Annotated in this window: 56 protein-coding genes (1 of these 56 cut by a window edge); 21 read left to right on the top strand and 35 right to left on the bottom strand. The window is 55.6% G+C overall.

Features of this window, described 5'->3' with window-relative positions; genetic code table 11:
* Window positions 1-6: 6 nt before the first annotated feature.
* A complete protein-coding gene (locus AC2FAK_RS03830; RefSeq protein WP_023620462.1) occupies window positions 7-297 on the bottom strand; it encodes a YebO family protein in 291 nt (96 codons plus the stop codon).
* Window positions 298-371: 74 nt separating this feature from the next.
* Window positions 372-515 carry a PhoP/PhoQ regulatory lipoprotein MgrB gene (mgrB, locus tag AC2FAK_RS03835; RefSeq protein WP_013096124.1) on the bottom strand — a complete coding sequence of 48 codons (144 nt, stop codon included), beginning with the start codon at window positions 513-515 and terminating at the stop codon, window positions 372-374.
* Between the two features lie 159 nt (window positions 516-674).
* Here mgrB and AC2FAK_RS03840 point away from each other — a divergent pair, with 159 nt between their 5' ends.
* Window positions 675-914: a YobH family protein gene (locus AC2FAK_RS03840; RefSeq protein WP_013096123.1), complete on the top strand. Its 240-nt coding sequence runs from the start codon at window positions 675-677 to the stop codon at window positions 912-914.
* 67 nt (window positions 915-981) lie between these two features.
* On the opposite strand, the gene kdgR is transcribed toward AC2FAK_RS03840, so the two are convergent.
* Window positions 982-1,773 (bottom strand): DNA-binding transcriptional regulator KdgR, encoded by a 792-nt coding sequence (gene kdgR / locus AC2FAK_RS03845; RefSeq protein ID WP_013096122.1) that lies wholly within the window; start codon window positions 1,771-1,773, stop codon window positions 982-984.
* Between the two features lie 178 nt (window positions 1,774-1,951).
* On the opposite strand from kdgR, the gene AC2FAK_RS03850 reads away from it, so the two are divergent.
* Window positions 1,952-3,325, top strand: a complete 1,374-nt coding sequence (locus tag AC2FAK_RS03850; RefSeq protein ID WP_047023054.1) for an MFS transporter — start codon at window positions 1,952-1,954, stop codon at window positions 3,323-3,325.
* A 49-nt stretch (window positions 3,326-3,374) separates the two neighbouring features.
* On the opposite strand, the gene htpX is transcribed toward AC2FAK_RS03850, so the two are convergent.
* From htpX to AC2FAK_RS03870, 4 genes are all read right to left on the bottom strand, one after another.
* On the bottom strand, window positions 3,375-4,256 hold the full coding sequence (gene htpX, locus AC2FAK_RS03855; RefSeq protein WP_013096120.1) for a protease HtpX: 882 nt from the start codon (window positions 4,254-4,256) through the stop codon (window positions 3,375-3,377).
* 192 nt (window positions 4,257-4,448) lie between these two features.
* A complete protein-coding gene (gene prc / locus AC2FAK_RS03860) occupies window positions 4,449-6,497 on the bottom strand; it encodes a carboxy terminal-processing peptidase (protein WP_013096119.1) in 2,049 nt (682 codons plus the stop codon).
* A gap of 19 nt (window positions 6,498-6,516) precedes the next feature.
* Complete coding sequence (gene proQ / locus AC2FAK_RS03865; RefSeq protein WP_023620460.1) at window positions 6,517-7,203, bottom strand: RNA chaperone ProQ; 687 nt, start codon at window positions 7,201-7,203, stop codon at window positions 6,517-6,519.
* 96 nt (window positions 7,204-7,299) lie between these two features.
* Window positions 7,300-7,797, bottom strand: a complete 498-nt coding sequence (locus AC2FAK_RS03870; protein WP_013096117.1) for a GAF domain-containing protein — start codon at window positions 7,795-7,797, stop codon at window positions 7,300-7,302.
* Window positions 7,798-7,929: 132 nt separating this feature from the next.
* On the opposite strand from AC2FAK_RS03870, the gene yebS reads away from it, so the two are divergent.
* From yebS to AC2FAK_RS03890, 4 genes are all read left to right on the top strand, one after another.
* Window positions 7,930-9,213, top strand: a complete 1,284-nt coding sequence (yebS, locus tag AC2FAK_RS03875) for a membrane integrity lipid transport subunit YebS (protein ID WP_038984489.1) — start codon at window positions 7,930-7,932, stop codon at window positions 9,211-9,213.
* Window positions 9,182-11,815 carry a PqiB family protein gene (locus tag AC2FAK_RS03880; RefSeq protein ID WP_170942730.1) on the top strand — a complete coding sequence of 878 codons (2,634 nt, stop codon included), beginning with the start codon at window positions 9,182-9,184 and terminating at the stop codon, window positions 11,813-11,815. The genes yebS and AC2FAK_RS03880 overlap by 32 nt, the downstream gene beginning before the upstream one ends.
* Before the next feature lie 76 nt (window positions 11,816-11,891).
* Window positions 11,892-13,334 (top strand): 16S rRNA (cytosine(1407)-C(5))-methyltransferase RsmF, encoded by a 1,443-nt coding sequence (gene rsmF, locus AC2FAK_RS03885; protein ID WP_038984486.1) that lies wholly within the window; start codon window positions 11,892-11,894, stop codon window positions 13,332-13,334.
* Between the two features lie 105 nt (window positions 13,335-13,439).
* Window positions 13,440-13,679 carry a YebV family protein gene (locus tag AC2FAK_RS03890; RefSeq protein WP_013096113.1) on the top strand — a complete coding sequence of 80 codons (240 nt, stop codon included), beginning with the start codon at window positions 13,440-13,442 and terminating at the stop codon, window positions 13,677-13,679.
* 33 nt (window positions 13,680-13,712) lie between these two features.
* On the opposite strand, the gene pphA is transcribed toward AC2FAK_RS03890, so the two are convergent.
* Window positions 13,713-14,357 carry a protein-serine/threonine phosphatase gene (gene pphA / locus AC2FAK_RS03895; RefSeq protein WP_095454548.1) on the bottom strand — a complete coding sequence of 215 codons (645 nt, stop codon included), beginning with the start codon at window positions 14,355-14,357 and terminating at the stop codon, window positions 13,713-13,715.
* Window positions 14,358-14,523: 166 nt separating this feature from the next.
* Between pphA and AC2FAK_RS03900 the strand changes: the two genes are divergently transcribed.
* Window positions 14,524-15,465, top strand: a complete 942-nt coding sequence (locus tag AC2FAK_RS03900; protein WP_095454549.1) for a VirK/YbjX family protein — start codon at window positions 14,524-14,526, stop codon at window positions 15,463-15,465.
* A 406-nt stretch (window positions 15,466-15,871) separates the two neighbouring features.
* On the opposite strand, the gene AC2FAK_RS03905 is transcribed toward AC2FAK_RS03900, so the two are convergent.
* The 3 genes from AC2FAK_RS03905 to yobA are packed head-to-tail and all read right to left on the bottom strand — an operon-like array spanning window position 15,872 to window position 17,469.
* Complete coding sequence (locus tag AC2FAK_RS03905; protein ID WP_013096105.1) at window positions 15,872-16,210, bottom strand: YebY family protein; 339 nt, start codon at window positions 16,208-16,210, stop codon at window positions 15,872-15,874.
* A gap of 16 nt (window positions 16,211-16,226) precedes the next feature.
* Window positions 16,227-17,096, bottom strand: coding sequence for a copper homeostasis membrane protein CopD (gene copD, locus AC2FAK_RS03910; protein ID WP_095454550.1), 870 nt, complete (start codon window positions 17,094-17,096; stop codon window positions 16,227-16,229).
* Between the two features lies 1 nt (window position 17,097).
* Window positions 17,098-17,469 (bottom strand): CopC domain-containing protein YobA, encoded by a 372-nt coding sequence (gene yobA, locus AC2FAK_RS03915; RefSeq protein ID WP_095454551.1) that lies wholly within the window; start codon window positions 17,467-17,469, stop codon window positions 17,098-17,100.
* 137 nt (window positions 17,470-17,606) lie between these two features.
* Here yobA and AC2FAK_RS03920 point away from each other — a divergent pair, with 137 nt between their 5' ends.
* The 3 genes from AC2FAK_RS03920 (at window position 17,607) to exoX (ending at window position 19,283) form a co-directional block, all read left to right on the top strand.
* Window positions 17,607-17,837, top strand: a complete 231-nt coding sequence (locus AC2FAK_RS03920; RefSeq protein WP_013096102.1) for a DNA polymerase III subunit theta — start codon at window positions 17,607-17,609, stop codon at window positions 17,835-17,837.
* Window positions 17,838-17,946: 109 nt separating this feature from the next.
* Window positions 17,947-18,597 (top strand): carbon-nitrogen hydrolase family protein, encoded by a 651-nt coding sequence (locus tag AC2FAK_RS03925; RefSeq protein ID WP_095454552.1) that lies wholly within the window; start codon window positions 17,947-17,949, stop codon window positions 18,595-18,597.
* Window positions 18,598-18,620: 23 nt separating this feature from the next.
* The gene (gene exoX, locus AC2FAK_RS03930) at window positions 18,621-19,283 is read left to right on the top strand and encodes an exodeoxyribonuclease X (RefSeq protein WP_013096100.1); all 663 of its coding nucleotides are present in this window, start codon (window positions 18,621-18,623) and stop codon (window positions 19,281-19,283) included.
* Here the strand turns inward: exoX and ptrB are convergent.
* Together ptrB and AC2FAK_RS03940 are read right to left on the bottom strand one after the other, a co-directional pair.
* Entirely contained in the window at window positions 19,280-21,340 is a 2,061-nt protein-coding gene (gene ptrB / locus AC2FAK_RS03935; protein WP_020690816.1) for an oligopeptidase B, read from the bottom strand. The two genes, exoX and ptrB, sit on opposite strands and share 4 nt — an antisense overlap.
* A gap of 85 nt (window positions 21,341-21,425) precedes the next feature.
* Entirely contained in the window at window positions 21,426-22,073 is a 648-nt protein-coding gene (locus AC2FAK_RS03940; RefSeq protein ID WP_020690815.1) for a tellurite resistance TerB family protein, read from the bottom strand.
* A 170-nt stretch (window positions 22,074-22,243) separates the two neighbouring features.
* Between AC2FAK_RS03940 and purT the strand changes: the two genes are divergently transcribed.
* Window positions 22,244-23,422, top strand: coding sequence for a formate-dependent phosphoribosylglycinamide formyltransferase (gene purT / locus AC2FAK_RS03945; RefSeq protein ID WP_095454553.1), 1,179 nt, complete (start codon window positions 22,244-22,246; stop codon window positions 23,420-23,422).
* A gap of 41 nt (window positions 23,423-23,463) precedes the next feature.
* Here purT and kdgA read toward each other — a convergent pair whose 3' ends face one another.
* The 3 genes from kdgA to zwf all read right to left on the bottom strand — a co-directional run bounded on the left by kdgA (window position 23,464) and on the right by zwf (window position 27,666).
* On the bottom strand, window positions 23,464-24,105 hold the full coding sequence (kdgA, locus tag AC2FAK_RS03950) for a bifunctional 4-hydroxy-2-oxoglutarate aldolase/2-dehydro-3-deoxy-phosphogluconate aldolase (protein WP_029882310.1): 642 nt from the start codon (window positions 24,103-24,105) through the stop codon (window positions 23,464-23,466).
* Window positions 24,106-24,144: 39 nt separating this feature from the next.
* Complete coding sequence (gene edd / locus AC2FAK_RS03955) at window positions 24,145-25,956, bottom strand: phosphogluconate dehydratase (protein WP_029882311.1); 1,812 nt, start codon at window positions 25,954-25,956, stop codon at window positions 24,145-24,147.
* 234 nt (window positions 25,957-26,190) lie between these two features.
* Window positions 26,191-27,666 carry a glucose-6-phosphate dehydrogenase gene (zwf, locus tag AC2FAK_RS03960; protein ID WP_014832396.1) on the bottom strand — a complete coding sequence of 492 codons (1,476 nt, stop codon included), beginning with the start codon at window positions 27,664-27,666 and terminating at the stop codon, window positions 26,191-26,193.
* A 357-nt stretch (window positions 27,667-28,023) separates the two neighbouring features.
* On the opposite strand from zwf, the gene AC2FAK_RS03965 reads away from it, so the two are divergent.
* Together AC2FAK_RS03965 and pyk are read left to right on the top strand one after the other, a co-directional pair.
* Window positions 28,024-28,893: a MurR/RpiR family transcriptional regulator gene (locus AC2FAK_RS03965; protein ID WP_029882312.1), complete on the top strand. Its 870-nt coding sequence runs from the start codon at window positions 28,024-28,026 to the stop codon at window positions 28,891-28,893.
* A 140-nt stretch (window positions 28,894-29,033) separates the two neighbouring features.
* Window positions 29,034-30,476 (top strand): pyruvate kinase, encoded by a 1,443-nt coding sequence (pyk, locus tag AC2FAK_RS03970; protein ID WP_013096092.1) that lies wholly within the window; start codon window positions 29,034-29,036, stop codon window positions 30,474-30,476.
* Between the two features lie 48 nt (window positions 30,477-30,524).
* Here the strand turns inward: pyk and lpxM are convergent, their stop codons facing one another.
* From lpxM to znuA, 3 genes are all read right to left on the bottom strand, one after another.
* A complete protein-coding gene (gene lpxM, locus AC2FAK_RS03975) occupies window positions 30,525-31,496 on the bottom strand; it encodes a lauroyl-Kdo(2)-lipid IV(A) myristoyltransferase (protein WP_040019981.1) in 972 nt (323 codons plus the stop codon).
* A 119-nt stretch (window positions 31,497-31,615) separates the two neighbouring features.
* On the bottom strand, window positions 31,616-32,935 hold the full coding sequence (gene mepM, locus AC2FAK_RS03980) for a murein DD-endopeptidase MepM (RefSeq protein ID WP_014832399.1): 1,320 nt from the start codon (window positions 32,933-32,935) through the stop codon (window positions 31,616-31,618).
* Between the two features lie 15 nt (window positions 32,936-32,950).
* Window positions 32,951-33,895: a zinc ABC transporter substrate-binding protein ZnuA gene (gene znuA, locus AC2FAK_RS03985; protein WP_063412413.1), complete on the bottom strand. Its 945-nt coding sequence runs from the start codon at window positions 33,893-33,895 to the stop codon at window positions 32,951-32,953.
* Between the two features lie 77 nt (window positions 33,896-33,972).
* On the opposite strand from znuA, the gene znuC reads away from it, so the two are divergent.
* Together znuC and znuB are read left to right on the top strand one after the other, a co-directional pair.
* Window positions 33,973-34,728, top strand: a complete 756-nt coding sequence (znuC, locus tag AC2FAK_RS03990) for a zinc ABC transporter ATP-binding protein ZnuC (RefSeq protein ID WP_014832401.1) — start codon at window positions 33,973-33,975, stop codon at window positions 34,726-34,728.
* Window positions 34,725-35,510 carry a zinc ABC transporter permease subunit ZnuB gene (znuB, locus tag AC2FAK_RS03995; protein WP_013096087.1) on the top strand — a complete coding sequence of 262 codons (786 nt, stop codon included), beginning with the start codon at window positions 34,725-34,727 and terminating at the stop codon, window positions 35,508-35,510. Before znuC ends, znuB begins: the two co-directional genes overlap by 4 nt.
* A gap of 273 nt (window positions 35,511-35,783) precedes the next feature.
* Here znuB and ruvB read toward each other — a convergent pair whose 3' ends face one another.
* The 6 genes from ruvB to aspS all read right to left on the bottom strand — a co-directional run bounded on the left by ruvB (window position 35,784) and on the right by aspS (window position 41,041).
* Window positions 35,784-36,794 (bottom strand): Holliday junction branch migration DNA helicase RuvB, encoded by a 1,011-nt coding sequence (gene ruvB / locus AC2FAK_RS04000; protein WP_020687650.1) that lies wholly within the window; start codon window positions 36,792-36,794, stop codon window positions 35,784-35,786.
* An 8-nt stretch (window positions 36,795-36,802) separates the two neighbouring features.
* On the bottom strand, window positions 36,803-37,417 hold the full coding sequence (gene ruvA, locus AC2FAK_RS04005; protein WP_013096085.1) for a Holliday junction branch migration protein RuvA: 615 nt from the start codon (window positions 37,415-37,417) through the stop codon (window positions 36,803-36,805).
* Between the two features lie 82 nt (window positions 37,418-37,499).
* A complete protein-coding gene (gene ruvC / locus AC2FAK_RS04010; protein ID WP_013096083.1) occupies window positions 37,500-38,021 on the bottom strand; it encodes a crossover junction endodeoxyribonuclease RuvC in 522 nt (173 codons plus the stop codon).
* A gap of 34 nt (window positions 38,022-38,055) precedes the next feature.
* On the bottom strand, window positions 38,056-38,796 hold the full coding sequence (locus tag AC2FAK_RS04015; RefSeq protein ID WP_013096082.1) for a YebC/PmpR family DNA-binding transcriptional regulator: 741 nt from the start codon (window positions 38,794-38,796) through the stop codon (window positions 38,056-38,058).
* A 27-nt stretch (window positions 38,797-38,823) separates the two neighbouring features.
* On the bottom strand, window positions 38,824-39,267 hold the full coding sequence (nudB, locus tag AC2FAK_RS04020; protein WP_023620451.1) for a dihydroneopterin triphosphate diphosphatase: 444 nt from the start codon (window positions 39,265-39,267) through the stop codon (window positions 38,824-38,826).
* Between the two features lies 1 nt (window position 39,268).
* A complete protein-coding gene (aspS, locus tag AC2FAK_RS04025; protein ID WP_013096080.1) occupies window positions 39,269-41,041 on the bottom strand; it encodes an aspartate--tRNA ligase in 1,773 nt (590 codons plus the stop codon).
* A gap of 264 nt (window positions 41,042-41,305) precedes the next feature.
* Between aspS and AC2FAK_RS04030 the strand changes: the two genes are divergently transcribed.
* The 5 genes from AC2FAK_RS04030 to cmoB are packed head-to-tail and all read left to right on the top strand — an operon-like array spanning window position 41,306 to window position 44,885.
* The gene (locus AC2FAK_RS04030) at window positions 41,306-41,872 is read left to right on the top strand and encodes a hydrolase (RefSeq protein ID WP_013096079.1); all 567 of its coding nucleotides are present in this window, start codon (window positions 41,306-41,308) and stop codon (window positions 41,870-41,872) included.
* Window positions 41,869-42,687 carry a DUF72 domain-containing protein gene (locus AC2FAK_RS04035; RefSeq protein ID WP_095454554.1) on the top strand — a complete coding sequence of 273 codons (819 nt, stop codon included), beginning with the start codon at window positions 41,869-41,871 and terminating at the stop codon, window positions 42,685-42,687. The genes AC2FAK_RS04030 and AC2FAK_RS04035 overlap by 4 nt, the downstream gene beginning before the upstream one ends.
* Before the next feature lie 50 nt (window positions 42,688-42,737).
* On the top strand, window positions 42,738-43,133 hold the full coding sequence (locus tag AC2FAK_RS04040) for an MAPEG family protein (RefSeq protein ID WP_013096077.1): 396 nt from the start codon (window positions 42,738-42,740) through the stop codon (window positions 43,131-43,133).
* A 40-nt stretch (window positions 43,134-43,173) separates the two neighbouring features.
* Window positions 43,174-43,917: a carboxy-S-adenosyl-L-methionine synthase CmoA gene (gene cmoA / locus AC2FAK_RS04045; protein ID WP_095454555.1), complete on the top strand. Its 744-nt coding sequence runs from the start codon at window positions 43,174-43,176 to the stop codon at window positions 43,915-43,917.
* Window positions 43,914-44,885, top strand: coding sequence for a tRNA 5-methoxyuridine(34)/uridine 5-oxyacetic acid(34) synthase CmoB (gene cmoB, locus AC2FAK_RS04050; protein ID WP_095454556.1), 972 nt, complete (start codon window positions 43,914-43,916; stop codon window positions 44,883-44,885). Before cmoA ends, cmoB begins: the two co-directional genes overlap by 4 nt.
* A gap of 174 nt (window positions 44,886-45,059) precedes the next feature.
* Here cmoB and cutC read toward each other — a convergent pair whose 3' ends face one another.
* On the bottom strand, window positions 45,060-45,803 hold the full coding sequence (gene cutC, locus AC2FAK_RS04055) for a copper homeostasis protein CutC (protein WP_095454557.1): 744 nt from the start codon (window positions 45,801-45,803) through the stop codon (window positions 45,060-45,062).
* A 78-nt stretch (window positions 45,804-45,881) separates the two neighbouring features.
* A complete protein-coding gene (locus AC2FAK_RS04060) occupies window positions 45,882-46,442 on the bottom strand; it encodes a VOC family protein (protein WP_095454558.1) in 561 nt (186 codons plus the stop codon).
* Between the two features lie 238 nt (window positions 46,443-46,680).
* On the opposite strand from AC2FAK_RS04060, the gene argS reads away from it, so the two are divergent.
* Window positions 46,681-48,414, top strand: a complete 1,734-nt coding sequence (gene argS / locus AC2FAK_RS04065; protein WP_095454559.1) for an arginine--tRNA ligase — start codon at window positions 46,681-46,683, stop codon at window positions 48,412-48,414.
* Between the two features lie 39 nt (window positions 48,415-48,453).
* Here argS and bglB read toward each other — a convergent pair whose 3' ends face one another.
* The 8 genes from bglB to AC2FAK_RS04105 all read right to left on the bottom strand — a co-directional run.
* Window positions 48,454-49,593, bottom strand: a complete 1,140-nt coding sequence (gene bglB / locus AC2FAK_RS04070; protein WP_095454603.1) for a beta-galactosidase BglB — start codon at window positions 49,591-49,593, stop codon at window positions 48,454-48,456.
* A gap of 4 nt (window positions 49,594-49,597) precedes the next feature.
* Window positions 49,598-51,181: an MFS transporter gene (locus tag AC2FAK_RS04075; RefSeq protein ID WP_029882320.1), complete on the bottom strand. Its 1,584-nt coding sequence runs from the start codon at window positions 51,179-51,181 to the stop codon at window positions 49,598-49,600.
* Window positions 51,182-51,441: 260 nt separating this feature from the next.
* Window positions 51,442-51,834 carry a flagellar protein FlhE gene (gene flhE / locus AC2FAK_RS04080; protein WP_095454560.1) on the bottom strand — a complete coding sequence of 131 codons (393 nt, stop codon included), beginning with the start codon at window positions 51,832-51,834 and terminating at the stop codon, window positions 51,442-51,444.
* Window positions 51,834-53,912 carry a flagellar biosynthesis protein FlhA gene (gene flhA, locus AC2FAK_RS04085; protein ID WP_020687642.1) on the bottom strand — a complete coding sequence of 693 codons (2,079 nt, stop codon included), beginning with the start codon at window positions 53,910-53,912 and terminating at the stop codon, window positions 51,834-51,836. Before flhA ends, flhE begins: the two co-directional genes overlap by 1 nt.
* Window positions 53,905-55,053 (bottom strand): flagellar biosynthesis protein FlhB, encoded by a 1,149-nt coding sequence (flhB, locus tag AC2FAK_RS04090; protein ID WP_013096066.1) that lies wholly within the window; start codon window positions 55,051-55,053, stop codon window positions 53,905-53,907. The genes flhA and flhB overlap by 8 nt, the downstream gene beginning before the upstream one ends.
* A 145-nt stretch (window positions 55,054-55,198) precedes the next feature.
* On the bottom strand, window positions 55,199-55,843 hold the full coding sequence (cheZ, locus tag AC2FAK_RS04095) for a protein phosphatase CheZ (protein ID WP_013096065.1): 645 nt from the start codon (window positions 55,841-55,843) through the stop codon (window positions 55,199-55,201).
* A gap of 10 nt (window positions 55,844-55,853) precedes the next feature.
* A complete protein-coding gene (gene cheY, locus AC2FAK_RS04100) occupies window positions 55,854-56,243 on the bottom strand; it encodes a chemotaxis response regulator CheY (RefSeq protein ID WP_008500431.1) in 390 nt (129 codons plus the stop codon).
* Between the two features lie 17 nt (window positions 56,244-56,260).
* A protein-coding gene (locus AC2FAK_RS04105) for a protein-glutamate methylesterase/protein-glutamine glutaminase (RefSeq protein WP_003859716.1) crosses the window boundary here: on the bottom strand, window positions 56,261-56,277 show its 3' portion. It continues 1,033 nt past the right edge of the window; only the last 17 of its 1,050 coding nucleotides appear in the window; its start codon lies beyond the right edge, outside the window; the stop codon is at window positions 56,261-56,263.

Consider the following 56,277-nt stretch of genomic DNA (forward strand, 5'->3'; position numbering starts at 1 on the left):
GAAAGATTAACGCTCTGCCACCAGACGGATAAAATCGTCTTTGTCGTCGCTCTCTTCCGCAGCAGCCTCTTTCGCCGTTTCTTTCTCTTCCGGTTCGTTAGCCTCACACAGACGGCGTAACAGCGCATTCTGACGCTTTTGCTGATCGAGCAGCGCTTCCAGCAGTTCGATCTGCTCGTTCGTCCGGGAGCTCGCACGGTTCACGAAAAACCAGATGACAAGTCCCACCAGCAAAACAACGACAGAAACCATCAGGGATGCCATATTCAGCAGCCCTGAATTCAGTAACTCACCCATTTCACCACCTCAATAAAAACACGCATTTTACCACTGGCGCGAAGGAAGGAAATCACCTTAAGAAAAAATGCCTGTTACCACGGAATAAACTTATTGATTGCGCAAACGCCGCTAAAAAACTGTACATCCTGATCGCACATCACATTGATCGTCTGCGTCCACAACACCACGCATGCAATCAGCACGATAACCAGAATTACCCAGCGTATTTTTTTCACTCCACACTCCGTCTTAACACCTGTTGCATACAGGTTATCACGGTTATCTTAAACAAGGACTAACTGTAACGCCTGTAAGCCCTTTTCAGAATCATGCACTTGTTTCATAGAGTAAACCGTTTAGTCTTGAGGCATGACAACAAAGATAAAGAGGCAATGATGCATTTAATCATTCGAACAATTATTGCACTGGCCGTAGTATGGATTGGCCTTTTATTAACCGGATATGGCGTGCTTGTGGGGAGCACCGAAAACGCTGCTGGATTAGGTATCCAGTGTAAATACCTGACTGCCCAGGGAATGAGCACCGCCCAGTACCTGCATTCTGATAGCGGGATCATCGGGTTAACCAACTGCCCGGTCCTGCGTAAAACTTCCGTCGTCATTGATAACGGTTAATTACCCTTTTTTACGACCGATAAAAAACGCCGCAATGTCTGCGGCGTTTTTTCATGCTGAGAGGGGGTTAAAACGGATACGCGTTATAGCCCATCTGCTCAGAAATCTTACGCGCGGCGGTATGAAGAATAGCAACATACTCATGCAGACGCTCTTCTGAGAAGCGCAGCGTCGGGAAGGAGATACTCAAGCCCGCAATCACCACACCAAAGCGGTCAAATACCGGCACACCAATGCAGCGCAGCCCTTCTTCCTGCTCTTCGTTATCTTCGCCGTAGCCCTGCTCACGTACCTTATCAAGCACCGTCAGCAGTTCGTCCGTGCTGGTGATGGTACGCTGGGTACTGCGTTTGTACTCCACCCCATCCAGAATCTGCTTCACTTCTTCACGGTCACGCCAGGCCAGCAGAACTTTGCCGATAGCCGTGCTGTATAACGGATTGCGACGCCCAATGCGAGAGTACATGCGCAGGTTATACATTGAGTCAATTTTATGGATGTAAACAATGCTGTCTTCATCCAGAGCACCCAGGTGAATGGTTTCTTTGGTCAGACGAGAGAGCTCACGCATCTGGATATCTGCACTACGCACCAGGTCAACGTTTTGCAGCGCACGGGCACCTAATTCGAACAGTTTCAGCGTCAGAGAATATTTTTCAGACTCGCCTTCCTGCGCGACATACCCCAGTGACTTCATGGTTTGCAAAAAGCGATAAACGGTGCTTTTCGACATCATCACACGCTGCGACAATTCTGTAATACCAATTTCACGCTCTTCTCCGAGCGCCTGCAGGATGCCAAACACCTTCAGCACGGAAGAAACAGAATCGGGTTGTTTATCCAAATCTGCAATTGCCATTCATCACCTCATAGAGAGTGTTTTATAAAAATCAGAACCGGTTTTTATTATAAATTCCCGTCATGCCTGCTGCAATCAATCCGCGTTTACTTCGTTACAAATCTGCGACATAAAGCGGTTGTAACAGTGCTAAAATAGTTACCCTGAGAATAATTTCACACTGAGCTATTCATCCCACATGGAAAAAAAACTGTCCGATGGCCTGCCTTTACCCCAGCGGTATGGCGCTATCGCTACGATTATCATCGGTATTTCAATGGCCGTGCTCGACGGCGCGATTGCCAATGTTGCCCTGCCCACCATTGCCAGCGATCTGCATGCCTCACCCGCCAGCTCAATCTGGATTGTTAACGCTTATCAGATAGCGATCGTGATTTCACTGCTCTCGTTTTCGTTTCTGGGCGATATGTTTGGCTACCGGCGGGTGTATCAGTGCGGTCTGGCTGTGTTTACCTTAACCTCCCTGTTCTGCGCCCTCTCTGATTCACTGCATATGCTGACGCTGGCCCGCATTGCGCAGGGTTTTGGCGGCGCGGCGTTGATGAGCGTTAATACCGCGTTGATTCGCTTAATTTATCCTCAGCGCCATTTGGGGCGCGGAATGGGAATAAACTCCTTTATTGTGGCGGTATCCTCGGCCGCCGGGCCCACCATTGCGGCGGCTATACTGTCTGTCGCCTCATGGCAATGGCTGTTCGCCATCAATGTGCCGCTGGGTATGGTGGCCATTTTCTTTGCCTTGCGCTATCTGCCGGGGAACGGCCCCAAAAGCACCATGCCTCGTTTTGATATCGCCAGTGCGGTGATGAATGCGCTGACCTTTGGCCTGCTGATTACGGCTCTGAGCGGCTTTGCGCAGGGTCAATCACTCCTGCTGACCGTCGCAGAGGTTGCTGCTCTGCTGATCATTGGCTACTTCTTTGTTCGCCGCCAGCTCGCTTTGCCTGTGCCGTTACTGCCGGTGGATCTGCTGCGTATTCCACTTTTTTCGCTCTCAATATGCACCTCCATCTGTTCGTTCTGCGCCCAGATGCTCGCCCTCGTCTCTCTGCCCTTTTTCCTGCAGAGCGTAATAGGACGTTCGGAAGTAGAGACTGGACTGCTGCTGACCCCATGGCCGCTGGCAACGATGGTGATGGCACCGCTGGCAGGTTATCTCATAGAGCGCGTGCATGCCGGATTACTGGGCGCGCTGGGGCTGGCGGTCATGGCGGCGGGTCTGTTTGCGCTGGCGCTGCTTCCCTCGCAACCTACGGATCTGGATATTATCTGGCGTATGATCCTCTGCGGTGCCGGTTTTGGCCTGTTCCAGTCGCCGAACAACCACACCATTATCACCTCCGCACCGCGCCACCGCAGTGGAGGAGCCAGTGGCATGTTGGGTACCGCGCGCCTGCTGGGGCAAAGCACCGGTGCGGCGCTGGTCGCCCTGATGTTCAACCTCGCCGGGCAGTATGGTAATCACCTTGCACTCCTCACCGCAGGCGCACTTGCCACCCTTGCCGCGATCGTCAGCGGCCTGCGCGTCACACAGCCAAGCGTACAGGCATAAAAAAGCCGGGCGGAGTTACCTCCGCCCGGCTCAGACTGCATCTTCAGCGTTACTTCAGGTATTCCCCGCTACGCAGCGCTTCAATACGTTTATCCAGCGGCGGGTGAGACATAAACAGCTCGCTCAACGATTTTGATTTACCGTTGATGCAGAATGCCATCATGCTGTTCGCTTCCTGCGGCTCGTAGCTGGTTTTCAGACGCTGCAGGGCAGCAATCATCTTCTCACGACCTACCAGTTTCGCAGAGCCGGCATCCGCGTGGAATTCACGGTGACGGGAGAACCACATGGTGATGATGCTGGCCAGAATGCCGAACACCAGCTCCAGAACCATCGATACCGCGAAGTAGATCAGCGGGTTACCGTTGCTCTCTTCACCTTCATCGCGGTTTCCACCCATAAAGCCAGCGGCAATCTGCGCCAGAATACGGGAAATAAAGATCACAAAGGTGTTCACCACGCCCTGAATCAGCGTCATGGTTACCATGTCACCGTTCGCAATATGGCTGATTTCGTGCGCGATAACCGCTTCGGCTTCGTCACGGCTCATGTTCTGCAGCAGCCCGGTACTTACGGCAACCAGCGACGCATCGCGACGGGCACCCGTAGCAAAGGCATTGATGTCCGGCGCATGGTAAATGGCAACCTGCGGCATGGCGATCCCCGCCTGCTTAGCTTGCTGCGCCACCGTATTCATCAGCCACTGCTCCATATCGTTGCGCGGCTGTTCAATGACCTCACCACCTACCGATTTCAGCGCCATCCACTTCGACATCAGAAGTGAAATAAAAGAGCCACCAAAACCAAACAGCAGCGCCATAATCAACAGACCCTGAACGCTACTCGACTGAATTCCTGTCAGGCTTAGCACCAGCCCGAATACCACCATTACCGCCAGGTTGGTGAGCAGGAAGAGCGCGATTCGCATCATAATTTTCTTTTAACCTCAGTTTAACAAAACGCACTATGCGATTACCCACATCGTATGGGTATTGTGGCTATTTTCAAGCATACGAAGGGCGTAAGTCACCAGAAAGACACAACTTTACACAATTGGAAATCTGCCTGACGGAAGGATGCAGAACAAAAAGAAACAGGCACAATTTCTTGTGCCTGTTGGGGATTATTTTGCCGGAGCGGGTTGCTCGGCGGGCCTGGCTTTTTCGAGTTTCGCCAGGTCAAGAGCGATATGTACCGTCTCGTCCAGGTACGGATCCGGCTCCTGGTAATCTTTTGGCAGATCGTCCAGTTTCTTGAGCAACGGTTTACCTTCACGTTTGAAGCGATCGTTGATACGCGCCAGACGCGTTGCGTCATCCTCATTGTTCTCTTTCTCACGCTGAGCGTAGTTCAGAGAAACAATATTCCGTTTTTCTTTCAGGGCATTAAAGCGGGCAATGTCCTTCATGATGTACTGGAATTCAGGATCTTTCGCGATGCGTTCGTTGTGGTCTTTCAGTAGCTCCGGACCAAACTGGGTCATATCACCGGCTTTCACGTAAGTCGCGGCATTGATGCTATCCCACGGCAACGCGTTATCTTCAAACTTCTCACCGGTTTCCGTCTCTTCCGTGCCTGTCGGCATCATGATGTCTGGCGTCACGCCCTTACGCTGCGTACTGCCGCCGTTCACACGATAGAATTTCTGAATGGTGTACTGAACAGACCCCAGCGCAGGCCATTCCGGACGCAGCATCTGATCGTAAATACGATTCAGAGAACGATACTGCTGGACGGTACCTTTACCGAACGTCGGCTCACCCACGATCAGCGCGCGACCATAGTCCTGCATTGCAGCGGCAAAGATTTCTGACGCTGACGCACTGAAGCGATCGACCAGCACCACCAGCGGGCCTTTGTAGTAAACCACGCCATCATTGTCGGCATCTTCACGCACTTTACCGTTGTTATCGCGCACCTGCACGACCGGGCCAGACGGGATAAACAGGCCAGACAGAGAGACAGCTTCTGTCAGCGCCCCACCGCCGTTGCTGCGCAGATCGATGATCACGCTGCTGACGTTCTGCTTCTCAAGCTTCTGCAGCTGCACTTTCACGTCATCGGTCAGCCCTACGTAGAAGCCAGGGATATCAAGTACACCCACCTTCTCTTTACCAACGGTTTTCACCGACATTTTCACCGCGCGGTCTTCAAGACGAATACGCTCGCGGGTCAGGGTTACGATACGGGTTTTGGTGCCTTTCCCGGCAGGCAGAATTTCAAGACGAACTTTGCTGCCTTTCGGACCTTTGATCAGCGCAACCACATCGTCCAGACGCCAGCCGATGACATCAACCATGTTCTGCCCGGTTTGGCCTACACCGACAATGCGATCGCCTACGCTTATCGCTTTGCTTTTTGATGCCGGGCCACCCGCAACCATGGAGTTGATCACCGTGTAATCGTCGTCCATCTGCAGCACCGCGCCGATACCTTCCAGAGACAGGCTCATTTCGGTATTGAACTGTTCGGTGTTACGCGGGGAGAGATAGTTCGTATGCGGGTCGATTTCGTGGGCAAAGGCAGTCATTGCCAGCGAGAAAACATCTTCGCTGTTGGTTTGTGCCAGACGACGAATGGCAAACTTGTAACGGCGCGTCAGCGTGTCACGGATCTCTTTCTCATCTTTGCCAGTGAGCTTGAGGCTCAGTTCGTCGTACTTCACTTTGCTGTCCCACAGGGCGTTCAGCTCGGCTTCGTCTTTCGGCCAGGGCGCTTTGCTGCGGTCCAGATTAAAGGTGTCGTTGCCGGTGAAGTCCATCGGACGTTCCAGCACTTTCAGCGCATATTGATAACGTTCAAAGCGGCGCTTTTGTGCCAGGTTATACAGATCGTAGAACAGATCCAGCTTGCCGGAACGCAGCTCATCACCGACGTCGGATTTACGTTTGGCGAACTGCTCGACATCGCTGGCGAGCAGTACGTTATGGCTGTAATCCAGCAAGTTCAGATAGCGGTCGAAGATTTTGGCCGAAAAGGCCTGATCGAGATCGAACTGACGATAGTGCGAACGGGTGAAGCGTGACGTCACACGCTCGCTCACCGTCGCGTGCTGCGTCTCTTCCTTGAGAACCGGAATTTGATCAACACGCGTAATATCGTCCACTGCGAAAGCATGACCTGTTATGGCAAACAGGCCCGCCAGCGCGGTGAGCTTAAAAAAAGTGTTCATGCCAGGCTTGGCCTCCGTTTCAGAACAACAAGTGTTCTGCGCGTACAATCATTGACATACCAGAAGTCAGCTGTACACGAACGCCATCTTTGGTGATTTCCATAACGGTGGCGTCCATTGCATTGTTACCCGCTTTTACCTTCAGTGCCTGACCGACGCTCAGGGCGTTGATGTCTGAAACCGGAGTGTGGCGCTGCTCTTCACGAGGCGCGCGCGGGGCTTTAGCTGCTGGTTTGTCAGCACGCGGTTTGCGATCGTTATTTTCGTTGCGACGCGGTGCAGGACGCGGTTTACGCTCACGACGAGGCGCTTCTTCCTGGCCGTTTGCCGCAGCGGCTTCACGTTTTTTCGCCTGCTGTTCTGCACGTTGTGCCTGAACGCGTGCTTTGGCTTCTTCAAGCTGCTTACGTGCATGCTCGACGTGCTGCTCGTCCAGCTCACCACATGGGTTGCCGTCAAGATCCACGCGAGTCGCGCCCGGTTTGATACCGTACAGGTAACGCCAGCTCGAAGTATAAAGACGTAAGGCGGAACGCAGCTGAGTTTTGCTGAGGTTCATTTCCCCCTCAACGCGTGCTACCAGATCCTGAAAAATACCGACTTTCAGGGGACGAGCTTCGCCTTCAGCGCTGAAGCACTGTGGGAAACGCTCGGCCAGAAATGCGATAACTTCTTTACTGCTATTCAACTTAGGTTGATTTTCCATGAAATTTCCTGATTACAACGGACGTTGCCAACAAGCGCAGGCATGAACAGGCGTCATTATAATGACGCTATCAGTAAATGCTACGTTATCCGTTGATTATCCTGCGACGCTCGCAAAGAATTTTTGATAATCGGTTGCTGCAAGAACGTTTTCCAGATTCGCCACCAGCTCGCGCAGCCCCTGTTCGTCCTCGATTGTAAAGCGACTGAAGACCGTACTGTCGATGTCCAGAACGCCAATAATCTGATTTTTTACCACCAGCGGCAGCACGATTTCAGAATTACTGGCGGCATCACAGGCAATGTGCCCGTCAAACGCATGCACATCTTCCACACGCTGTACCTGATTCTCGGCGACTGCCGTGCCGCAGACGCCCCGGCCGACCGGAATGCGCACGCAGGCCAGTTTGCCCTGAAACGGCCCCAGCACCAGCGTTTCACCTTCCAGAAGATAAAAACCGGCCCAGTTCACGTCAGAGAGACGTTCAAACAGCAATGCGCTAGTATTTGCCAGAGTGGCTAAGAAGCTGGTCTCACCCGCCATCAATGCCTTAAAATCGCGGTTCAGATCCGCGTAGAATTCTGTTTTGTTCATTCTTCAATCACTTAGTTGTCTTACAAAATTACCGCATAGCCTATTAAAATAAGCATTAAATGCGCTCATGCTCAAGATGAATCCATTCATGAGTTATTATAACTTTCAACAATACCTATTTGTGCGCAACTGATGGCCTTAAAAACAACCAAAATCACGCCGACAAAAAAGATAACTGTCCATACGGTAAGCGCAGCTTTGCCTCGTGCACATTATCAGCGTTGCCCCCAGTGCGATACGCTTTTTATGTTGCCGAAAATGAAATCGCATCAAAGCGCCTTTTGTCCCCGCTGCGACGCCAAAATTCGTGACGGCCGCGACTGGTCATTAACCCGTCTCGCCGCCATGGCGGTCACCATGCTGCTGTTGATGCCCTTTGCCTGGAGCGAGCCGCTGCTGAAGCTCTACCTGCTCGGCGTGCGCATTGATGCCAACGTGCTGCAGGGGATCTGGCAGATGACGCGCCAGGGCGATCCGGTGACTGCAGCCATGGTGCTTTTCTGCACCGTTGGTGCACCGCTGGTGCTGGTCGCCGCCATTGCGTATCTCTGGTTCGGTAATATACTCGGCATGAACCTGCGCCCGGTGTTGCTGATGCTCGATAAACTCAAAGAGTGGGTGATGCTGGATATCTATCTGGTGGGCGTTGGCGTGGCCTCCATAAAAGTGCAGGACTACGCGTTTCTGCAACCGGGTGTCGGTCTCTTTGCGTTTATCTGTCTGGTATTGCTCAGTATCCTGACGCTGATCCATCTCAACGTTGAGCAGCTCTGGGAGCGATTTTACCCGCAGCGCCCCGCCACGCGCCCGGACGAAAATCTCCGGGTCTGTCTGGGCTGCCACTACACCGGGCTGCCCGATGCGCGCGGCCGCTGCCCACGCTGCCATATTCCCTTGCGACTGCGGCGCAACAATAGCCTGCAAAAATGCTGGGCCGCCCTCATCGCCTCGTTGATATTCCTGCTTCCTGCCAACATGTTGCCGATATCGATTATTTACGTGAATGGCGGGCGGCAGGAGGATACCATCCTCTCGGGCATTATCTCCCTTGCGCACAGTAATATTGGCGTGGCGGCAATTGTGTTTATCGCCAGTATTCTGGTGCCGTTTACCAAAGTGGTGGTGATGTTTACCCTGCTCATCAGTATTCACTTTAAATGTGAGCAAGGCTTACGTACCCGTATCCTGCTCCTGCGCTTCGTTACCTGGATTGGCCGCTGGTCGATGTTGGATCTGTTCGTGATTTCGTTGATGATGTCGCTGATTAACCGCGACCAGCTACTTGCTTTTACAATGGGACCCGCAGCTTTTTATTTCGGCTCTGCGGTGATATTGACTATTCTTGCTGTGGAATGGCTGGATAGCCGCTTACTTTGGGATGCACATGAGTCAGGAAACCCCCGCTTCGCCGACTGAAGCGAGAATTAAAACAAAACGCCGCATTTCGCCATTCTGGTTGCTGCCTGTCATCGCCCTGATGATTGCAGGCTGGCTTATCTGGACGAGCTATGAAGATCGCGGAAGTACCATCACCATTGATTTCCAGTCTGCCGACGGCATTGTGGCCGGACGTACCCCGGTGCGTTTCCAGGGGGTGGAAGTCGGTACCGTCCAGGATATCTCCCTTGGAAAAGGGCTGAATAAGATTCAGGTGCGGGCCAGCATCAAATCCGATATGCAGGACGCGCTGCGCAGCGAAACACAGTTCTGGCTGGTCACGCCAAAGGCCTCTCTGGCCGGGGTGTCCGGTCTGGATGCGCTGGTTGGCGGGAACTATATCGGTATGATGCCGGGTAAAGGTGAGCCACAGGATCACTTTGTGGCGCTTGATACGCAGCCCAAATATCGTCTCAATAACGGGGATCTGATGATCCACCTGCAGGCGCCGGACTTAGGGTCACTCAACAGCGGCTCGCTGGTGTACTTCCGTAAAATCCCGGTGGGCCGGGTGTACGATTACGCCATCAACCCCAACAAGCAGGGGGTGACTATCGATGTGTTAATCGAGCGTCGCTTTACCAATCTGGTGAAAAAAGGCAGCCGTTTCTGGAACGTTTCCGGCGTGGACGCTGACCTAAGCCTCAGCGGTGCGAAAGTGAAGCTTGAAAGTCTGGCCGCGCTGGTCAATGGTGCCATTGCCTTTGACTCCCCGGAAAATTCCAGCCCTGCCGCCGCAGATGACACGTTCGGTCTGTATGCCGACCTGGCGCACAGCCAGCGTGGCGTGATCGTCAAACTTGCCCTGCCCGATGCCAAAGGATTAAAAGCCGGTTCTACGCCGCTGATGTATCAGGGGCTTGAGGTCGGTCAGCTCACCAAAATGACGCTCAATCCGGGCGGTTCCGTAACCGGGGAGATGACGGTTGACCCAAGCGTGGTGGATCTTCTGCGCGAAAAAACGCGTATCGAAATGCGCAGCCCGAAACTGTCCCTGAGTGATGCCAGCATCAGCAGCCTCCTGACAGGCAGTACCTTCGAGTTGATCCCCGGCGAAGGCCAGCCCAGCAATACCTTTGTGGTTGCCCCGGCGGATAAAGCCCTGCTGCAAAAACCCGGCGTGGTGACCATTACGCTGAACGCGCCGGAAAGTTACGGTATCGAAGCCGGTCAGCCGCTGATCTTACACGGCGTGCAGGTAGGCCAGGTGCTGGAGCGGTCGTTGTCGGAAAACGGTGTGAGCTTCTCCGCCGCAATCGATCCGCAATACAGCAATCTGGTGCATGGCGACAGCAAATTCGTGGTTAACAGCCGCGTAGACGTGAAGGTCGGGCTAGACGGCGTTGAATTCCTCGGAGCCAGTGCGAGCGAGTGGGTGAACGGCGGGATCCGCATCCTGCCGGGCAATAAAGGCCCCGTCCGCGACAGCTATCCGCTGTATGCCAATCTGGATAAAGCGATTGAAAACAGCATGAGCGATCTGCCGACCACCACGCTGACGTTAAGTGCGGAAACGCTGCCGGACGTTCAGGCAGGCTCGGTCGTGCTGTATCGCAAATTTGAAGTTGGGGAGGTCATTACCGTTCGCCCTCGTGCAGACGCCTTTGATATTGAACTGCACATCAAGCCGGAGTATCGCAAACTGCTTACCCCGAACAGCGTCTTCTGGGCGGAAGGTGGCGCAAAAGTTCAGCTTAACGGTAGCGGGCTGACCGTGCAGGCCTCCCCGCTCTCTCGCGCGCTGCGCGGGGCGATCAGCTTCGATAATCTGCCCGGCGCGGGCGGCAATATGCGCAAGGGTGACAAGCGTATCCTCTTCCCGTCTGAAACCGCTGCACGTGCGGTTGGCGGGCAGATTACCCTGCACGCCTTTGATGCCGGGAAGCTGGCGGAAGGAATGCCTATCCGCTACCTGGGCATTGATATCGGACAGATCCAGAAGCTGACGCTGATCACCGCCCGCAATGAAGTGCAGGCCACCGCGGTGCTTTATCCGGAATATGTGCAGACGTTCGCCCGTTCAGGCACGCGTTTCTCCGTGGTGACGCCGCAGATCTCGGCCGCGGGCGTCGAGCATCTCGACACCATCCTGCAGCCGTATATCAACGTCGAGCCTGGCCGTGGCAACGCGCGTCGTGATTTTGAACTGCAGGAAGCCACCATCACCGACTCGCGCTATCTTGATGGTCTGAGCATTGTGGTAGAGGTACCGGAAGCCGGCTCGCTTAACATCGGCACGCCAGTTCTGTTCCGCGGTATTGAAGTGGGAACGGTGACCGGCCTGACGCTCGGGACGCTCTCCGACCGCGTGATGGTGGCGTTACGCATCAGCGATCGTTACCAGCATCTGGTGCGGAATAACTCGGTGTTCTGGCTGGCCTCTGGTTATTCGCTGGACTTCGGCCTGACGGGCGGCGTGGTGAAAACCGGTACGTTCAACCAGTTTATTCGCGGCGGTATTGCTTTCGCCACGCCGCCGGGTACACCGCTGGCGCCGAAAGCACAGCCGGGCAAACACTTCCTGCTGCTCGAAAGCGAACCTAAAGAGTGGCGTGAGTGGGGAACCGCCCTGCCGCGTTAATCTCAGGGCTCCGGTGTCAACGCGCCGGAGCCTTTATGTTACACTGCGCACCTGAACTTTTCCCTGTGGTGTGCCCGTGGCTCAAAACTCCGTATATCTTCCTGAACAATTCCTGGCGCAGATGCGCGAGGCGCTTCCTTCTCACCTCTCGTTAGACGATTTTATCGCCGCCTGTCAGCGACCGTTACGCCGGAGTATTCGCGTCAACACGCTGAAAATCAGCGTCGCTGATTTCCTTGCGCTGGTATCACCTTACCACTGGCAGCTCACGCCCGTGCCGTGGTGTGAAGAGGGTTTCTGGATCGAACGGGAGGACGAAGCGTCACTGCCGCTGGGCAGCACCGCCGAGCATTTGAGCGGTCTGTTTTATATTCAGGAAGCCAGCTCAATGCTGCCGGTTGCTGCGCTGTTTGCCGATGGCAACGCGCCTGAACGGGTCATGGATGTGGCTGCCGCACCCGGTTCAAAAACCACGCAGATTGCCGCCCGCATGGCTAACCGCGGGGCCATTCTCGCCAATGAGTTTTCAGCCAGCCGCGTGAAGGTGCTGCATGCCAACATCAGCCGCTGCGGCATTCAGAATGTTGCCCTGACGCATTTCGACGGACGCGTGTTTGGCGCCGCCCTGCCGGAAGCGTTTGACGCCATACTGCTGGACGCTCCCTGCTCCGGTGAAGGCGTGGTACGCAAAGATCCCGATGCGCTAAAAAACTGGTCAGTTGAAAGCAACCTCGACATTGCCGCAACGCAGCGCGAACTGATCGACAGCGCGTTTCATGCCCTTCGTCCAGGCGGAACGCTGGTTTATTCCACCTGCACGTTAAACCGTGATGAAAACGAAGAGGTCTGCCTGTGGCTGAAAGCGCAATACCCCGATGCGGTTGAGTTTCTGCCACTGAATGACTTATTTGCCTCTGCTGAAGACGCCATCACCCCGGAAGGTTTCCTCCACGTATTCCCGCAGATTTATGACTGCGAAGGTTTTTTTGTCGCCCGTCTGCGTAAAACTGCCGCCATCGCACCACTGCCCGCGCCAACATTTAAGGTCGGTAATTTCCCCTTCACACCGCTGAAGAGCCGTGAAGCAGAGCAGGTCACCACCGCAGCCCGCAAAGCCGGACTGAACTGGAATGACGATCTTCACCTCTGGCAGCGCGATAAAGAGATTTGGCTTTTCCCGGCGAACATCGAACCGCTTATCGGCAAAGTTCGTTTTTCCCGAATCGGGATCCGCCTGGCGGAGGTGCATAACAAGGGCTATCGCTGGCAGCACGAGGCGGTCATTGCCCTTGCCGGCACGGCTAACACCTTCGCGTTGACGCATCAGGAAGCTGAAGAGTGGTACCGGGGGCGCGATGTGTATCCGGAAACGGCCCCTTCTCAGGATGACGTTGTGGTGACGTACCAGGGATACCCGCTGGGACTGGCAAAGAAAGTGGGTTCGCGTCTGAAAAACAGCTATCCACGCGAACTGGTGCGCGATGGTCGCCTGTTTACCGGTAACGATCGCGCCGACTAAAAAAAGCGCACTTTTTTACTGGCGATTTTGCTCTCCTTGTCTACGATCAAAAATGGATGGCTGTACTGGTCATACCAGATTTTGACAACACACCCGGAGAGCATTATGACGAAAACCAGCGTGCGAATTGGCGCTTTTGAAATCGACGACGCAGAGTTGCGCGGCGAAACCCAGGGCGAACGAACGTTAAGTATTCCCTGCAAATCCGACCCGGATTTGTGTATGCAACTGGATGCCTGGGATGCCGACACCAGCGTTCCGGCAATCCTTGATGGCGAACATTCCGTCCTTTACCGCGAGCATTACGATAGTAAAACCGATGCCTGGGTCATGCGTCTTGCCTGACCAGAGAGAACCCGCCCGAAGGCGGGTTATTTATTACTGCAGCTGCGCCAGCGTGAAATAGCCGTCAAACACCGCGCCGGTATCAATGTAGTGCAGGTTGTCAAAATCATATCGCTTATCCAGCGGCGTATGACCAAACCAGAAGTGATCCGCCCCGCGAATTCCCTGCCCTTTTCCTGCCATAAACCCCATTAGCCGATCCCGATCCCACAGCACCCGCTCAGCGCTCACCGGCTGCTGCCAGCGATATTCCGCTGCCGGATAGTCAGCATGAGCAATGACATTCAGGCCGTTTGTGCAGGTTATCTCAATAATCAGCGGCAACTGTCGGCTCGCTTCTAACAGGGTCAGCGCCTGCTGCTGTTGCGAATCATCAAGCTGCGAGAACCAGCTTCCACCATTCATCAACCAGAGCGCAAAGTCGTTATTTTCCACGCTGTCGATTGCCATTTGCTCATGGTTCCCCCGGACTGCGCGAAACCATTTTTCATTGATCAGTTGCAGACACTTAACGCTGTCAGGGCCACGATCAATCAAATCCCCAACGGAAATCAGCAAATCCTCATAAGGATTAAAACGGCGGCGTTTCAGTTCGTCCAAGAGCCACTGATAGCAACCGTGTATATCGCTCACAACCCAGACGTGACGCCACTTTCCACCATCGATTCGCTGATACATAAGGCCTCCCTGAATAAGTATAGCTGCATCAGAAAATGCAAATATCAGCGCCGGGCATCACAAAGCCAAACAAACGCTAAACCAAACGGAAATAAACCTTCCCGCGCTATTAATCCCTTTTTATCGGGCCTTTAAAATAAGCGCTAAATAAAAGAGAGGTTTCAACGTGTCCAATACTCACCTGCATAACGATGTGCTCTATCCGCATCGTACACATATTATTTCCGACCTGGTCAACGGAAGATGCGTTCCGGGCCCCATCTGGAAAAAGCGTGAGTATCGGCTGAAATTCCTGTTACGCTCGCTTCTGTTCTGGTCTTCTACCCGACGCATGCTTGAGGCACTCTCTGGCCGGGATGACTTTGATCGACTGCTGGCCGCGCAAATCACGTTACCCAGTAAAACCCACCGCCAGTACTTGATGCGCAGCCTGAATGCCGGCGACCGTGCTGACGCGATCGTCAGCCACTACCACTGGATTGATGGTCTGAAAGACCCCCTACTCGCCCATGCACTGACCAGCTCTCAGGAGCAGCCTGTCGTGCAGTTCAGGGCTAAAAATGAGGTGCTCTATACCGTCAACGCCTCCTCCGCTCACAAAGCCGAGCGCGAAGGTGAAAGCACACTGTGGCTGCGCGATGACGAGAATACCTTGCTCGCAAGCCTGACCTTCACTGTTGCGCACAGCGCGGGACAACGGGTACTGGTGATCGGCGGTCTTCAGGGGCCTCGCCGTGGCGTCACGCGCGATGTGATAAAACAGGCTACCCGCGCCTGCCACGGTCTGTTCCCAAAACGCGTACTGATGGAAGTGATTTTCCAGCTGGTCGCACAGTCAAACATCCGCGCCATCTATGCCGTCAGTGATGAGGGCCATGTTTTCCGCGCGTTGCGTTATCGCCTGAGCAAAGGCCGTCATTTCCACGCCAGCTACGATGAGTTTTGGGAAACCCTGGACGGTAAGAAACGCTCGACCTTCTGCTGGCAGTTGCCACTTGAGATGGCGCGCAAATCCCTGGACGAGATTGCCAGTAAGAAACGGGCAGAATATCGCCGCCGCTTTGAGCTGCTTGATGAAATTAAAACGGCCATTAACGCCCGCTTTTAACCCTGCGTCTTGCTTTTGCCAACCACACACAAAAATTTAACAAAACCGTCAAAAAGGGCTGGACTTCCGCCTGCCGTAGTGTGGTATGGTTGAAGGCGGTTCACTGGAAGTGTCCCTTCTGAGAGAGTCGATAAGTGGATTTTGTCGTTACTTTCAATCAGATAAAAAGAGACCGAATACGATTCCTGTATTCGGTCCAGGGAAATGGCTCTTGGGAGAGAGCCGTGCGCTAAAAGTTGGCATTAATGCAGGCTAAGTCGCCTTGCCTTTTAAGAATAGATGACGACGCCAGGTTTTCCAGTCCACAGCTAAAGCGGCCGGAAAAAAAGCGTCAAAACATCAATAAATATGAAAAACCGCAGTGCTTTCGCAAGCCACTGCGGTTTTTTTTACTGGAAACCGAAAGCTAGCAGAGCTTGTCAGCCCGTTCGATAAACGGCGCCAGGCTCATTTTCTGCCCCGGGCTGGACGGGTCGTCAATCTGGATAACGCTGATGGGCTGTCCGCTGCTCTTACCGCTGGCGACCTGCTGTTCGGCCGCGTCGTTTAACGGGTATTGCACCAGCGTGCTTGGGTTGATGGCATACAGCGCATGACCCGGACGGCAGGTCAGCATCACCTCTTCACGATTGAACGCCCATTTATCCTTACCCACTTCAAAACGGCTGACGGTAATAACCTGTGGTGCCGCCAGTGCGCTACCCGTGCAGGCCAACAATAAGAGAGAAAGTACTGTCTTTTTCATATGCTTTTTAACCTTGTCAAAAGGGTTCCCAGGTCGCGAACAGGCTGACTGTTGCCAGCACCAACGCCCCCAGCACCACCTCTGCCAGTGTCATCCTGATAAAAATCTGTTGTTCGCGCCCGATGTTGGCACCAAACCGTGGCACCAGAAAATACCGATTCACCAGCGCAATTACCACCATCAATGCCACCAGCGCACATTTGAACAACAATAGTTGCACGTAGCCCGTGTGCCAGGGCAGCGTAATGCCCAGAATAAAGAGCCCATTGATCGCGCCGGTAAGCACTACCCCCGCTACGGCATAATGCCCCACGCGAGAGAAGCGCATCATGGTGTAAATTGCCGCAACCCGCCAGCGCCCTTTCGCCAGATGCATGCAATACAGCAGCGGCAGGAGACCGCCAACCCAGGTGGCGGCACAGAGCAGATGCAGAGCGTGATTGATACGCTGTAACGCCCCCGCTGCACCGTCGTTCATTGCCGCATGCCCTACGCCTGCCAGCAGGACAAATTGCCCCATGGCGAGCAGCAAGAGGCGCGATCCTTTCTGGGGCGCAAGCCAGGCGACACAGGCCGCAATTGCGCCCAGGATAATTTGCCACAGCCACACGCTACCAAACTGCGTTGCCAGCACGCTCTGCCAGACGTTCGGGTTAAACACGTCTGCCCAGCCGTTACCCATGAGCCCCGCCTGAATCATGAACATCAGCATGGCTGACGTCAGACTGACCAGCGCCGCAATCTGCTGCTGCACCTGAAAACGACAGGACATCAGACGGTACAAAGAAGACGGCGCGAACCAGACGCTATACAGCGCATTACCAAAAATCAGCATCAGCGCGCCGAAATGGATAAAGCGCAACCCCACGTAGATGAAGGCCAGCATATTATTTCACGCTGAAGCGATAGCTGCCTTTGGTTTTGTGACCATCTACCGAGACCACATGCCAGTCAACCTGGTACGTGCCGGTCACCAGCGTCTGCTCCAGCGGAACATTAAACTGGGCCTTATTCTGCTCGTCACGCTGTATATCACCGGTTTTAACCACGTTCCCCTGTGCATCCTTCACCACGACACCGCTGAATCCGGGTTCAATGCCTTCGGAAAAATTCAGGGTAAGCGTCTGAGGAGCCATTACCTGGCTATCGGCTGCCGGGATTTGCTGCTGGAGGTGCGCATGCGCCAGCACCGGGGTCGCTGTAACGGAAGAGAAGAGAAAAGCCAGCGCGCATACCGCGCGGGAAACGGATAAACCCATCGCAATCATTCCTTTTTGTTATGCCTGTATGCTAAAGAATAACGCTGTATAATAATCGAGTCGAGGATCATCCCACCTCCGCTTGTCATCATCGTGCAATCGCGGTAACGTTGCCGCCGCATAAAAAGGAGAAGGTAATGAAGATCAATCTGGCTGCCCTTCCTCAGGACGAGATGGATAAAGTGAATGTCGATCTCGCTGCCGCAGGTGTCGCGTTTAAAGAGCGTTACAACATGCCAATCGTGGCTGAGGTGGTGGAACGTGAACAACCCGCCCATCTGCGTGACTGGTTCCGCGAACGTTTGATTGCGCACCGACTCGCGTCGGTCAATCTCTCTCGTTTGCCGTACGAACCTAAAGTTAAATAAGCTTAACGACTCGTTACACTTCCTTACGCGGAATATGCCAGGATAAGAAAACCCTGATTAGTTTAGGTGTATTCTTAAATCCTGCGACTCTGTGTATAAGGAAGTCACGATGTCACAATGGAATATTGCCGCCGCCCAGTATGCCGGGCAGCATCACAGTGTAAATGACCACGTAGCGCACCATCTCCGTTTCGTTGCGGAAGCGGCACAACAGCGGTGCGATCTCCTGGTCTTTCCTGAACTCTCGTTAACAGGACCGGGAAAGACGGACCTACCTCCCCCACCCGATGACGCACAGCTGGCCCCCTTGCTGGCCGCCGCAAAGCGTTACCGGATCACCATCATTGCCGGTCTGCCCCTTGATCTGAATGGTCAGCGCGTTAAGGGCCTCGCCCTGTTTTCGCCGTCCCGGCACAGCATCCTGCGCTACCCCCAGGGAAGCGGAGCCAGCCTGGTGCCGGGTGATAAACAGCTGACGATTGTTGATACGCATGCCGATTCCCCCAATCTGGATCCGCAGGCGATGCTATTCACCAGCTGTCAGTCGGTGGGCGATACCCGCTGGCGCCAGTCCATCAACACGTTGCAGCGCTTCGCGCACAGGTATGCCATTGCCGTGTTAATGGCGAACGCCCGTGGCGGTAGCGCGCTGTGGGATGAAAAAGGCCAGCTGATTGTCCGTGCGGATAAGGGCGAACTATTATTGACCGGATCTCTGGGCCGACAGGGTTGGCAAGGCGATATCATTCCTTTAGGCTAAGCGTTTTAGCTCAGGAGCGTTCAATGCTGCGCGTCATCGATACCGAAACTTGCGATCTTCAGGGCGGAATAGTGGAAGTGGCGTCTGTTGACGTCATTGACGGTAAAATCGTCAATCCCATGAGCCATCTGGTGCGTCCCGACCGCCCGATTAGCCCGCAGGCGATGGCCATTCATCGCATTACAGAATCGATGGTGGCGGATAAACCCTGGATTGAAGAGGTCATTCCGCACTATTACGGTAGCCCGTGGTATGTCGCGCACAACGCCAGCTTTGACCGCCGGGTACTGCCCGAGATGCCCGGCGAATGGATTTGCACCATGAAGCTGGCGCGTCGTCTGTGGCCGGGGATCAAATACAGCAATATGGCGCTGTATAAATCGCGTAAGCTCAGCGTCAGAACGCCCGAGGGGCTGCATCATCACCGCGCCCTGTACGACTGCTATATCACCGCGGCGCTACTCATAGACATTATGAATACCTCTGGCTGGACGCCAGATGATATGGCGACGATCACCGGGCGACCGGCGCTGCTGACCACCTTCACCTTTGGCAAATACCGCGGCAAAGCGGTGTCCGATATCGCCGATAAAGATCCGGGCTACCTGCGCTGGCTGTATAACAACCTCGACAAAATGAGCCCGGAGCTTCGCTTAACGCTCAAGCACTATCTGGGTGAAGCTTAACTTCCGGCACGGCCTGGCAGCGTTTCCTGCGCCAGGCCAATCAAAAAGGCATACTCCAGCGCGACCCCTTCATACGATTTGAATCGTCCCGATTTCCCGCCGTGTCCGGAGTCCATGTCGGTACAGAGTAGCAGCAGGTTATTATCGGTTTTCAGCTCACGTAGCTTCGCCACCCACTTTGCGGGCTCCCAGTATTGCACCTGTGAATCGTGCAGACCGGTGGTCACCAGCATGTGCGGATAGGCTTTAGCTTCCACGTTATCGTACGGGCTGTACTCTTTCATGTAGCGGTAATAGATCTCGTCCTGAGGATTCCCCCACTCTTCAAACTCACCGGTCGTCAGCGGAATAGACTCATCCAGCATCGTGGTCACCACGTCGACAAACGGAACCTGCGCGATGACCCCTTTGAAGCGGTCAGGACGCTGGTTAATGGCCGCCCCCATCAGCAGCCCTCCCGCACTGCCGCCCATGCCAAAGCAGAGCTGCGGATCGCCATAGCCCTGCTCTATTAGCGCATCGCAGACGTCGAGATAGTCGTTAAAGGTGTTTTTCTTCTTCAGGAATTTCCCGTCTTCGTACCAGTGCTGGCCCAGCTCGCCACCACCGCGCACATGAGCGATGGCGAAAACAAAGCCACGATCGAGCAGGCTTAATCTGCTGCTGCTGAAATCGGCATCCATGCTTGAGCCGTAGGATCCATACCCGTAGACCAGGATCGGGTTTTTCCCTTTCTGGAAATGCGCCTTGTGATAGACGAGCGAGACGGGCACCTCAACGCCATCCCGGGCGGTGACCCACAGGTGTTCGCTTCGGTAGTTATCGGAATCAAACCCTTTTACCTCAGACTGCTTAAGCACCTGACGTTGTCCGGTCTCCATGTCCAGCTCAAACAGCGTATCCGGCGTGGTCATTGACGAGTAGCCATAGCGCAAGCGGGACGATTCCGGCTCGGGGTTAAACCCAATCCACGTAACATAGGCCGGATCGTCAAACGCAATCCCGATGACCTCCCGCGTTTTGCGGTTAATTTGCCGCAGGCTGGTCAGCCCCCGCTGGCGCTCTTCCACCACCAGCCAGTCGGTAAAGAGGGTAAATCCTTCCAGCATCACCTGTTCCCGCGCAGGAATGAGCACTTCCCATTTCCGTTCATCGCGTACTTTGGTTTTATAGAGGCCAAAGTTTTTGCCCTCGCGGTTAGAGCGCAGGTAAAAGCTGTGCTGGAAGTGATCCAGGCTGTACTCATGATCTTTACGACGCGGCAGGAAGCAGAGCGGCTGCGCATCAGGCAGCTCGGCATCCAGGAGCAGAACTTCAGAGGTGGTTGCGCTGGCGAGGAAGATAATCACATAGTGGCGTGACGACGTTTTATGCAGACTGACATAGAACGTTTCATCTTTCTCTTCGTAGACCAGCTCGTCATCATCCGCACTGGTGCCGACGGTATGACGCCATACCTGATAAGGCAGCAGCGTGGAGGCATGTTTCTTCACGTAATAGACGGTTTCAGAATCATTCGCCCAGACAAAATCCGGCGAAACGTTCGCAATCATCTCCGGGTACCAGTTACCGGTTTCCAGATTGCGAAAACGCAGGCCGTACTGACGCCGGGAGAGGTAATCTTCCGCCAGCGCCATAATGGCGTTATCGGGCGAGACCGACATGCCGCCCAGCGTATAAAACTCGCTGTGGGCAGCACGCTGGTTGGCATCCAGCAAAATATCCCATTCATCCCACTCGGCGCTTAACACCGACTGACGCTGGTAGATGGGATATTCATTACCGGGCTCGTAGATATGGCGATAACGATAGCCGTTTTTGGTCCAGGGTGCGGAGACATCGCGCTGGGGAATACGCTGCACCATTTCATTCAGCAACTGATCCTGAAGTGCCTGCTGGCTGGCCATGACCTTGCGGCCATAGTCATTTTCCGCGTGCAAATAGTCGAGCACCTCTGGCCGGGAACGCGAATCGTCCCGGAGCCAGTAATAGTTGTCAATGCGCGTATCGCCATGCGTGGTGATCGCATAAGGAGTACGTCGGGCTTTTGGTGGCATGTCATGTTTCTTTTGAGTTTTACACCCTATAAGGTTGGCAAAACACGCGCATGATGCAAGCGAAACATGACCGCGACGGTGACAGTTAACCCGCTAACGCCTGTTTTTGCTCCCTGATATCCTTCTCAATGCCGTCGCGCACGTCCTGAGGGATCTTCAACGCGTCGCCGAGGGCATTGAGGTAGCTGCGCTCCATAAAGTGGTCAATATCAATGGCGGCACAGCTTAAGAAATAGAGTTCAAGCGCCTCCTCCTCATTCTTTACGCTTTGCGCAAGGCGCTGCGGATCCAGCGGCTGTTCGATGGCCTGAGCCACCAGCGTTCTGCCCTGCTCTTCCACACCGGCCTCCCGCAGCTGCTGCTCAATCGCCGACCGTTCTTTATCGTCGATATGCCCGTCACTTTTCGCGGCAAAAACCAGCGCAAGGATCAGCCGTTCAGTGCGCAGATCCAACGGTGACGTGTGCTGACCATAATCGGGTTCATCGCTATGTGCGGTTCGTACTCTGTCCTTGTATTTGTTCCACAGAACCGTGCCCGCAATGGCTCCGCCACCGGCCAGTAACGCGCCGGTGCCATATTTTGCCAGCAACTTGCGCGAGGATTTATTCGCTACCAGCAGGCCCGCCAGCCCGCCGAGCGCCCCGGGGACCAGTTTGCTCAGCCCCTGCTCGCCGGATGGCGACGTTTTCTGCCCTAACAGTGATTGCAATTGATTTAACCAGCCAGACATGGTTTCCCTCACTTAACGGTGTACATATTCCACAGCGTAAGCGAGCAGGCGTCAGGAAATGTCTGGCGGGGCTAAAGAAGCGCAAATTTCTTCCCCGCGCACGGGCCCCGATCAAGACACACGCAAACGTTTTCGTTTATACTGCGCGCAACTTTTTCAGGGGGATTGTTATGACTCGTTTAGGAACCGCGCTGCGACCTGCGGCGACGCGTGTAATGCTGTTGGGATCGGGTGAACTGGGCAAAGAGGTCGCCATTGAGTGTCAGCGTTTAGGCGTGGAAGTCATTGCCGTAGACCGGTACGCCGATGCACCCGCCATGCACGTTGCCCACCGTTCTTATGTGATTAACATGCTGGATGGCGATGCCCTGCGCGAGCTGATTACGCGTGAGAAACCGGATTTTGTCGTACCGGAGATCGAAGCCATTGCCACCGATACGCTGCTTGCCCTTGAACAGGAAGGCCAGCGCGTGGTGCCCTGTGCAAAGGCCGCGAAGCTGACCATGAATCGCGAAGGCATTCGTCGCCTGGCGGCGGAAGAGCTGGGATTACCCACCTCTGGCTATCGTTTTGCCGGCGATAAAGCTGCTTTCCTGCAGGCCGTTGAGGAGATTGGCTATCCGTGCATCATTAAGCCGGTGATGAGCTCCTCCGGTAAAGGGCAGAGCTTCATCCGCGACAGCAGCACGCTGGACAAGGCGTGGGATTATGCCCAACAGGGCGGTCGCGCCGGAGCCGGTCGCGTGATTGTTGAAGGCGTGGTGAAGTTTGATTTCGAAATTACCCTCCTGACCGTCAGTGCCGTTGATGGTGTCCATTTCTGCGATCCGATTGGGCATCGTCAGGAGGATGGCGATTACCGTGAATCCTGGCAGCCGCAGCAGATGAGCGCCCTGGCGCTGGCGCGCGCGCAGGAGATCGCCCGTAAAACGGTGCTGGCGCTGGGCGGTTACGGCCTGTTCGGCGTGGAACTGTTTGTCTGCGGTGATGAGGTGATATTCAGCGAAGTGTCCCCTCGCCCGCACGATACCGGGATGGTGACCCTGATTTCCCAGGATCTCTCCGAGTTCGCCCTGCACGTGCGCGCGTTCCTCGGCCTGCCGGTTGGTGGTATTCGCCAGTATGGTCCGGCCGCCTCGGCGGTGATCCTCCCGCAACTGACCAGCCAGAACGTCACCTTTGACAACGTTGAAGGTGCGGTTGGGGCAGGTCTGCAGGTTCGCCTGTTCGGGAAACCGGAGATCGACGGTATGCGTCGACTGGGCGTGGCATTAGCCACTGGCGATAGCGTGGATGATGCCGTTGCAAGGGCGAAAGCTGCCGCTGCCGCGGTTAGCGTTAACGGATAAAAAAACGGGCCTGATGGCCCGTTTTTCATGATGCGAGGTGCTTACTGCTTCGCGCCTTCAACCGCTTCGCGAGCCAGTCTGGTGATGCGATCCCAGTCGCCTGCTTCCAGGGCATCCGCCGGTACCAGCCAGGAGCCGCCGATGCACAGCACGCTCTTCAGCGCCAGGTAATCACGGTAGTTGGCCGGAGAGATGCCGCCCGTCGGGCAGAAACGCACCTGAGAGAAGGGACCCGCAATCGCCTGCAGCGCTTTGGTGCCGCCGTTGGCTTCTGCCGGGAAGAATTTGAACTCTTTCAGACCGTAGTCCATGCCCAGCATCAGTTCAGAAACGGTGCTGATCCCGGGGATCAGCGGGATGGTGCCCTCGGTTGCCGCTTTTAACAGCGGCTCGGTCAGACCCGGGCTGATGGCAAACTGCGCGCCCGCTTCGGTCACTTCAGCCAGCTGTTTTGCGTTCGTAACGGTACCCGCACCAATGATGGCATCCGGCACTTCTTTAGCGATTGCGCGAATCGCGTCCATCGCGCAGGCGGTACGCAGGGTCACTTCCAGAACGCGAACGCCACCCGCGACCAGCGCTTTCGCCATCGGTACCGCGTGCTCCAGTTTGTTCACCACGATAACCGGCACAACGGGGCCTGTGGTCAGGATTGCTTCTGCACTTGTTTTCCAGTTTTTCATCAGAGTTTTCTCTCGCCAGATCGATAAAATCAAGTCGTCTTAAAACGTAATACAGGTTGCGCCCTGCTCCGCCCCGGAGAGTTTCTCACGCAGCGCGCCAAACATTTCGCGTCCGGTTCCCACGCGCGATGCGCTCAGGTCTGGAATATGCGGCTGACGGGCCGCCAGCTCGGCTTCGTCCACCAGCAGGGTTAACTCACCTGTCTGGCCATTGACGCGGATGATGTCGCCGTCACGCACCTTAGCCAGCAAACCACCATCATACGCTTCAGGCGTTACGTGAATGGCTGAAGGCACTTTACCTGAGGCACCCGAAAGGCGTCCATCGGTGACCAGTGCAATTTTGAAACGGCGGTCCAATAATACACCAAGTGGTGGCATAAGTTTATGTAATTCTGGCATCCCGTTCGCTTTGGGTCCCTGATGACGCACCACCACCACGCAATCCTTGTCGAGAAGGCCCGCATCAAAGGCAGGTAAAACATCATGCTGGCTCTCAAAGACCACTGCCGGGGCTTCAATCACCTGGTTCTCTTCCGGCACGGCAGAGGTTTTCATCACCGCGCGTCCCAGGTTGCCGCTCAGCACTTTCGTGCCGCCGTGGCGTGAGAACGGCTGTTCGAAGGTAGCAATGACCTGCGGATCAAGAGAGGCGCTCGCCCCATCACGCCAGTCCAGCTCACCGTTGTTCAGCCACGGCTCAAGGGTATAGCGATGCAGACCATAACCCGCCACCGTGTTCACGTCTTCGTGCAGCAGACCGCCCTTGAGCAGCTCACGCATCAACACCGGTACGCCACCGGCGGCCTGGAAGTGGTTAATGTCTGCCGGACCGTTCGGATACAGGCGCGCCATCAGCGGCACCACGGAAGAGATGTCGGAGAAATCATCCCAGTTGATCAGGATGCCAGCCGCACGTGCCATTGCCACAAGGTGCATGGTGTGGTTGGTTGAGCCCCCTGTCGCCAGCAGAGCCACGATGCCGTTGACAATCACTTTCTCGTCGACCATTTTACCCAGCGGCATCCACTCGTTACCGTTCCCGGTCAGACGCGTCACCTGACGGGCGGCGGCTTCGGTCAGAGCCTTGCGCAGCGGCGCATCGGGTTGAATGAAGGAGGAACCCGGAAGCTGCATCCCCATAAATTCCACCACCATCTGGTTGGTGTTGGCCGTACCGTAGAAGGTACAGGTACCCGGCGCATGGTAAGAGGCGGCTTCCGCTTCCAGCAGCGCCTGGCGGTCTGCTTTACCTTCGGCATACAGCTGGCGGATACGCACTTTTTCTTTGTTTGGCAAACCGCTGGCCATCGGACCTGACGGCACAAAAATGGCCGGAAGATGACCAAACGACAGCGCCGCCATGGCGAGCCCCGGGACAATCTTGTCGCACACGCCGAGGTACAGCGCGCCATCGAACATATTGTGAGAAAGACCGACCGCTGCAGACATGGCAATGACTTCGCGGCTCAGCAGCGACAGCTCCATCCCGTCCTGTCCCTGGGTCACACCGTCGCACATGGCCGGCACGCCCCCCGCCACCTGGCCCACCGCATTCACGCTGTGCAGCGCTTTACGGATGATGTCCGGGTACACTTCGTACGGCTGATGCGCGGAGAGCATGTCGTTATAGGAGGTAATGATGGCGATATTGTTACGCAGCATGCTTTTTAATGAGGCTTTGTCTTCAGGCTGACAGGCGGCGAAACCGTGCGCCAGATTACCGCAGGCCAGCTGCGAGCGATGTACGGTATTGGTCTTAGCCTGTTCAATGCGGGCGAGGTAGGCCGAACGGGTCTCTTTCGAGCGCTCGATAATGCGTTGTGTTACGCGTAACAATGTCGGATTCATAAAAGCTCCTCTAATTTATCTTTCCGGGCTCGGGAGTTTACAAAGTCGCTGGCAGTTGTTAACAACGCTGAAACGCTTGCTGTCCGGAGCTCAGGGGCAAAATCGCTTCCGGCAGTGTAATAAAAAAAGCCCCGCGGGTGAATCCACGCGGAGCTTAAAAGTATAAAAATTGTGCCACTAGCTGTGTTAGATCATGTTACCGGTAAAATAACACCTTCGGGCTAGAGGATTATCTTACTCAAACTCGTTCCAGGAGCGGCCATCACGGGTGATCATCGCCACGGAGGCGACAGGTCCCCAGGTGCCCGCCTGATACGGTTTTGGCGGATCCTGATCGGCAGCCCAGGCTTCGGTGATGGAGTCGACCCATTTCCACGCCTCTTCCACTTCGTCGCGACGCACAAACAGCGCCTGGATACCACGCATGGTTTCCAGCAGCAGGCGCTCGTAAGCATCCGCCAGGTGCGTTTGATTGAAGGTCTCGGAGTAGCTCAGATCCAGTTTGGTGGTCTGCAGGTTATGTTTGTGATCCAGCCCCGGCACTTTGTTCAGGATCTGGATATCCACACCTTCATCCGGCTGCAGACGGATAGTCAGTTTGTTCTGCGGCAGCTCCTGCCAGGACTCTTTAAACAGGTTCAGTTCAGGGTTTTTGAAGTAAACGACAACTTCAGAGCATTTGGCTGGCAGACGTTTACCGGTACGCAGGTAGAACGGCACACCCGCCCAACGCCAGTCATCGATATCCACGCGGATCGCCACGAACGTCTCAGTGTTGCTGGACTTGTTCGCGCCCTCTTCTTCCAGATAGCCAGGGACTTTTTTGCCCTGCGCAAAGCCAGATGTGTACTGACCACGCACCGTCTTCTCGCGCACGTTAGAACGGTCGATACGACGCAGTGACTTCAGCACTTTCACCTTCGCGTCGCGGATGCTGTCAGCGGTCAGGTCCGATGGCGGAGACATGGCAATCATGCAGAGTACCTGCAGCAGGTGGTTCTGGATCATGTCACGCATCTGACCGGCCTGGTCAAAGTAACCCCAGCGGCCTTCAATACCCACCTCTTCGGCCACGGTGATTTCCACGTGGTCGATGGTGCGGTTGTCCCAGTTGTTCACAAACAGGGAGTTGGCAAAACGCAGCGCCAGCAGGTTCAGTACCGTCTCTTTGCCCAGATAGTGGTCGATGCGGTAGACCTGGCACTCTTCGAAGTATTCGCCCACCTGGTCGTTGATTTCGCGGGAGGTTGACAGCGAGGTACCCAGCGGTTTTTCCATTACCACACGCGCAGGTTTGGCGTTCAGATTCGCTTCGCCCAGACCTTTACAGATGGCGCCGAAGGTGCTTGGTGGCATGGCGAAATAGTTAATGGTGACCCGGTTTTTCTGATCCAGCATCTCACCCAGACGGGTAAACGCGCTCACGTCGTTTACATCCAGATTGCAGAAATCGAGACGTCCGCTCAGGGTATCCCACAAACTTTCATCAATTTTCTCTTTCATGAAAGTTTCGAGCGCTTCACGCACGACTTTGGTGTATGCGTCCTTGTCCCAGTCGGCGCGCCCTACACCCAGGATACGGGTATCCGGATGAAGTTGGCCCGCTTTCTCCAGTTGATACAGGGAAGGCAGCAATTTTCGGCGTGCAAGATCGCCTTTCGCGCCGAAAATGACCAGGTCACATGCCTGGGCTGTTTGCGTTACCGCCATGTCATTCTCCTCAGTTGGATCACCTGGTGCTTCTGCCAGGTATCGTTGTAATTTTATTACAATGCACTGTACTGCTTTTACGTCATTCCCGAAACCATTAGCGCTTAACGTCGCGTGCGATACGGCGATTTTTCACCCCTTAAGAGGATTACGCTGGCCTGATGACGCAACAAGCGTCGATTCTTTGCGCAACACGGTCACAGTAAAACCCGACACCGATCAAGTAATGAAAAAAAACAACAACATTATCTTGTCGACTGTTACCCTTTATGGAAGCCACGAGGGTAATATCGGCTAAATCGAATCTCAATTTCATCTATGGATGAAATCGTTTACACCCATGAGCGTCCTGTTAACATGAACATGCTGGAAAAAATCCAGTTTCAACTGGAACACCTTAGCAAATCCGAGCGAAAAGTGGCTGAAGTTATTCTCGCCTCGCCTGCTCAGGCGATTCATTCAAGCATCGCCGCTCTGGCACAGGATGCAGGCGTCAGCGAGCCGACGGTGAATCGGTTCTGCCGGAGCCTGGAAACGCGTGGCTTTCCTGATTTTAAACTGCATCTGGCACAAAGTCTGGCAAATGGTACGCCCTATGTTAATCGCAATGTGGATGAAGACGACAGCGTAGATGCATACACGGCGAAAATATTTGAATCGGCCATGGCCACGCTTGACCACGTGCGTCAGTCGCTGGATATGAGTTCCGTTAACCGGGCGGTCGATTTACTGACCCAGGCCAAGCGAATTGCATTCTTCGGACTCGGTTCGTCGGCGGCCGTGGCGCATGACGCCATGAATAAATTCTTCCGCTTTAACGTCCCGGTCATTTATTCCGATGACATCGTGTTGCAACGCATGAGTTGTATGAATTGTAGCGAGGATGACGTGGTGGTCCTGATTTCCCATACCGGGCGCACCAAAAGTCAGGTTGAGCTGGCGCAACTGGCGCGTGAAAACGATGCCATGGTTATCGCCCTCACGACGGCAGGCACGCCGCTGGCAAGAGAAGCCACGCTCGCCATCACTCTGGACGTTCCGGAAGATACGGATATCTATATGCCAATGGTCTCCCGTCTGGCGCAGCTGACGGTGATTGACGTCCTGGCAACCGGTTTTACCTTACGCCGCGGCGCTAAATTCAGAGATAACTTGAAGCGTGTCAAGGAAGCGCTCAAGGAATCGCGTTTTGATAAAGAATTGCTTATAAAGAGCGATGTTCCCTGATAGTAGATAACTAAGACGTAACGAATAATTACGATGTAACGATTTACGGCATTCGGTCCCCTCGCGGTTGCTTTGCAGCAGATGAAGGCCGATTCAATCTTCACGCAACACCAAAGTTGTTTCAGTCAACGGAGTATTACATGTCCAGAAGGCTTCGCAGAACCAAGATCGTCACCACCTTAGGCCCGGCCACCGATCGCGATAATAACCTCGAAAAGATTATCGCCGCGGGTGCCAACGTGGTGCGTATGAACTTCTCTCACGGTACGCCAGAAGACCATAAATTACGTGCCGACAAAGTGCGTGAGATCGCGGCTAAACTGGGCCGCCATGTTGCTATCCTCGGTGACCTGCAGGGTCCAAAAATTCGTGTCTCGACCTTCAAAGAAGGCAAAGTTTTCCTCAATATCGGCGATAAATTCCTGCTTGATGCCAACCTGGGTAAAGGTGAAGGCGATAAAGAGAAAGTGGGTATCGACTATAAAGGTCTGCCGGCTGACGTTGTGCCTGGCGATATCCTGCTGCTCGACGACGGTCGTGTTCAGCTGAAAGTGCTGGAAGTTCAGGGGATGAAGGTGTTCACCGAAGTCACCGTCGGCGGCCCACTCTCAAACAACAAAGGCATCAACAAGCTCGGCGGTGGCCTGTCTGCCGAAGCGCTGACCGATAAAGACAAAGCGGATATCGTTACCGCGGCGCTGATCGGCGTGGACTATCTGGCCGTCTCCTTCCCGCGCTGCGGCGAAGACCTGAACTATGCCCGTCGTCTGGCGCGTGATGCCGGCTGCGACGCGAAAATCGTAGCAAAAGTTGAACGTGCGGAAGCCGTTTGCGATCAGGATGCCATGGACGATGTGATTCTGGCGTCTGACGTGGTGATGGTTGCCCGTGGCGATCTGGGTGTGGAAATTGGCGACCCGGAACTGGTCGGCATCCAGAAAGCGCTGATCCGTCGCGCGCGTCAGCTGAACCGCGCGGTGATCACCGCAACCCAGATGATGGAATCCATGATCACCAACCCAATGCCGACCCGTGCAGAGGTGATGGACGTGGCTAACGCCGTGCTGGACGGTACCGATGCGGTCATGCTCTCCGCTGAAACCGCAGCCGGTCAGTACCCGGCAGAGACCGTGGCTGCCATGGCGCGCGTCTGTCTGGGCGCGGAGAAGATCCCAAGCATCAACGTCTCTAAACACCGTCTGGACGTGCAGTTCGACAATGTGGAAGAAGCGATTGCGATGTCCGCCATGTATGCGGCTAACCATCTGAAGGGCGTCACGGCGATCATCACCATGACCGAATCAGGCCGTACCGCGCTAATGACGTCCCGTATCAGCTCCGGTCTGCCGATCTTCGCGATGTCCCGCCACGAGCGCACGCTGAACCTGACGGCGCTGTACCGCGGCGTAACCCCGGTTTACTTCGACAGCACCAATGACGGTGTGGCAGCGGCGCACGATGCCGTTAATCTGCTGCGCGACAAAGGCTACCTGGTATCCGGTGATATTGTCATCGTGACCCAGGGTGATGTCATGAGCACCATCGGCTCAACCAACACCACCCGCGTATTAACCGTCGAATAAACAGATGTTTCCCTCTCCCCCACGGGGAGAGGGTCAGCGTGAGGGGTTTTATTTCTTTGGGTAAAGTTCTTTGCGCTGATACGGCTCTTTCTCGCCAGGCTTACGCGTTTTGAGCAGCTTCAGGATCCACGTGTATTGCTCAAGATGCGGTCCCACCAGCACCTCCACCTCTTCGTTCATGCGACGCGCAATGGTGTTATCGTCCGCGGTCAGTAAGTCGTCCATCGGCGGGCGAACCTCAATGCTCAGACGGTGCGTGTTGCCATCGTAGACCGGGAACAGCGGAATAACCCGGGCGCGGCAGACTTTCATCAGACGGCCAATCGCCGGAAGCGTCGCCTTGTAGGTGGCAAAGAAATCGACAAACTCGCTGTGCTCAGGGCCGTGATCCTGATCCGGCAGATAGTAACCCCAGTACCCCTGTCGCACGGACTGAATAAACGGCTTGATACCATCGTTACGGGCGTGCAGGCGTCCACCAAAACGACGACGCACGGTGTTCCAGACGAAATCAAAGACTTTATTACCCTGGTTATGGAACATGGCCGCCATCTTCTGGCCCTGAGATGCCATCAGCATGGCCGGAATATCCACTCCCCAGCCGTGCGGAACGAGAAAAATCACTTTTTCATCGTTGCGGCGCATCTCGTCAATGATCTCCAGCCCTTTCCAGTCAACACGCTTAAGGACCTTTTCTGGCCCTTTTAGCGCCAGCTCTGCCATCATCGCCATGGCCTGTGGCGCGGTGGTATACATGTCATCAATAATCGCTTCGCGCTCGGCATCGCTCTTTTCCGGGAAGCAGTAGTAGAGATTGATTTGCGCGCGACGACGGGCACTTTTGCCCATTCGTCCTGCAAGACGGCCAATTTTCCCCAGAACGGGATCGCGCACAGAGGCAGGTAACATGGCAATGCCAGCAAACGCGTAAACGCCAAGCCAGGCGCCCCAGTTACGCGGGTGGCGAAAGGATTTTTCAAACTCAGGAATGAACTCAATATTGTTTTTTTTGGTTTCCATGCTGGTTCCAGGGTCTGGTGACGCAAAATATAATGACGATAGTGTAGCGAGGCAGCGCCCCACGCACAAAAGAAAAAGCCGGCGCTTACTGACGCCGGCTTTAGACAAAACAGAAGGTTTCAGTCGAAACGCAGCTGCGGTATAACCTCTTTCACCTGCGCCAGGTAATCGGTACGATCTTTACCCGTCAGCCCTTCGGTACGCGGCAGTTTCGCCGTCAGCGGGTTCACCGCCTGCTGGTTGATCCACACTTCATAATGCAGGTGCGGCCCCGTAGAACGCCCGGTATTCCCGGAGAGGGCAATACGGTCGCCACGTTTCACTTTCTGACCGGGTTTCACCAGCAGCTTACGCAGGTGCATATAGCGGGTGGTATAAGTGCGACCATGACGGACCGCGACATAGTACCCGGCAGCACCACTGCGTTTGGCGACAACCACTTCACCATCCCCTACTGCCAGCACTGGTGTGCCCTGCGGCATGGCGAAGTCAACGCCACGATGCGGCGCAACGCGCCCGGTAACCGGGTTCAGACGACGCGGGTTGAAGTTGGATGAAATACGGAACTGCTTCGCCGTTGGGAAGCGCAGGAAGCCCTTCGCAAGCCCGGTACCGCTGCGGTCATAGAATTTGCCGTCCTCAGCGCGAATGGCGTAGTAATCTTTGCCATCAGAGCGCAGACGCACACCCACCAGCTGGCTCTGCTCACGCTTGCCATCCAGCATCTCGCGGGACATCAGTACGGAGAACTCATCGCCTTTTTTCAGCTTACGGAAATCCATCTGCCACTGCATGGCTTTGATAACCGAGCTGATTTCAGCGCTGGTCAGGCCCGCATCGCGCGCGCTGGAGACAAAGCTTGCGCCTACGGTCCCTTTCATCACGCTGTTAACCCAGTCGCCCTTCTGCAATTCGCTGGTCATCTTGAAACCGTTTGCAGTGCGGTCGTAGGTGCGCGTTTCGCGACGGGACATTTCCCAGGTCAAACGCTGCAGATCGCCATCCGGCGTTAACGTCCAGGAGAGCTGTTGGCCGATTTTCAGGTTACGCAGGTCTTTATCCGCGGCGGCCAGCTGGCTGATATTCCCCATGTCGATGCCGTACTGGTTAAGAACGCTGCTCAGCGTATCACCCGTGGAGACCACATATTCATGGATCCCCGCTTCATTCTCGGTTTTATCGTCCAGCTCATCCTGCGGAATGGCTTCATCTTCCTGAGCCGCCTGGTCGATAGGCTCACTGGCCTCCGGCAGCAGAGAACGGATTTCGTTCTTCTCAAGCTCGATGGTTTTGATGATCGGGGCAGAACTCGGGTGGTAAACATAGGGCCGCCAGACGGCGACCGCTAAGGTGAGAACTGTAAGCGACCCCAGCATAACGCGATGGGGTCGGGGCAGATTGTTAAATGCCAGGGCGACAGAGCGGGCTATCTGTTGCACGTATTCACTTCCTCGTTAATCTCCTTTCAGGCAGCTCGCATACTGGTTCGCCAGTTGAGTGAGGAACTGCGAATAGCTCGCTTTACTCAACTGGATGTTCGTTCCTAGCGGGTCAAGGGTTCCCATGCGCACGGATGTCCCCCTGGCCACGGCTTCTACGACCGCTGGCCTGAACTGTGGCTCAGCAAAAACGCAGGACGCTTTTTGCTCAACCAACTGTGTTCTGATCTCATGTAAACGCTGCGCACCAGGCTGAATTTCAGGGTTGACGGTAAAATGCCCACGCGGGGTCAGGCCGTAGTGTTTTTCGTAATAGCCATAGGCGTCATGAAAAACGAAGTACCCTTTTCCTTTCAGCGGTGCCAGCTCGTTACCCACCTGCTTATCGGTTGCGGCTAATTGTGCCTCAAAATCTTTCAGGTTGGCGTCTAGTTTGGCTCGACTTTGCGGCATAAGTTCCACTAATTTGTCATGGATTGCAACCGCCGACAGCCGCGCTATCTCTGGGGAGAGCCAAAGATGCATATTGTACTCGCCGTGATGGTGATCCCCGTCACCTTTTTCATCATGAGCATGATGACCTTCGTGTTCGTCACCGTCGTCGTCACTCCCCTTCATGAGTAACGGTTTCACACCGGTGAGTTCGGCAATGGTGACCTGTTTAGCCTCAGGAAGCTGTTTCGCAGACTTCTGCATGAAGGCTTCCATCTCCGGCCCAATCCAGACAACTAAGTCCGCGTTTTGTAAGCGTTTTACATCGGATGGACGCAGGGAATAATCATGCTCAGAGGCACCATCGGGCAGCAGAACCTGGGTTTCCGTCACCCCATCTGCAATGGCCGATGCAATGAATCCCAGCGGTTTGAGCGAAGCGACAACGGCAGCGTTAACATCTTGTGCTGTTGTGCCCCAAAGGGCAGCGGATAATGCTGCGAAAAGAAGCGTATTTTTATGTAACATAATGCGACTAATCATCGTAATGAATGCGTGGAATGTGATATTATAACATTCGTTGACTTCTGCAAGCTTAAATTGACATGACAACTTTGGTTTCTCTTGAAAATGTTTCGGTCTCTTTCGGTCAGCGCCGCGTCCTTTCTGACGTCTCGCTGGATCTGAAGCCCGGTAAAATTCTGACGCTGCTCGGTCCGAACGGCGCGGGTAAATCCACCCTTGTGCGCGTGGTGCTGGGTCTGGTAGCCCCTGATGAAGGTGTCATCAAGCGTGAAGAAAAATTGCGTATCGGCTACGTGCCGCAAAAATTACATCTTGATGCCACGCTGCCGCTGACCGTCAGCCGCTTCCTGCGCCTGCGCCCTGGTACGCGCAAAGCCGATATTCTTCCGGCGCTGAAACGTGTCCAGGCGGGCCACCTGGTGGACGCGCCACTGCAAAAACTGTCCGGCGGTGAAACCCAGCGCGTGTTACTTGCCCGGGCGCTGCTCAGCAGCCCCCAGCTGCTGGTACTGGATGAGCCAACGCAGGGTGTGGACGTCAATGGTCAGGTCGCGCTTTACGATTTAATTGACCAGCTGCGCCACGAACTGAACTGCGCGGTGCTGATGGTCTCCCACGACCTGCATCTGGTGATGGCGAAAACCGACGAAGTGCTCTGTCTGAACCATCATATCTGCTGTTCCGGCACGCCTGAAGTGGTGTCAATGCACCCCGAATTTATCTCTATGTTTGGCCCTCGCGGGGCTGAACAACTGGGTATTTATCGCCATCATCATAACCATCGCCATGATTTACAGGGACGAATTGTCCTGCGCCGGGGAAATGGACACTCATGATTGAACTGTTACTGCCCGGCTGGCTGGCCGGGATTATGCTCGCCTGCGCCGCGGGTCCGCTTGGCTCGTTTGTGGTATGGCGCAGAATGTCCTATTTCGGCGATACCCTGGCCCATGCTTCACTGCTGGGCGTGGCTTTTGGTTTGCTGCTGGACGTCAACCCGTTCTATGCGGTGATTGTCGTTACGCTGCTCCTCGCCGCCGGTCTGGTCTGGCTGGAAAAACGCCCTCACCTCGCCATTGATACCCTGCTCGGCATTATGGCACACAGCGCCCTGTCGCTGGGTCTGGTGGTAGTGAGCCTGATGTCCAATATCCGCGTTGACCTGATGGCCTATCTGTTTGGCGACCTGCTCGCCGTGACGCCTGAAGATCTCATTGCTATTGCCATTGGCGTGGTGGTGGTGCTGGGTATTCTGCTGTGGCAGTGGCGTAATTTGCTGGCGATGACCGTCAGCCCGGATCTGGCGTTTGTAGACGGCGTGAAATTGCAGCGGGTGAAACTGCTGCTGATGCTGGTGACGGCGTTAACCATCGGCGTGGCGATGAAGTTCGTCGGTGCGCTGATTATTACGTCGCTGCTGATTATTCCTGCGGCCACCGCGCGTCGTTTTGCCCGTACGCCGGAGCAGATGGCAGGCGTGGCGGTGATTATCGGGATGATTGCGGTCACGGGCGGGTTAACCTTCTCGGCGTTCTATGACACGCCTGCGGGGCCGTCAGTGGTGCTGTGTGCGGCGGTGCTGTTTATTTTCAGTATGATGAAGAAGACCGCTAGTTGACATCGAGGGCGCTGATGCCCTCACCCTAACCCCTCTCCCCGTGGGCTGAGGAATCCCCAGAAAATTAGATATGGATAAATGGTTGTTTATTGTTCAAAAATGGAGCTAAAAACAACCGATAACTCGACAGAAGATGCACATTTATGAGCGTTTTCTGTCTGTCTACGAGCTGAGTGAATCTAACTGCTCGCAAAATATTCATTCTAATCCTCTGAAACCACTAATAAAAAATTAGTGGGGATTCCTCAGCCCCGTGGGAGAGGGAATTAAGCATTACGGCATTGCCGGTGGCGTGATACCGAAATGATTCCACGCCCGCACCGTGGCCATACGCCCACGCGGGGTACGTTGCAGGAAGCCTTGCTGGATCAGATACGGTTCGAGCACATCTTCAATTGTCTCACGCTCTTCCCCGATTGCCGCCGCCAGGTTATCCAGCCCGACCGGCCCGCCAAAGAATTTGTCCAGCACCGCCAGCAGCAGCTTGCGGTCCATGTAGTCAAAACCCTCAGCATCGACATTCAGCATATCCAGCGCCTGAGCAGCAATTTCGGCAGAAATAGAACCATCGTGCTTCACTTCTGCAAAGTCACGAACGCGGCGCAGCAGGCGGTTAGCGATACGCGGTGTTCCGCGCGAACGCTTCGCCACTTCAAATGCCCCCTCTTCGCTCATATCCAGCCCCATATAGCGGGCACTGCGGCCCACGATATGCTGGAGGTCGGCGACCTGATAGAACTCGAGGCGCTGCACAATACCAAAGCGGTCGCGCAGTGGAGAGGTTAACGACCCGGCACGGGTGGTGGCGCCAATCAGGGTAAACGGCGGCAGATCGATTTTGATCGAACGCGCGGCAGGCCCTTCGCCGATCATAATATCCAGCTGGTAGTCTTCCATTGCCGGATAGAGAACCTCTTCCACCACCGGCGACAGGCGGTGGATCTCATCGATAAACAGCACGTCGTGCGGTTCAAGATTGGTCAGCATCGCCGCCAGATCGCCTGCTTTTTCCAGCACCGGGCCAGACGTGGTACGCAGGTTCACGCCCATTTCATTAGCAACGATATTCGCCAGGGTGGTTTTCCCCAAACCCGGAGGACCGAAAATCAGCAGGTGATCGAGCGCATCGCCGCGCAGCTTTGCCGCCTGGATGAAGATCTCCATCTGGGAACGCACCTGCGGCTGGCCAATATACTCATCAAGCAACTTCGGACGGATCGCACGATCCACCACGTCCTCTGCCTGAATAGTGCCTGCCGATACCAGGCGATCTGCTTCAATCATCCTTTACCTCACAATGCAGCGCGCAGCGCTTCACGAATCAGAGTTTCACTGCTGGCATCCGGTTTGGCAATTTTGCTCACCATTCGGCTGGCCTCCTGAGGTTTATAGCCCAGCGCCACCAGCGCGGCAACCGCTTCCTGCTCGGCATCATCATCCGACACAGGCGCACCCGGCGAAGTCAGCACCAGATCGGCAGCAGGGGTAAAGAGATCGCCATGCAGACCTTTAAAGCGGTCTTTCATCTCAACAATCAGGCGCTCTGCCGTTTTCTTACCAATGCCCGGGAGCTTAACCAGCGCGGCAGGATCTTCGCGCTCAACGGCATTCACGAACTGCTGGGCGGACATACCGGAGAGAATGGCCAGCGCCAGCTTCGGCCCGACGCCGTTGGTTTTAATCAGCTCGCGGAACAGGGTGCGTTCCTGTTTGTTGTTGAAGCCATAGAGCAGTTGAGCATCTTCACGCACCACAAACTGGGTAAAGACAATCGCCTCTTTGCCCGCGTCCGGCAGCTCGTAGAAGCAGGTCATTGGCATATGGACTTCATAGCCCACGCCGCCCACTTCCAGCAGCACTAACGGGGGTTGTTTTTCAATGATGATGCCTCTGAGTCTGCCTATCACGTGACGCTCCTGCGTTCTGGAAAATTATTGATTTGCGACATAATAAAAAAAGGCTGGATAAACATCCAGCCTGATTTTCTCATTATCGTAACCTGCCTCGCGCCAGATTGAGCCGCGACTCGCTCATTTGCATCGCATTCTGGCTGACATGACAGTGGGTGATCGCAATTGCCAGCGCATCGGCGGCATCGGCCTGCGGGTTCGCGGGGAGCTTCAACAGGGTACGCACCATGTGCTGCACCTGGCTTTTCTCCGCGCTACCAATCCCGACCACCGTCTGCTTGACCTGTCTTGCCGCGTATTCAAATACCGGAAGATCCTGGTTCACGGCAGCAACAATTGCCACGCCCCGCGCCTGACCGAGCTTTAACGCCGAATCGGCGTTTTTCGCCATGAAGACCTGCTCGATGGCGAAATAGTCAGGCTGAAACTGGGTGATAATCTCCGTCACACCTGCATAAATGAGCTTCAGTCGCGACGGCAGATCTTCAACTTTGGTGCGAATACAGCCACTGCCAAGGTAGGTTAACTGGCGTCCAACCTGACGGATAACGCCGTAACCGGTGACGCGTGAGCCGGGGTCAATCCCAAGGATAATCGACATCACGCGTCTCCCGTAAACGGTTTAAACGCTCTCATCAGAGAGTCGCTGCAACCTCATCAGAGATCTCACCGTTGTGATACACTTCCTGCACGTCGTCGCAGTCTTCAAGCATGTCGATCAGACGCAGCAGTTTTGGTGCCGTTTCAGCATCCATATCCGCTTTGGTGGACGGGATCATGGAGACTTCAGCGTTGTCGGCTTTCAGGCCCGCCGCTTCCAGCGCATCACGTACTGCGCCCATCTCTTCCCACGCGGTGTAGACATCGATAGCGCCATCGTCGAAGGTCACTACGTCTTCCGCACCCGCTTCCAGCGCCGCTTCCATGATGACATCTTCGTCGCCTTTCTCGAAGGAGATGACGCCTTTTTTGCTGAACAGGTACGCTACAGAACCGTCAGTCCCCAGGTTACCCCCGGTTTTGGTGAACGCATGGCGCACTTCTGCAACGGTACGGTTACGGTTGTCGGACAGACATTCAACCATTACCGCGGTGCCGCCAGGACCGTAACCTTCATAAATGATGGTTTCCATGTTCGTGTCTTCATCACCGCCCACGCCACGAGCGATAGCACGGTTCAGGGTGTCACGCGTCATGTTGTTGGACAGCGCTTTATCTACTGCCGCACGCAGACGTGGGTTAGACGCCGGATCGCCGCCGCCCAGACGCGCTGCTGTCACCAGCTCGCGAATGATTTTGGTAAAGATCTTACCGCGCTTGGCATCCTGTGCCGCTTTGCGGTGTTTGGTGTTGGCCCACTTACTATGACCTGCCATAAAAAGTTCTCCAAAAATCGCGCCTTTTCAGGCTGCGTTAATTACAAATTCTTCAATCGCCTGCCGGTTGCTCCACGATTTGGTCAGTGCGGCGGCATCCGCCGCATCCACCCAGCGGTAGGTCAGATGTTCAGTGAACACGATCTCCCGTTCGTGAGGGAGCGCGAGACAGAACCACGATTCCGTGTTGCGCTCGATACCCGGTGCATAGCGATGACGTAAATGGCTAAAAATTTCGAACTCCACCGTGCGCTGACAGTCCTTCAGGGTCAGTTGCTCGCAAGCAACGTCAATGGTGACCTCTTCCTTTACTTCACGCGCGGCGGCCTGCGGCGCGGTTTCGCCCTCTTCCAGACTGCCGGTAACCGACTGCCAGAATTCAGGGTCATCGCGCCGCTGCAACATCAGCACCCGCTTCGTGTCCTGAGCGTAAATTACAACTAAGACAGAAACGGGACGCTTATATGCCATATCAGTTTTTCTCTTCCTTTTTCACCACGTCGATACCCAGCTCAGCCAGTGCGGCCGGGTTAGCGAAGCTTGGCGCTTCGGTCATCAGACACGCCGCTGCGGTGGTTTTCGGGAAGGCGATAACGTCACGGATGTTGTCGGTGCCGGTCAGCAGCATAGTCAGACGGTCGAGACCGAATGCCAGGCCTGCGTGAGGCGGCGTACCGTACTTCAGCGCATCCAGCAGGAAGCCGAACTTCTCGCGCTGTTCCTGTTCGTTGATGCCCAGAATGCCGAACACCGTCTGCTGCATCTCACCGCTGTGAATACGCACGGAGCCGCCACCCACTTCATAGCCGTTGATAACCATATCGTAGGCGTTCGCGACTGCCTCTTCCGGTGCCGCTTTCAGCTCTGCCGCCGTCATGTCTTTTGGCGAAGTGAACGGGTGGTGCATGGCAGTCAGGCCGCCTTCACCGTCGTCTTCAAACATCGGGAAGTCGATAACCCACAACGGCGCCCATTTGCTCTCGTCAGTGAGGTTCAGATCTTTGCCCAGTTTCAGACGCAGCGCGCCCATTGCATCGGCAACAATTTTCTTGTTGTCAGCGCCGAAGAAGATCATGTCGCCATCCTGTGCGCCGGTGCGCTCAAGGATCGCTTCTACAATCTCCGCGTTCAGGAACTTCGCCACCGGGCTGGTGATACCTTCCAGACCTTTCGCACGCTCGGTTACTTTAATATAGGCCAGACCTTTCGCGCCGTAGATCTTGATGAAGTTGCCGTAGTCGTCAATCTGCTTACGGCTAAGCGCTGCACCACCCGGTACACGCAGGGCTGCTACGCGACCTTTTGGATCGTTAGCCGGGCCGGCAAACACCGCAAACTCAACGGATTTCACCAGGTCAGCAACGTCCACCAGCTCCATAGGGTTACGCAGGTCTGGTTTGTCGGAGCCGTAACGACGCTCGGCTTCGGCGAAGGTCATAATGGGGAAGTCGCCCAGTTCCACGCCCTTCACGTCATTCCACAGGCTGCGCACCAGCGCTTCCATCACTTCACGCACCTGCTCAGCGGTCATGAAGGAGGTTTCCACATCGATCTGGGTAAATTCTGGCTGACGGTCAGCGCGCAGGTCTTCGTCACGGAAGCATTTCACGATCTGATAGTAGCGATCGAAGCCGGACATCATCAGCAGCTGTTTAAACAGCTGTGGAGACTGCGGCAGCGCGTAGAATTTGCCTTTATGAACGCGGGATGGCACCAGGTAATCGCGCGCGCCTTCCGGCGTGGCTTTGGTCAGCATCGGGGTTTCGATATCGAGGAAACCGTGGTCATCCATAAAGCGACGCACCAGGCTGGTGATTTTCGCACGGGTTTTCAGGCGCTGTGCCATCTCCGGGCGACGCAGATCCAGGTAGCGGTATTTCAGACGCGCTTCTTCAGTGTTGACGTGGTTGGAGTCCAGCGGCAGCGCTTCAGCACGGTTGATGATCGTCAGATCGGAGGCCAGCACTTCAATGGCACCGGTCGCCATATCTGCGTTGACGTTTTTCTCGTCACGCGCACGTACGGTGCCGGTGACCTGAATGCAGAACTCATTACGCAGCTCAGAAGCCAGCTTCAATGCGTCCGCGCGATCCGGATCGAAGAACACCTGAACGATACCTTCGCGGTCGCGCATATCGATGAAGATAAGGCTACCAAGATCACGACGACGGTTGACCCAACCACACAGGGTCACCTGCTGTCCGACGTGGGACTGACGCAGCTGCCCGCAATATTCTGTACGCATGAGATATCCCTTAATTAGCCGCAGGCTAAATGTCGCCTGGTATGCAGGCTACTATGTCGCAGCTTTCTGTATGTCACAACTGGATGAAAAAAGGCGGCTATTATACTGGAAATTCCGCCGGACGATAAGAGCGAAGCACGGCCAGACGCACGTTTGCTGCGCTCTTATTGCGCATTCTCACAAAAATTAACAAAATTATCCGACCGATAACAGGCCATAACGTCGTAAGGTGTAACGGAAGCGATTCATTTAACTGGAGTTACCATGCTGACACTTGATGCCCGCAAAACCGCCCTGGTGGTGATTGATCTACAGGAAGGGATCCTTCCCTTTGCCGGTGGCCCGCACACCGCTGATGATGTCGTCAGCCGTGCCGCACGTCTGGCGGAAAAATGCCGCGCCAGCGGCGCACCGGTTGTCATGGTGCGCGTTGGCTGGTCGGCCGATTTTGCCGAAGCGTTAAAACAGCCGGTTGATGCCCAGGCACCCGCGCACGCCCTGCCGGACAACTGGTGGACGTATCCGGTCTCGCTCGGCAAACGCGACAGCGATATCGAAGTGACCAAACGCCAGTGGGGCGCCTTCTACGGCACCGACCTGGAGCTACAGCTGCGCCGCCGCGGTATCGACACCATTATCCTGTGCGGGATCTCCACCAACATTGGCGTGGAATCCACCGCCCGTAACGCCTGGGAGTTGGGCTTTAACCTGGTGATTGCCGAAGACGCATGTAGCGCGGCTTCTGCGGAACAACACCAGGGCAGCATGACCCATATTTTCCCGCGCATCGGTCGCGTGCGCAGCACGGATGAGATTTTAAGCGCGTTATGATGTATGTGGGCCTGCCCCAGTGGTCGCACCCGAAATGGGTGCGCCTTGGCATAACCAGCCTTGAAGAATACGCCCGGCACTTTAACTGCGTGGAGGGCAACACCACGCTGTATGCCCTTCCCCGGGCAGAGATTGTCGAGCGCTGGCGGGATCAAACCACGGATGATTTCCGCTTCTGCTTTAAATTTCCGGCAACCATCTCCCATAACGCCGCCCTGCGTAACTGCGGTGATTTAACCGAAGAGTTTTTTGGCCGAATGTCGCCACTGGCAAACCGTATCGGCCAGTACTGGCTGCAGCTTCCCGCCACCTTTGGTCCGCGCGATCTGCCCGCGCTTTGGCCATTCCTTGATGGCCTGCCCCGGGACTTTACCTACGGCGTTGAAGTGAGACATCCTGAATTTTTTGCCAAAGGCGAGGTGGAAAAAGCACTCAACCGGGGATTGCATGAGCGCTCAGTCAACCGCGTCATCCTTGACAGTCGTCCTGTTCACAGCGCCATTGCGCATAACGAAGCCATTATTGATGCCCAGCGCAAGAAGCCCAAAGTCCCGGTCCACGCTATCGTAACCGCGCACAATCCGATGGTCCGGTTTATCGGCAGCGACAATATGCAGCAAAATCAGGAGATGTTCGCCGTCTGGCTGCACACGTTAGCGAAATGGGAACTGACCACCACGCCGTATCTTTTTTTACATACGCCGGATATCGCCCAGGCCCCCGAACTGGTCGATACGCTCTGGCAGGCCCTGCAAACCGCGGTTCCGTCGCTCGGCAGCGCGCCGTCCATCCCACAACAATCTTCTCTTTTCTGAGATCACGCCATATCATAGAGACGCCATCTGCCAAAACACAGGGAGTTTGTATGGTCAGCGCGTTGTATGCGGTGCTAGGTGCATTACTGCTGATTAAATTTTCATTTGATGTTGTGCGACTCAGAATGCAGTACCGCGTCTCATACGGCGACGGGGGGTTTTCCGAACTGCAAAGCGCTATCCGTATCCACGGCAACGCGGTTGAGTACATTCCAGTGGCACTCATTTTGCTGCTGTTTATGGAGATGAATGGCGCCGAAACCTGGATGGTACACATTTGTGGCCTGCTGCTGATTGCGGGTCGGTTAATGCATTATTACGGCTTTCACCACCGCTTATTCCGCTGGCGTCGTTCCGGCATGAGCGCGACATGGTGCTCGCTTTTGCTGATGGTGCTGGCTAACCTTTGGTATATGCCGTGGGAGTTGGTTTTCTCCTTCCGTTAGCGCACAATACGCCACTTTATTTTTCCCGGATTTTTACGTTATGTCAGATCGCGACACGCTTTTTTCCGCGCCTATCGCCAGCCTGGGCGACTGGACCTTCGATGAACGGGTAGCCGAAGTCTTCCCGGATATGATCCAGCGCTCTGTTCCCGGTTATTCCAATATTATCTCCATGATCGGCATGCTGGCTGAGCGCTTCGTTCAACCCGGCACGCAGGTGTATGACCTGGGCTGCTCGCTCGGCGCGGCAACGTTGTCGGTACGTCGTAACGTTCATCACGAAGGCTGTAAAATCATTGCCGTCGATAACTCCCCGGCGATGGTTGAACGTTGCCGCCGTCATATTGATGCCTGGAAAGCGGCAACTCCGGTCGAGGTCGTTGAAGGCGACATTCGTGATATCGAAATCTGCAACGCCTCGATGGTCGTGCTGAATTTTACCCTGCAGTTCCTGGTGCCCGATGACCGCCAGCGGCTGCTGGACAAAATTTATCAGGGCCTTAACCCCGGTGGCGCGCTGGTGCTGTCTGAGAAATTCAGCTTTGAAGACGCGACCGTCGGCGAACTGCTGTTCAACATGCACCACGATTTCAAACGTGCAAACGGCTACAGCGAGCTGGAAATTAGCCAGAAACGCAGCATGCTGGAAAACGTGATGCTGACGGACTCCGTAGAAACCCATAAAGCGCGTCTGCGCCAGGCAGGCTTTGAGCATAGCGAACTATGGTTCCAGTGCTTTAACTTTGGCTCCCTGGTGGCGCTGAAAGCTGAGGACGCGGCATGATTGAGTTCGGTAACTTCTATCAGCTGATTGCAAAAAACCATCTCTCCCACTGGCTGGAGACCCTGCCTGCGCAGATTGCCACCTGGCAGCGCGATCAGCAGCATGGGCTGTTGAAGCAGTGGTCAAATGCGGTGGAGTTTCTGCCGGAGCTGACGCCTCACCGTCTGGATCTGCTGCACAGCGTCACGGCCGAAAGCGCAGAGCCGCTGCCCGCCGGGCAGATTAATCGCATCGAAACGCTGATGCGTAACCTGATGCCGTGGCGCAAAGGACCGTTTTCGCTCTACGGGGTGAATATCAATACTGAATGGCGCTCCGACTGGAAATGGGATCGTGTGCTACCGCACCTCTCCGACCTGACCGGGCGTACCATTCTGGACGTCGGCTGCGGTAGCGGTTACCACATGTGGCGCATGATTGGCGCGGGCGCGCATTTAGCCGTTGGCATCGACCCGATGCAGTTGTTCCTGTGCCAGTTCGAAGCCGTGCGTAAGCTGCTGGGTAACGACCAGCGCGCGCATTTGCTGCCGCTGGGCATTGAGCAACTGCCCGCGCTGAAAGCGTTTGATACCGTCTTCTCCATGGGCGTACTGTACCATCGTCGTTCCCCGCTGGAGCATTTATGGCAGCTGAAAGATCAGCTGGTCAGCGGCGGCGAACTGGTGCTGGAAACGCTGGTGGTCGAAGGCGATGAAAATACCGTTCTGGTTCCCGGCGATCGTTACGCGCAAATGCGCAACGTCTACTTCATTCCTTCCGCGCTGGCGCTGAAAAACTGGCTGGAGAAGTGCGGATTTGTGGATGTGCGCATCGCCGACGTCTGCGTAACCTCCATCGAGGAGCAACGCCGTACAGACTGGATGGTGACCGAGTCGCTGGAGCAGTTCCTCGACCCAACCGACCACAGCAAAACCATCGAAGGCTATCCGGCACCGATGCGTGCGGTGTTGATTGCCACGAAGCCGTAGCCTTTTAGCCGGGTGGCGGCTGCGCCTTACCCGGCCTACCTCACTTTTGTAGGCCCGGTAAGCGTAGCGCCACCGGGCACTGGAGAAAAAAAGGCCCCTGTGTAATTGGCAGGGGCCTGGTACAAGCAAGCATCATATTGGGCGACATGATGCGCGGTAAAAATCGGTACGTTGCTACACGTGATGACGTTCAATCAGCGATTTCATTTCCGCAACCGACTCTCCATCTACACCGTAGCGTGAGTACTCATCCGCTTCAGCATCCGTCGACATAGACAACCCTGTGTTGCGATAACGCATGGGCGACGGTATCCATTTCCCGGCAGAGCTGTGAAGCTCTTCCACCCCGGCGTTTAAAAACAGTTCCAGATTGCTGGCACGGACTCCCGCACCCGCCATTATTATTGGAACACCGGAATGTGCTTTTAGTTCCATAATTAATTGCAGTCCTTTTTCAGCCGACGACTGCTGGCCCGATGTCAGCACACGCGCCACGCCAAGTTCCGCAAGGGTATCAAAGGCTTGCAATGGGTTTTTACACATATCGAACGCGCGATGAAATGTTACCGCCATCCCCTTTGCGGCCGCCATGACCTGGCGCATCCGCGGTACATCGACGTTGCCTTCTTCATCGAGCAGCCCCGTCACCAGCCCCGGGAAACCCAGATCGCGAACAAGGGCGATATCGTCAAGCATGGCATTGAACTCGCCTGCCGTGTAACAAAAATCACCGCCCCGAGGACGAATGATAGGGTGTACCGGAACGGTGACAGCCTGACGGGCAGACTTCAACACACCGTACGAGGGCGTTAACCCCCCTTCTTTCGGTGCCGCGCACAGTTCAATGCGATCAGCCCCCCGCTGTTGCGCCGTCACGGCACACTCCACGCTGTAACAGCAAATCTCCAGCAGCGCCATCCACTCCTCCTTAAATTTCGCGTAATGCACCATCATGACACGCCGCTCCCGGTCGGTCTTCGCGTGTCGTCACAACGCTTACTCTTCGCTGGCAACAATCTGTTCTATCGTCCAGGGATGGAACTTCACCGTCACCTGTCCGTCAGTCACGGCCAGCGTCGGGTTCGGTAAACGCTCGCGCTCGCCTTTTGGTGAACTCGTTTTCACAAAGATACCCGGCTTGCTCAACCCCTCATCAGACAGCAGCGCCAGCGCGCGCGCATTCAGCTTTTCGGGCTCGCCTGGCAGCACGATTTCGATGTGCTCCCAGCCTTCATGCGGGTAACGTTTTTCTCCCGGCCACGGCAGTTCAACAACGCTAAACTGCCAGTGCGCTACGCAGACCGGCTCATGAAGTTTAAACAGACAGATAGGACGTCCGTTGATGGTGTTCTCAGAGAGCAGTTCCCCGCACTGTTCAAACCCGCGACGCCAGCGCTCGGCGGTGGCGTTCTGATGACAGCGCAAGGAGATGTGATCGGCCTCAAGCGGCGCAATGTCCAGACCAAGACGGGTGGCAAGTTCTGTGAACGCCTGGGTGAAGCGCGGTAAATCTGCGGAAATATCATGCAGTTCGTCAATGGATTGCCAGTTCGCCATAAGTCAGTCTCTTATTGTGTCGCAAAGCCGCTAATTTACTCTGTTGCCCCCTTTTGACCAACCGCGGAATGACGCTTTTTATCACTGCATGATTATGCATGCTTTCTTAGCCTGGATTCTGCGCAATCTTCGCCCCCCGCAATGCTGACGCCAGAAGGCATTTGCAGTATACTCCCGCCCTCATTCTTTAACTGGCGCGGGTGGCAGTCAGCCCGCATCAAAAACGTAAGGTATCCAGGTGAATATTCAGGCTCTTCTCTCAGAAAAAGTCAGTCAGGCACTGATTGCCGCAGGTGCGCCTGCGGATTGCGAACCGCAGGTTCGTCAGTCAGCGAAAGTACAGTTTGGCGACTATCAGGCTAATGGCGTGATGGCAGTGGCTAAAAAACTGGGCATGCCGCCGCGACAACTGGCTGAGCAGGTGCTGACTCATCTGGATCTCACCGGCATTGCCAGTAAAACCGAAATCGCTGGCCCGGGCTTTATCAACATTTTCCTTGAGCCGGCCTTCCTGGCAAGCCACGTTGACGCAGCGCTGAAATCTGACCGTCTGGGCGTAACCCAGCCAGAGCCACAGACCGTGGTGATTGACTACTCCGCGCCAAACGTCGCGAAAGAGATGCACGTTGGCCACCTGCGATCCACCATCATCGGTGACGCGGCAGTACGCACCCTTGAGTTCCTCGGTCACAAGGTGATCCGCGCGAACCACGTTGGTGACTGGGGTACCCAGTTCGGTATGCTGATTGCTTACCTGGAAAAACAGCAGCAGGAAAACGCGGGTGAAATGGCGCTGGCGGACCTGGAAGGGTTCTACCGTGAAGCCAAAAAACACTACGACGAAGATGAAGCCTTCGCCGAGCGCGCGCGTAGCTATGTGGTGAAACTGCAGGGCGGCGACCCGTACTTCCTGGAGATGTGGCGCAAGCTGGTGGACATCACCATGTCCCAGAATCAGCTCACCTATAACCGTCTGAACGTCACCCTGACCCGCGACGACGTGATGGGTGAAAGCCTCTATAACCCAATGCTGCCGGGCATTGTGGCCGACCTGAAGGCCAAACAGCTGGCGGTTGAGAGCGAAGGCGCAACGGTCGTATTCCTTGATGAGTACAAAAACAAGGAAGGCGAACCGATGGGCGTGATCATCCAGAAAAAGGATGGCGGCTACCTCTACACCACCACCGATATCGCCTGTGCGAAGTACCGTTACGAAACGCTGCATGCTGACCGCGTACTGTACTACATCGACTCCCGTCAGCACCAGCACCTGATGCAGGCGTGGACTATCGTGCGTAAAGCCGGTTATGTTCCCGATTGCGTGCCGCTGGAACACCACATGTTCGGCATGATGCTGGGTAAAGACGGCAAGCCGTTCAAAACCCGTGCGGGCGGTACGGTGAAGCTGTCCGACCTGCTGGATGAAGCGCTGGAACGCGCCCGTCGCCTGGTGGCAGAGAAGAACCCGGATATGCCGGCCGAGGAGCTGGAAAAACTGGCGAACGCCGTGGGTATCGGTGCGGTGAAATACGCGGATCTCTCCAAGAACCGTACCACCGACTATATCTTCGACTGGGACAACATGCTGGCGTTTGAAGGTAACACCGCGCCGTACATGCAGTATGCCTACACCCGCGTGCTCTCGGTGTTCCGTAAAGCGAATATCGATGAAAGCGTGCTGGCGAATGCGACCGTCACCATTACCGAAGATCGCGAAGCCCAGCTGGCGGCCCGTCTGCTGCAGTTTGAAGAGACGCTGTCCGTGGTTGCACGCGACGGTACGCCGCATGTGATGTGTGCTTACCTGTACGATCTGGCCGGTCTGTTCTCCGGCTTCTACGAGCACTGCCCTATTCTGTCTGCGGAAAATGAATCGGTCCGCAACAGCCGCCTGAAGCTGGCGCAGCTGACGGCGAAGACCCTGAAGCTGGGTCTGGATACCCTGGGTATCGAAACCGTAGAACGTATGTAATACAAAAAACCCGGCTATCATCGCCGGGTTTTTTTATGATCAGAAGTACTTCCGCAAATACTCCGTCAAACAGAGGATCGCCATTGCCTGACCGTACGGCATCGACGTCAGCGGGATCTGGCGGTAAAACTCCAGATCGCTCCCCATCCCGGTTCCGAACGACGTTTGCAGCAGCTCCCCTTCCGGCGAGATGTTTTTCACAATCCCTCTGATGGCTTTCTCCGCGACCTCAGCGTATTCCGCCGCCACATAGCGTTTACGCACGGCCTTAAGTATACCGTAGGCAAAGCCTGCCGTGGCCGACGCCTCCAGGTATGAGTCTGGGTCGTCGAGCAGCGTATGCCACAGGCCACTGTCGTCCTGACATGTCGCCAGCGCGGCAATCTGCGCATTGAGCACCTGCGTCAGATAACGGCGCACGGCGTTGTTTTCCGGCAGATCGACCAGTTCGAGGAAGTCCGGGATCACAATGGTGAGCCAGCTGTTGCCACGCGCCCAGCGGGCATGGGCAAAGTTATGGTTGCCGTCATAGTTCCAGCCGTGGAACCACAGCCCGGTCTCCCGGTCCATCAGGTTCTGCACGTGCAGCAGGAACTGGTACACTGCCTCCTCAACGTATTCCGGTTTGTTCAGCAGCTTGCCAATTTTGGCCAGCGGCAGGACCGTCATCATCAGCGTGTCATCCCACATCTGCTGCGCGTTCTCTTCCGCCAGGGTAATGTGCTGCATGCCGCCGTGTTCGGTACGCGGCATCTCATGCATCGCCCACTCCGCCCAGCTCTCCAGCCACGGCAGCCAGGCCGGATTTCGGGTCTCTTCGTAGCGGTACGCCAGCGTCAGGAACGGCGACATGGTATTTACGTTTTTGGTGGTTGCCCCTTCCGCAAAACGGTTCGCAAACCAGCTGTCGATAATGTCGCGCATCCCGTCGTCGCCGGTCTGGCAGTAGTACTGCCAGATACCGTACAACCCGACGCCGTGCGTCCACTCCCACCCTGCCCAGCCTTTGGTATCTATGACGCGCCCGTCGTCCAGCCGCAGCAAAAATTCACCCGTTTTGTCGTGGATATTGACCAGGTTATGCGTCACCTTCTGAATCAGCGATTTCAGCTCGTCCCTGGCGATAAAACGCTCTGGCTGACGCAGCAAGGGGCTATGTTTGACAGGCCAAACTTTCATCATCTTAACCTCTGTTGTATGTCGAATTCAGTACCGCACGTCCCTTCAGCGAAGGGGCCGCTGGTTTATTGCGATTGAGATAACCAATGTTGTTATTCCCCCACAAGGATTCGAACGGCATACCGGCCAGCATTTCCACGGTGGCGCGGGCGTGCGGGCTGGCCGCTTCAGGCATGGCGCGGCCCGATTCGCGCATTTTCGCGGTCTCTTCGCGCAGCGTGCTGTGGGTTTGTAGATTGAGCCTGAAGCGCAGGGAAACCAGGAAACCGCAGAACAGCACCAGAAGGGTTCCCACGCTCAAAATCAGCAGAATGGTGTGGCTGACTTCAGCAGGCTGGGTTTTCTGACCGCTGACAAAGCCGGACATCTGCATCACGATGCCCACCAGCATTACCGCACCGGCCTGAGACGCTTTTCGGGTCAACGTCATGATACCGGCGAAGATGCCCTCACGACGCTGGCCGGTGATCACCTCGTCCACGTCAGCAATGTAGGTATAGGTGTTCCACGGCACATAGTTGATACCGCCGCGACCAAGACCGGCAACCGCGGAGATAAGCAGCAGCAGAGCGTAAACGTCGCTCAGCCCGGCGTAATACAGCACGGCGTAAGAGAGAGAGGCCAGGCCAAACAGCACCACCACCATGCGGTAAGACGGTGCAGGCCCAAAGCGAATGCACAGCGGGATCATCCCAATCACGGCAAGAAACTGGAAGATGGCCATCGTGCCCAGCAGGTTTGACGCCATTGACGCCTCCTGCATCAGCACAAACACCACGTAATAGGTAAAGACGGCGTTGAAGACGTCCTGCGCAATGTAGCCGCCGAGGTACATGCCCAGGTGCTGACGGAAAATCTTGATGCGCAGCGTCGAGCTTAACTCCACAAACAGGCGATTCAGGCTCTGGCCCAGGGTCAGTTTTTTCTTCTCTTCTTCCGCGCGCAGGGCCGCTTCGGACCACTCCTCGCGCGGGCGCTCCCAGGTGAAGAACCAGACAAAGGTCAGCATCAGCGCGCACAGCACCGAGAAGACCAGGCTTGCGTAGAAGAAAGAGATCGCGTTGTCTTTACCAAAGTGGGTCAGCAGGATCCCCGGCAGGAACGAAGCCAGGATAGCGGACATCTGCGCCATCGAAATACGCGCACCGGAGAATTTCGTTTTCTGTTTAAAGTCATCGGTCATCTCCGGGACCAGCGTTTCATACGGCACCAGAATCATGGTGTAGACGATATCGAAGACCAGATAGGTCAGCAGGTAGTACCAGAAATTCATCTCCCCAACCCACATCAGGGAGTAGCTGAAGACGCAGGGAATGCCGAGCAGAATAAAGAATTTGCGGCGGCCAAAGCGTTTGCCCAGCCAGGTGGTGCCAAAGTTATCGGTTAAAAAGCCCATCAGCGGGCTGACCACCGCGTCCAGCACCCTTGCAGCAGCAAAAATAAAGGTCGCTTCAATCGGTGTGAGTCCACAGAAGGTCGTATAAAAATACAAAAGCCAGGCCGCCGTCAGCGCGGTCGTTCCCGCGCCGAGGAAATCCCCTGCCCCGTATGCAAGATAGTTTGCGAGTCCAATTTTTCGTGTTTTCATTGCCGTCAACCCTAATCAGTTTTAGGAGACCCCCTGTAAGCAAACCTCGTCCGGGAGTTTTTACACGGCTACAGTAGAATTAACGCACTGTGGAAACCTTTCTGTTTCTGCCATCACACCGCAAAGGCTGGCAAAAATGCAAAGAGTGTCATTACGTGCATCACTGATTTATAAAACAGCGTTTCTATTACTTCAAAAGGCGAGGTCATTTTTGCGAGCCCGCTATCATAATCGCTGATAACGGGCGTTGAGGCAGGCAACTAGCGGTAGTTAACGATAACGGAATTACTCTGCACCTTGAGCGCCGGGATCAACCGCCCGCCGCCCGGCACTTCCCAGATAAAGCGTAAAGGTTCTACAGCAGGTACACCGTTAAACGCCTGGGTAGTGCCGCTCTCTGCGTCGATTTCCGTGCAACGGCTCTGGGAGCACAGACGCACCTGTAGCCCGGCAGGCGTCGGGCCAATCAGCGAATAGTTCCACACCACCAGGCTCATCTGACCGGACACCGGTTCAGTAGGCGCCAGCGGGCGCGACGACATCGCCACGCCACGGTTGCTGAGGGTCACGCCGATGCTGCTGGCCTGCCAGGTCCCTTCGCCCGCGGCCTGCGCCACCAGCGGGAAGAGTAATAGCCCTAACCACTTACGCATTATTTACCTCCAATCGTCGCCGTCATACGAATATGGCGATTATCAGACAGCTCCAGATTCGACAGCACCACCAGCTGGTTCAGGCTACGACGCAGGAAGCGTGACAGCAGCGGACGCAGCGCATGGTTTACCAGTAGCACCGGCGGTGCCCCCAGCATCTCCTGACGCGCCAGCGCCTCCTGTGTTTGCGCCAGCAGACGGTCCGCCAGACCCGGCTCCAGCCCGCCACCGCCCTGCAGGGCCTGCAGCAGCAGACGTTCCAGCGGCGTATCCAGGCCAATCACCTGCACTTCACCGGTGCCCGGGAACCACTGCTGGGTGATCGCGCGGCCCAGCGCCACGCGCACCACCGCCGTCAGCTCATGCGGATCGCTTTGCAGCGGCGCGTGCTCGGCGAGGGTTTCCAGAATGGTGCGCATATCGCGGATCGGCACTTTTTCATCAAGCAGGTTTTGCAGCACCTTATGCAGCGTGGTCAACGTCAGCACGCCCGGTACCAGATCCTCCGTCAGCTTCGGCATCTCCTGGCTCACGCGGTCAAGCAACTGCTGTGCTTCCTGACGGCCAAACAGCTCTGCTGAGAACTGTCCAATCAGGTGGTTAAGATGGGTAGCCACCACGGTACTGGCCTCCACCACGGTATACCCCTGAATTTGCGCCTGCTCTTTGAGCGCGCTTTCAATCCAGATAGCGGCCAGACCAAACGCGGGATCGATGGTCTGTTCACCCGGCAGCGTACCGGCGGCTGTGCCCGGGTTAATCGCCAGCCAGCGGCCTGGATACGCATCACCGCTGCCAATCTCAACCCCTTTCATCAGAATACGGTAGCGGGCAGGCGGAAGATCCATGTTGTCGCGGATGTGCACAACCGGCGGCAGGAAGCCCATATCCTGGGCGAATTTTTTCCGGATACTGCGGATGCGGCCAAGCAGTTCGCCATCCTGCTGGAAATCGACCATCGGGATCAGACGGTAACCCACTTCCATCCCCAGCGAATCTTCCAGCTGAACGTCGTTCCAGGTGGCTTCCACGGCCTGCGTGTTCTCCGGCATTTTTACCGGTACAGGTTCTGCCGCGGGTTTCATTTCACGGCCACGCATCCACCAGGCAAGGCCCAGCAGTGCTGCCGTGAACAGCAGGAAAACCAGGTTCGGCATGCCCGGCACCAGGCCGAGCAGACCCAGCACCGCCGCCGCCAGCAGCATGACGCGCGGGTTGCTGAACAGCTGGCCAACCATCTGCTCGCCAACGTCCTGATCGGTACTGACGCGGGTAACGATAACGCCCGCAGCGGTAGAAATGACCAGCGCCGGGATCTGGGCAACCAGACCGTCACCAATGGTCAGCAGCGTATAGCTTTCAGCCGCCTGGCCCATGCCCATGCCATGCTGCAGCACCCCAACAAGCAGGCCACCCACCACGTTAATCACCATGATGAGAATGCCCGCGATGGCGTCACCGCGCACAAACTTACTTGCACCGTCCATTGAGCCGTAGAAGTCCGCTTCCTGGGTCACTTCCGCACGGCGTTTTTTCGCTTCATCTTCCGCGATAAGCCCGGCGTTAAGGTCGGCGTCGATCGCCATCTGCTTACCCGGCATCCCGTCCAGCACAAAGCGCGCACCCACTTCCGCAATACGCCCTGCACCTTTGGTGATAACCATAAAGTTGATGATAACGAGGATGACAAACACCACGATGCCGATGGCAAAGTTACCGCCCACGAGGAAGTGGCCAAAGGCCTCAACCACTTTACCCGCGGCTGCCGCGCCGGTGTGGCCTTCCATCAGGATGATACGCGTGGACGCCACGTTCAGCGCCAGTCGTAACAGGGTGGTAAACAGCAGGATGGTCGGAAACGCCGCAAACTCAAGGGTACGCTGGGTGAACATCGCCACCAGCAACACCATGATGGACAACGCAATGTTGAAAGTGAAAAGCAGGTCGAGGATGAATGCCGGCAGCGGCAATACCATCATCGACAGGATTAGCAGGATGAGGATCGGCCCGGCAAGGATTTGCCATTGGGTCGATTTCAGGTTGCCGGGCAGGCGCAACATTGCCACCAGATTAGCCATCAGTGTCCTTCTCGTTCATAAAATCCAGCGCAGCAGGCACCGGAAGGTTCTCAGGTTTGACAGGTCGTTGACCGCCAGCCAGACGCCAGCGTTTCAACTGCCATACCCAGGCCAGCACTTCCGCCACGGCGGCGTAGAGTTGTCCTGGGATCTGTTGTCCAATTTCCGCGTGGCGGTACAACGCACGCGCCAGCGGCGGCGCTTCCAGTATTGGCACCCGGTTTTCCGTGCCAATCTCGCGGATGCGCAGGGCGATTAAGCCCGCCCCCTTCGCCACCACTTTCGGCGCGCTCATTTTGTTTTCGTCGTACTGCAGCGCAACGGAATAGTGGGTTGGGTTGGTGACAATAACGTCGGCTTTCGGCACATCTTCCATCATCCGTCGACGGGCGGCGGCGCGCTGCATCTGGCGGATACGCCCTTTCACGTGCGGGTCACCTTCCATCTGCTTATATTCGTCACGGATATCCTGACGGGACATGCGCAGTTTTTTGAAGTGGCTGTACAGCTGGAAGATGACGTCGAACCCCACCATCGGAATAATGCTGAGGACCACCAGCAGCGCACAGAGTCCGACCAGATTCAGCGCATTGCTCATCGCGGTCAAAGGCGACTCGCTGATAAGCCGCATCATTTCCGGCCAGTTGTGCCAGAGGTAAAACCCCGCGGCACTGCCCATCAGCGCCGCTTTGAGGATGGCTTTAAGCAGTTCTGCCCCGGTCTGCGCGGAGAACATTTTCGCGATGCCGGACAGCGGGTTCAGTTTGGAAAATTTTGGTTGCAGCGATTTGGTGCTAAAGACCAGACCACCAAGCATCACCGGCGAGATCAGCGCGACCAGCACCACCCCGGTAATCAGGGGCAGCAGTGCGACCATGGCCCCTTTAATAAGCTGAATAATCTGGCTGAGGATAAGGTTTGGGTCGTTGACCATACTGTGGTCGAAACGTAATCCGGCAGAGAGCATCCCCGCCAGTTTTCGGGCGAGCGACTCCCCACCCCACCAGATGATGCACACACCCACAATAAGGATCAGCAGGGATGTCAGCTCTCGGGATCGGGGGATCTGCCCTTCCTCACGCGCTTTTTCAAGTCGGTGGGGTGTGGGGGCTTCTGTTTTGTCGTCGTTCTCTTCTGCCACAGTGCATGCTCAGCCCATTACGTCACAGGTATCATGCCAGCGCAGAGGAAATCCAATGGCGGGAAAAGCCCGTTTATTCGGGCTCTTTTCGGTGATTCTGCGTTAACCGCCTCAGGCGCATGCACACCTGAGGCGGAAAGGCGTATCAGAAACCGAGGCTGTCCAGCAGGTCGTCTACCTGATCCTGGCTTGCCACAACGCCCGCTTTGGTGGCGTCGAGCTGTGGGCCATTGAGCAGGCTTTCGTTCTCGCGTTTCGGACGTGCAGCCGGTTCCGGAATGTTTTCCAGCAGCACCATCAGCAGCTGACGTTCAATCTCCTGAATCACATCCATCATGCGCTTGATCACCTGACCGGTCAGGTCCTGGAAATCCTGCGCCATCATGATGTCCAGCAGCTGAGCGTTGGTGAAGCTGGTGTGGCCCGGTACATCGCCCAGGAACTGACGGGTATCCGTCACCAGTTCGCGGGCATCCGCCAGCTCGATAGGATTCTCAAACCACTCATCCCAGCGTTTGGTCAGCGCTTTCGCGCCCTTTTCCATCGCATCCTGGTGCGGTTGTGACGCTTCAACGCTGTTCAGCGCACGTTCAGCCGCTTGCGCGGTCATCTGCACAACGTAGTCCAGACGGTCACGCGCATCAGGAATCGCTTCCGCCGCTTCGGCGATTGCCTGGTCCAGCCCCAGTTCACGCAGGCTGTCACGCAGCATGCGTGTCAGGCTGCCGATGCGGGCAATGATATCGCTGGGCGAATGTTCTTCAACGGGTTTCATAGCAGGTTGCATCATAACCAACACCTCACATGCCGAGTTTCTCGAAGATCTTACCGAGCTTCTCTTCCAGGGTCGCCGCGGTGAATGGCTTCACCACATAGCCGCTTGCGCCCGCCTGTGCAGCGGCAATGATGTTCTCTTTTTTCGCTTCTGCGGTCACCATCAGCACCGGCATAGAAGCCATGCCTGCATCCGCGCGGATGGTTTTCAGCAGTTCCAGACCATCCATATTCGGCATGTTCCAGTCAGAGATAACAAAACCAAACCCGCCCGCCTGCAGTTTGTTCAGCGCATCCACGCCGTCTTCTGCTTCTTCAACGTTGTTGAAGCCCAGCTCTTTCAGCAGGTTGCGCACAATGCGACGCATGGTGGAAAAGTCATCCACAACCAAAAACTTAAGCTCTTTATCCGCCATAAAATAATACTCCTGAGTCAAATACGTATTGCCT

The organism is Enterobacter cloacae complex sp. 394F7 (assembly GCF_057320385.1).

What these genes read in the sequence shown, in the direction of transcription:
- AC2FAK_RS04015 (WP_013096082.1), bottom strand. Translation starts at nt 38,796, where the DNA reads ATGGCAGGTCATAGTAAGTGGGCCAACACCAAACACCGCAAAGCGGCA.
- yebS (WP_038984489.1), top strand. Translation starts at nt 7,930, where the DNA reads ATGGCCTTAAAAACAACCAAAATCACGCCGACAAAAAAGATAACTGTC.
- kdgR (WP_013096122.1), bottom strand. Translation starts at nt 1,773, where the DNA reads ATGGCAATTGCAGATTTGGATAAACAACCCGATTCTGTTTCTTCCGTG.
- htpX (WP_013096120.1), bottom strand. Translation starts at nt 4,256, where the DNA reads ATGATGCGAATCGCGCTCTTCCTGCTCACCAACCTGGCGGTAATGGTG.
- znuA (WP_063412413.1), bottom strand. Translation starts at nt 33,895, where the DNA reads ATGTTACATAAAAATACGCTTCTTTTCGCAGCATTATCCGCTGCCCTT.
- lpxM (WP_040019981.1), bottom strand. Translation starts at nt 31,496, where the DNA reads ATGGAAACCAAAAAAAACAATATTGAGTTCATTCCTGAGTTTGAAAAA.
- edd (WP_029882311.1), bottom strand. Translation starts at nt 25,956, where the DNA reads ATGAATCCGACATTGTTACGCGTAACACAACGCATTATCGAGCGCTCG.
- znuC (WP_014832401.1), top strand. Translation starts at nt 33,973, where the DNA reads ATGACAACTTTGGTTTCTCTTGAAAATGTTTCGGTCTCTTTCGGTCAG.
- pyk (WP_013096092.1), top strand. Translation starts at nt 29,034, where the DNA reads ATGTCCAGAAGGCTTCGCAGAACCAAGATCGTCACCACCTTAGGCCCG.
- kdgA (WP_029882310.1), bottom strand. Translation starts at nt 24,105, where the DNA reads ATGAAAAACTGGAAAACAAGTGCAGAAGCAATCCTGACCACAGGCCCC.
- znuB (WP_013096087.1), top strand. Translation starts at nt 34,725, where the DNA reads ATGATTGAACTGTTACTGCCCGGCTGGCTGGCCGGGATTATGCTCGCC.
- cmoB (WP_095454556.1), top strand. Translation starts at nt 43,914, where the DNA reads ATGATTGAGTTCGGTAACTTCTATCAGCTGATTGCAAAAAACCATCTC.
- AC2FAK_RS03830 (WP_023620462.1), bottom strand. Translation starts at nt 297, where the DNA reads ATGGGTGAGTTACTGAATTCAGGGCTGCTGAATATGGCATCCCTGATG.
- pphA (WP_095454548.1), bottom strand. Translation starts at nt 14,357, where the DNA reads ATGTATCAGCGAATCGATGGTGGAAAGTGGCGTCACGTCTGGGTTGTG.
- cutC (WP_095454557.1), bottom strand. Translation starts at nt 45,803, where the DNA reads ATGGCGCTGCTGGAGATTTGCTGTTACAGCGTGGAGTGTGCCGTGACG.
- AC2FAK_RS03965 (WP_029882312.1), top strand. Translation starts at nt 28,024, where the DNA reads ATGAACATGCTGGAAAAAATCCAGTTTCAACTGGAACACCTTAGCAAA.
- cheZ (WP_013096065.1), bottom strand. Translation starts at nt 55,843, where the DNA reads ATGATGCAACCTGCTATGAAACCCGTTGAAGAACATTCGCCCAGCGAT.
- AC2FAK_RS04030 (WP_013096079.1), top strand. Translation starts at nt 41,306, where the DNA reads ATGCTGACACTTGATGCCCGCAAAACCGCCCTGGTGGTGATTGATCTA.
- proQ (WP_023620460.1), bottom strand. Translation starts at nt 7,203, where the DNA reads ATGGAAAATCAACCTAAGTTGAATAGCAGTAAAGAAGTTATCGCATTT.
- AC2FAK_RS04040 (WP_013096077.1), top strand. Translation starts at nt 42,738, where the DNA reads ATGGTCAGCGCGTTGTATGCGGTGCTAGGTGCATTACTGCTGATTAAA.
- AC2FAK_RS04035 (WP_095454554.1), top strand. Translation starts at nt 41,869, where the DNA reads ATGATGTATGTGGGCCTGCCCCAGTGGTCGCACCCGAAATGGGTGCGC.
- prc (WP_013096119.1), bottom strand. Translation starts at nt 6,497, where the DNA reads ATGAACACTTTTTTTAAGCTCACCGCGCTGGCGGGCCTGTTTGCCATA.
- AC2FAK_RS03925 (WP_095454552.1), top strand. Translation starts at nt 17,947, where the DNA reads ATGTCACAATGGAATATTGCCGCCGCCCAGTATGCCGGGCAGCATCAC.
- cheY (WP_008500431.1), bottom strand. Translation starts at nt 56,243, where the DNA reads ATGGCGGATAAAGAGCTTAAGTTTTTGGTTGTGGATGACTTTTCCACC.
- AC2FAK_RS03905 (WP_013096105.1), bottom strand. Translation starts at nt 16,210, where the DNA reads ATGAAAAAGACAGTACTTTCTCTCTTATTGTTGGCCTGCACGGGTAGC.
- AC2FAK_RS03890 (WP_013096113.1), top strand. Translation starts at nt 13,440, where the DNA reads ATGACGAAAACCAGCGTGCGAATTGGCGCTTTTGAAATCGACGACGCA.
- ruvB (WP_020687650.1), bottom strand. Translation starts at nt 36,794, where the DNA reads ATGATTGAAGCAGATCGCCTGGTATCGGCAGGCACTATTCAGGCAGAG.
- bglB (WP_095454603.1), bottom strand. Translation starts at nt 49,593, where the DNA reads ATGAAAGTTTGGCCTGTCAAACATAGCCCCTTGCTGCGTCAGCCAGAG.
- purT (WP_095454553.1), top strand. Translation starts at nt 22,244, where the DNA reads ATGACTCGTTTAGGAACCGCGCTGCGACCTGCGGCGACGCGTGTAATG.
- exoX (WP_013096100.1), top strand. Translation starts at nt 18,621, where the DNA reads ATGCTGCGCGTCATCGATACCGAAACTTGCGATCTTCAGGGCGGAATA.
- aspS (WP_013096080.1), bottom strand. Translation starts at nt 41,041, where the DNA reads ATGCGTACAGAATATTGCGGGCAGCTGCGTCAGTCCCACGTCGGACAG.
- AC2FAK_RS03850 (WP_047023054.1), top strand. Translation starts at nt 1,952, where the DNA reads ATGGAAAAAAAACTGTCCGATGGCCTGCCTTTACCCCAGCGGTATGGC.
- yobA (WP_095454551.1), bottom strand. Translation starts at nt 17,469, where the DNA reads ATGGGTTTATCCGTTTCCCGCGCGGTATGCGCGCTGGCTTTTCTCTTC.
- AC2FAK_RS04075 (WP_029882320.1), bottom strand. Translation starts at nt 51,181, where the DNA reads ATGAAAACACGAAAAATTGGACTCGCAAACTATCTTGCATACGGGGCA.
- ptrB (WP_020690816.1), bottom strand. Translation starts at nt 21,340, where the DNA reads ATGCCACCAAAAGCCCGACGTACTCCTTATGCGATCACCACGCATGGC.
- nudB (WP_023620451.1), bottom strand. Translation starts at nt 39,267, where the DNA reads ATGGCATATAAGCGTCCCGTTTCTGTCTTAGTTGTAATTTACGCTCAG.
- zwf (WP_014832396.1), bottom strand. Translation starts at nt 27,666, where the DNA reads ATGGCGGTAACGCAAACAGCCCAGGCATGTGACCTGGTCATTTTCGGC.
- AC2FAK_RS03840 (WP_013096123.1), top strand. Translation starts at nt 675, where the DNA reads ATGCATTTAATCATTCGAACAATTATTGCACTGGCCGTAGTATGGATT.
- flhA (WP_020687642.1), bottom strand. Translation starts at nt 53,912, where the DNA reads ATGGCTAATCTGGTGGCAATGTTGCGCCTGCCCGGCAACCTGAAATCG.
- copD (WP_095454550.1), bottom strand. Translation starts at nt 17,096, where the DNA reads ATGCTGGCCTTCATCTACGTGGGGTTGCGCTTTATCCATTTCGGCGCG.
- AC2FAK_RS03870 (WP_013096117.1), bottom strand. Translation starts at nt 7,797, where the DNA reads ATGAACAAAACAGAATTCTACGCGGATCTGAACCGCGATTTTAAGGCA.
- AC2FAK_RS03940 (WP_020690815.1), bottom strand. Translation starts at nt 22,073, where the DNA reads ATGTCTGGCTGGTTAAATCAATTGCAATCACTGTTAGGGCAGAAAACG.
- AC2FAK_RS03880 (WP_170942730.1), top strand. Translation starts at nt 9,182, where the DNA reads ATGAGTCAGGAAACCCCCGCTTCGCCGACTGAAGCGAGAATTAAAACA.
- AC2FAK_RS04060 (WP_095454558.1), bottom strand. Translation starts at nt 46,442, where the DNA reads ATGGCGAACTGGCAATCCATTGACGAACTGCATGATATTTCCGCAGAT.
- AC2FAK_RS03920 (WP_013096102.1), top strand. Translation starts at nt 17,607, where the DNA reads ATGAAGATCAATCTGGCTGCCCTTCCTCAGGACGAGATGGATAAAGTG.
- flhE (WP_095454560.1), bottom strand. Translation starts at nt 51,834, where the DNA reads ATGCGTAAGTGGTTAGGGCTATTACTCTTCCCGCTGGTGGCGCAGGCC.
- cmoA (WP_095454555.1), top strand. Translation starts at nt 43,174, where the DNA reads ATGTCAGATCGCGACACGCTTTTTTCCGCGCCTATCGCCAGCCTGGGC.
- ruvC (WP_013096083.1), bottom strand. Translation starts at nt 38,021, where the DNA reads ATGTCGATTATCCTTGGGATTGACCCCGGCTCACGCGTCACCGGTTAC.